Genomic DNA, 57671 nt, shown 5'->3' on the forward strand with positions numbered 1-57671 from the left:
CTCAGCCAATTGCTGATCCCGCGCCTGCAACTGCGCGCGCAAGGCCTGATCACTCTCGAATCGCGCCATCGCGACATCGAGAATCGGCTGCAGACGCTGGGCGTGAATGCCTTCGACGATGTAGGCACTGACCCCGGACTTGATCGCCTGGCGCATCACCCCCGGATCATGTTCATCGGTAAACATCACGATTGGCCGTGGCTGGTCGCGGCTGACCAGTACCACTTGTTCCATGACATCGCGGCTCGGTGACTCGGTATCGATCAGAATGACGTCCGGGCGCACCGTTTCGACGCGCGCGGGCAGGTCGATGGTCAGGCCGGACTCGTCGATCACCTCGAAACCGGCTTCAGTCAGCGCGGCTTTCAGGCGCCCGACTTTTTTCGCCGTGTCATTGATCAGCAGAATGCGCAACATATTCGCGGTCTCCTGTCAGCGGCGGGCGAGAAGGGGAACGTCGTCGCTCATCGCGTGCAGCTTGAAGCTGCGCGCGTAAGCGGCCGGGTCGCTGCCGTCCCAGATTTTGCCGTCGAGCAACTGGCTGCTGCGCATGTCGGTACCCCACGCCGCTACGCCGACGGCGGTGGCGGCGTCGCGATATAGATCGAGTTGCTGAACCTGACGGGCGACAGCGAGGTAATCCGGGTCTTCGCGCAGTAAGCCCCAGCGACGGAACTGGGTCATGAACCACATGCCATCGGACAAGTAGGGCAAATTCACCTCGCCATTGCCGTGAAAGCGCAGCGCATGAGGATCCTGCCAACGATTGCCCAGCCCATCGGCATAGTCACCGAGAAAACGCGGTTCGATGCACGAAAGCGGCGCGTCCAGATATTCCGGAGCGCTGAGCAATTGCGCGGTGCTGCGACGATTCTCCGGGCTTTCTTCGATAAAGCGGCTGGCTTCAAGGATCGCCATCACCAGCGCGCGCGCCGTGTTCGGGTATTGCTCGACAAATTCGCGAGTGCAGCCAAGGACTTTTTCCGGGTGATCGGGCCAGATGGTCTGGCTGGTGGCCAGGGTAAAACCCAGATTCTGCTGCACCGCGCTAGCCGCCCAAGGCTCGCCGACACAAAAACCGTCGATGCGCCCGGCTTGCAGATGCGCAACCATTTGCGGCGGCGGCACCACCACACTGTCGACATCCTGCAACGGATGAATGCCCTGACTCGCCAGCCAGTAATACAGCCACATCGCATGAGTGCCAGTGGGAAAAGTCTGGGCGAAGGTAAGTTTTGCGCGGCTTTGGTGCACGTGCCGATCCAGCGCTTCAGGACTGCTCACGCCAAGGTTCTGCAGACCGTGGGAGAGGTTGAGGCTCTGACCGTTCTGATTCAGCCCCATCAGCACCGCCATGTCGGTCGACGTCACGCCGCCAATGCCCAGGTGCACGGCGTAGATCAGACCGTACAGACTGTGGGCGGCATCCAGTTCGCCGCTGACCAGTTTGTCACGAAGGTTGGCCCAAGAGCTTTGGCGCTTGAGATTCAGGGTCAGCCCGTAAGGCTGGGCAAAGCCCTGTGTGGCAGCAACGACAACCGATGCGCAGTCGCTCAACGCCATGAAGCCGAGGTTGATTGCAGTCTTTTCCGGGGCATCGCTGCCATTGACCCAGGCCAGTGGCCCTACCGAAGGTTCATTCATACACCGCCACCTCGAAAAAAAGCGCCGCCGCGGACTTTGCGCAGGCAAAACCCGGGACGACGCCATTGTCCTTGCCCGCCTGCCGTCATTGGCCTGCGCGCTGATAGTCAAGGAGGGTGCAAGGCATATGCCAGTGCCAGTGATTTGCGCGTGCGCCTCGCGCCGCAGGTCGATGCCCGGCTATAATCGCCGCCTCTTTTCGCCGCCCGAGTCATCGCCGCCCATGTATTCCCTGGCCCGTCAGCTGTTGTTCAAACTTTCCCCGGAAACCTCCCACGATCTGTCGCTGGATCTGATCGGCGCGGGTGGGCGTTTGGGCCTCAACGGCTTGCTGTGCAAGGCGCCGGCGAAGAAGCCGGTGACGGTCATGGGCCTCGAATTCCCGAACCCGGTGGGTCTGGCGGCCGGTCTGGACAAGAATGGCGCGGCCATCGATGGCTTCGCACAACTGGGTTTCGGTTTTGTCGAAATCGGCACCGTGACTCCGCGCCCGCAGCCGGGCAACCCGAAACCACGGATTTTCCGCCTGCCGGAAGCCGAGGCGATCATCAACCGCATGGGTTTCAACAACCTCGGTGTGGATAACCTGCTGGCGCGCGTGGCCGCGGCGAAATACAAAGGCGTGCTGGGCATCAACATCGGCAAGAACTTCGATACCCCGGTTGAACGCGCGGTCGACGACTACCTGATCTGCCTGGACAAGGTTTACGCCCACGCCAGCTACGTGACGGTCAACGTCAGCTCGCCGAACACTCCGGGCCTGCGCAGCCTGCAGTTCGGCGATTCGCTCAAGCAATTGCTCGCGGATCTGGCTACCCGCCGCGCCGAACTGGCGTTGCGTCATGGCAAACATGTGCCGTTGGCGATCAAGATCGCGCCGGACATGACCGACGAAGAAACCGCGCAGGTGGCTCAGGCCCTGATCGAAACCGGCATGGACGCGGTGATCGCGACCAACACCACCCTGAGCCGTGTTGGCGTTGAAGGCATGGAGCATGGCGACGAGGCGGGCGGTCTGTCGGGCGCGCCGGTGCGTGAGAAGAGCACGAATACCGTGAAGGTGCTGGCCGGCGAGTTGGCTGGGCGGTTGCCGATCATTGCGGCGGGCGGGATTACTGAAGGCAAGCATGCGGCCGAGAAGATTCTCGCCGGTGCGAGCCTGGTGCAGATCTACTCTGGCTTCATCTATAAGGGCCCGGCGCTGATTCGTGAGTCGGTAGACGCGATCGCCGCCCTGCGCTGATCCAATTGTGGGAGCGAGCCTGCTCGCGAAGGCGCCAGTTCAGTCAATATTTCTGTGACTGACACACCGCTTTCGCGAGCAGGCTCGCTCCCACAGGTTTCGTGTTCAAGCACAAAAAATGAGTTTTCCGGCATAAAAAAGGGCTCCTCGAAGGAGCCCCTGGGCCGCAGCCCGCCGTCCGGGAAGGACGTGCATGGTAAGTCGTTACAAATTCAGATTGTCGTGTCGGAATTAATGCCCTGTGTCAGCCGACGGCGTGAAGTTCGTTGAGTCTGTGGATTCCCGCAGTGCCGGTCATACCGTCCCAGTTGTCGCCGCGTCCTTCTCGCCAGCCGTTAATCCAGGCTTGGCGTACCGACGGTAGAGTAAATGGGCAAAGCTCACGGGATTTGCCACCAACGCCATATTGATATCCGCGCAAAAATGCTCTTTCCAACGGATCACGCTTAAGTCTTCTCATAGGGTGTTTCCCTCACTTGTTGACTGTTTTGTGTCGCGTTGACCTCAACTGAGGTCTGGCAGAAGAAACCTGCCATGGTGCGGCTCGCTGCCGGCGTGGCGAGCCAAGGTGTTGACGCCGTTGCGACGTCAACCTGTGCTCAGTTCTAACCAATGAGTCACATCGAGGGAATGATCGTTTTGTCATAAGGACGTAACGAAATTAGTGCTACAGCCATAAGTAACGACGGGTTTCATGCACGGTTTTTCAGCAAACCCCGGTATGATCGGCCCCGCGCTGGATGATGGGGTTAATTCTTTAGTGAGAATGACCCACGTTTGCGCTGGGGTATAAAGCGACGAAGGGTCGTTTTAAGACTTTTTGTTGCATCAACTTTTTTATCTGTCCCGGCATCTAATCTCTTTTAACCCGAGCAGCGGGGATGGAACGGCACACCTTCGTGCCACGCGGGCGTTCTTTTAGAAAAGCGCCTGATTGAAAACCGGATCGGCAATGCGTTGCCGATTCACTAGCCAAAGGCTTTGGAAATCCCATGTCCGACCGTTTCGAACTCTTCCTCACTTGCCCTAAAGGCCTTGAAGGCCTGCTCATCGAGGAAGCCGTCGGGCTTGGCCTTGAAGAAGCACGCGAGCACACTTCCGCCGTGCGTGGCATGGCGACCATGGAAACCGCTTATCGCCTGTGCCTCTGGTCGCGTCTGGCCAACCGTGTGTTGCTGGTGCTCAAGCGTTTCCCGATGAAAGACGCTGAAGACCTCTACCACGGTGTGCTCGACATCGAGTGGCAGGATCACATGCTCAGCGACGGCACCCTGGCCGTCGAATTCAGCGGCCACGGCTCAGGCATCGACAACACCCACTTCGGTGCCCTGAAAGTCAAAGACGCCATCGTCGACAAACTGCGCACGCCGCAGGGCGACCGTCCGTCGATCGACAAGCTCAACCCGGATCTGCGCATTCACCTGCGTCTGGATCGCGGCGAAGCGATTCTCTCCCTTGATCTGTCCGGCCACAGCCTGCACCAGCGCGGTTACCGTCTGCAGCAGGGCGCTGCACCGCTGAAGGAAAACCTCGCGGCGGCGATCCTGATCCGTTCCGGCTGGCCGCGCATTGCTGCCGAAGGCGGCGCGCTGGCTGACCCGATGTGCGGTGTCGGTACGTTCCTCGTCGAAGCCGGCATGATTGCCGCCGACATGGCGCCGAACCTGCGCCGTGAGCAGTGGGGCTTCACCGCGTGGCTCGGTCACGTTCCGGCACTGTGGAAAAAACTCCATGAAGAAGCCGTTGAACGTGCCGCTGCCGGTCTGGCCAAGCCACCGTTGTGGATTCGTGGCTACGAAGCTGATCCGCGTCTGATTCAGCCGGGCCGCAACAACGTTGAGCGTGCCGGCCTGAGCGAGTGGATCAAGATCTACCAGGGCGAAGTGGCGACGTTCGAGCCGCGTCCGGATCAGAACCAGAAAGGTCTGGTGATCTGCAACCCGCCGTACGGCGAGCGTCTCGGTGACGAAGCCAGCCTGTTGTACCTCTACCAGAACCTCGGCGAGCGTCTGCGTCAGGCCTGTCTGAACTGGGAAGCGGCGGTGTTCACTGGTGCGCCGGATCTGGGCAAGCGCATGGGCATTCGCAGCCATAAACAGTATTCGTTCTGGAACGGCGCGTTGCCGTGCAAGCTGCTGTTGATCAAAGTGCTGCCGGATCAGTTCGTCACCGGCGAGCGTCGCACCCCGGAACAGCGTCAGGCCGAGCGCGAGCAAGCGGCTTACGACCAGACCCCGGATGAGCCGCAAGAGCGCAAGTTCAACAAGAACGGCAACCCGATCAAACCGACGCCGGCCCCGGCGCCAGTGATCGAGCAGCCGCGCTTGAGCGAAGGCGGGCAGATGTTTGCCAACCGTCTGCAGAAAAACCTCAAGGCCATGGGCAAGTGGGTCAAGCGCGAAGGCATTGATTGCTACCGCGTCTACGATGCCGACATGCCTGAGTATGCGATGGCCATCGACCTGTACCACGATTGGGTGCACGTTCAGGAATATGCCGCGCCAAAATCCATCGATCCGGAAAAAGCCTCGGCGCGCATGTTTGACGCCCTGGCAGCGATTCCGCAGGCACTGAACGTCGACAAGAGCCGCGTGGTGGTCAAACGCCGCGAGCGCCAGAGCGGCACCAAGCAGTACGAGCGTCAGGCTGCGCAAGGCAAGTTCAATGAAGTCAGCGAGGGCGGCGTGAAGTTGCTGGTCAACCTCACCGACTACCTCGACACCGGCCTGTTCCTCGATCACCGGCCGATGCGCATGCGTATTCAGAAAGAGGCCGCCGGCAAGCGCTTCCTCAATCTGTTCTGCTACACCGCGACCGCCAGCGTACACGCGGCCAAGGGCGGCGCGCGCAGCACCACCAGCGTCGACCTGTCGAAGACTTACCTCGACTGGGCGCGCCGCAACCTGTCGCTGAACGGTTACTCCGACAAGAACCGTCTGGAGCAGGGCGATGTGATGGCGTGGCTGGAAAGCAGCCGTGACGAGTACGACCTGATCTTTATCGATCCACCGACGTTCTCCAACTCCAAGCGCATGGAAGGTATCTTCGACGTGCAGCGTGATCAGGTGCAGTTGATTGACCTGGCCATGGCCCGTCTGGCAACCGGCGGTGTGCTGTATTTCTCCAACAACTTCCGCAAGTTCCAGTTGGAAGAAAACCTCGCCGAGCGTTATGCGGTCGAGGAAATCAGCGCGCAGACCATCGATCCGGATTTCGCCCGTAACACCAAGATCCACCGCGCCTGGAAAATCACGGCTCGTTGACGCTTTACCGGGTTGGATCCACAGAGCCTTGATTTTTAAAGGCTCCGTGGATCTGCCCGCGCTAGCTAAATTAGTGGCTAATAGCTATAACTCACACACGGTCAATGGGGTTTTCCCGTAAATGCTGGCGTAGTGAGTTGTCTTTATGTCGTTGCACCCCGTGCGCCCAAAGATTCTGGGTTTTATCAGCGAAGACGTCTCGGCCTGGCTGGTCGCGCTGCTGGTATTGCTCGCCGGCGGGATTCTCACGGGGCTTCTCGCCTGGGCCACCCTCAATCAGTTTCAGCAACAAACCCGTCAGCGTTTTCAACTGCTGGCCAACGAACGTTACAGCCGCATCGAAGAACGCTTTCAGGATCAGGAGCAACGCCTCGACGGCCTGCGCCGCTTCTTCGCTAACTCTGAATCGGTGTCCCGCACCGAATTCGATGGTTACACCCAACCCTTATTAATGCGTACCCAGGCCTATTCGTTTGCCCTCAAGATCAAGGGTGGCGAGCGCGCGGCATTCGAGCAGCGCGTGCGTGACGAAGGCCTGAGTAACTTCACCCTGCGTGAACTGAATGCCCAAGGCGAGCTGCAACTGGCTGGCGTGCGCGATGAATACGTGCCGGTGCTCTATAGCCAGACGCAAAGTCGGCTCGGCTCACCGTTGGGTTATGACCTGCTCGCGCAACCTTTGCGCCGTGACACCCTGCAACGTGCCGACAAGCTTGCCGGTCTGGCGGTTTCGCAACCGATGCACCTGGTCAGTATCGAGCCATCCTATGCACGCGGTGTCCTGCTGGTGGCGCCAGTGAGTCGCAACGGCGAGCGCCAATCGTTCGGCTACGTGATGGCGGTGATCAGCATGCGCCAGTTGCTGGCCGACGGTTTGCCGGATGCCTTCCATGACTATCTTTCAGTGCGCATTCTCGACATGTCGACCAATGATCAGCACGAGGTCTTGTTCGAATCGACCAATGAGCCGGCGCCGAGCGACCTGACCGCCACGCGCCTGGTGCGCATGGCCGATCATGATTATCAGGTCGATATCCTGCCGAGCGAGGCCTTCGTTCAGGGCAATCATTCGTCGGTCGGCAGCGTGCTCATTCTGGGCGGTTTGCTCAGTATGCTGCTCAGCGCCTTGCTCTATGTGTTGGTCAGTCAGCGCCAGCGCGCCTTGCGCATGGTCGAGTTGCGCACGCAGGAGTTGCATGCCAGCGAACAGGAGCTGCGTGGCACTCACGGGCAGTTGCGCGGCGTGCTGAATGCCGCAACGCAGGTGGCGATCATCGCCACCGACCTGCGCGGGGTGATCAACACCTTCAACCCCGGCGCCGAGCAAATGCTCGGTTACAGCAGCGCCGATGTCGTCGGCCACATGACTCTGGAAAACCTGCACCTGCCCCGCGAGCTGACGGCCCGTGCTGCCGAATTGAGTGCACGCTACGGCAAAAGCATCCCGACCTGCCACGCGATGCTGGTCGAGGGCGGCGAAGTCGGCGGTCACGAGGCCCGCGAATGGACGCTGGTGCGCAGCGATGGCAGTCATATTCCGGTGAACATGCTGGCCACCCCGGTGCTCGATGAGCAGGGTTTGTGGGTCGGGCATCTGGCGATCTGCATCGACATCACTGAGCGCAAGCGCGTGCACGAGGTGCTGGCGGCGCGGGACGTGTTACTGAAGAAACTCAGCGCGCATGTGCCCGGCGGCATCTATCAGTTCAAGATGGAATTCGACGGGCGCTTCAGTGTGATCTACGCCAGCGACGGCATCCGCGAGATCTACGAGCTGGAGCCGGACGTGCTGCTGTTCAACGCCGAGGCGATCTTCACACGCATTCATCCACAGGACGTTACCCGCGTGCGCTCTTCGATTCGCGCCTCGGCCGACAGCCTCAGCCCGTGGCGCGAGGAATACCGTGTGCAGTTGCCCGAGCGCGGTCTGCGCTGGGTGCGCGGCGAGGCGACGCCGGAAGAACTGCCGGGCGGCGGTGTGCTGTGGCATGGCTATATCTCGGATATTTCCGACCTGAAGCGCGTGGAAGAAGAACTGCGCGCATTGTCGGTGACCGACTCGTTGACTGGCATCCACAACCGCCGCTACTTCCAGGAACGCCTGACCACGGAAATGGCCCGGGTCGAGCGCGGCGGCGGTGAGTTGTCGGTGATCATGCTCGACATCGACCATTTCAAACGCATCAACGATCAGTATGGCCACGCCGTCGGTGACCGAGTGCTGCAAGCGGTGTGCGAACGCATTGGCCATCGCCTGCGGCGCACCGATGTCTTCTGTCGCTTGGGTGGCGAGGAATTCATGGTGCTCTGTCCGGACATCGACGGCGAGCACGCGTACATGCTGGCGGTTGAGTTGTGGCAGGGTTTGCGCAGTGCGCCGGTGGATGTGGTCGGCGTGGTCACGGCGAGTTTCGGGATCGCCAGTTGGCGACCGGGGGAGGGCGCGGATGCGCTGCTGTTGCGGGCGGATTCGGGTGTGTATATGGCAAAGCAGCGCGGGCGCGATCGCGTCGAACAGATGAGCTAGGCCCTGCCACCCAACCAATGTGGGAGCGAGCCTGCTCGCGAAGGCGGTGTATCAGTCAGCACATTTATTGACTGACCTGACGCCTTCGCGAGCAGGCTCGCTCCCACAGGTTTTTGTGGTGTTGCCTGAACCGCGTTACAGGACCGAAGCGGTCTGCGCCAGTTTCGGCTGTTTGTACAGATCCAGCAGCACCTGATCGAGCACCGACGATGCACCAAACGGCGCCTTGTCGTTGAGGATCGCCACCACCGCCCAAGTGTTGCCATTGACGTCACGGCTGAAACCGGCAATCGCGCGCACGGTGTTCAGGGTGCCGGTCTTGACGTGAGCCTCACCGCGCATCGCCGTGGTTTTCAGACGTTTACGCATGGTGCCGTCGGTACCGGCAATCGGCAGCGAGCTGATGTACTCGGCAGCATACGGGCTGTGCCAGGCGGCTTGCAGCATGCTCGCCATTTCACGGGCGCTGACCCGTTCGGCACGGGAGAGGCCGGAGCCGTTCTCCATCACCAGGTGTGGCGCAGTGATGCCTTTCTTCGCCAGCCACTGGCGTACTACGCGCTGTGCAGCCTTGGCGTCGTCACCGTCGGCGTCGTTGCGAAAGCGTTGGCCGAGGCTGAGGAATAACTGCTGAGCCATGGTGTTGTTACTGTATTTGTTGATGTCGCGAATGATTTCCGCCAGATCCGGCGAGTAGGCGCGAGCCAGCAGCTTGGCGTTGCCCGGGGTCGAAGCCAGACGATCCTTGCCCTGAATGCTGCCGCCCAGCTCTTTCCAGATCGCCCGCACGGCGCCGGCCGTATAGGTCGCATGGTCAAGCAGCGACAGGTAAGTCTGCGAGCTGCAGCCTTCGCCCAACTGGCCGGCGACGGTCACGGTCATGCTGCCATCGGGTTGCGCCACCGGGTTGTAGCGCACGCCGCCGGTGCATTGCTTGGAGGGTAGCGCTTTGACGGTGTTTTCGATGTGGATGCTGGCAATCGGCGGTTCTACCGAGATCAGCACGCGGCCACCGTCATTACGGGCGACAAAACGCAGGGCCTTGAGGTTGACCAGCAGTGAGTCGGGCTTGACCAGGAACGGCTTGTTCTCGTCATTGCCGTCATCGTTGAATTCCGGCAGCACCGGTTGCACGAAGAAGTTGCGGTCGAGGATCAGGTCACCGGTGATCTGGGTCACGCCGTTGGCGCGCAGGTCGCGCATCAACAGCCAGAGTTTTTCCATGTTCAGCTTCGGATCGCCGCCACCCTTGAGGTAGAGATTGCCGTTGAGGATGCCGCCACTGAGGTCGCCGTCGGTATAGAACTCGGTCTTCCACTGGTGATTAGGGCCGAGCATTTCCAGCGCCGCGTAGGTGGTCACCAGCTTCATGGTCGAGGCCGGGTTGACCGACACGTCGGCGTTGAACACGGTCGGCGTGCCCGGGCCGTCGAGCGGCACCATCACCAGCGACAGGGCGCTGGGCTGCAGTTTACTGGCCTTGAGGGCTTTTTCGACGTTGGGGGTGAGGGCGGTGTTGATGGTGGCAGCAGAAACAGGCAGGGCCAGCGGCAGAAGAAGGCCGGCGAGAAGCAGAGGACGCAACGATTTGATCATATGAAATAAAACCCTACAGTCGAGGGGAAAATAACGAGGACATGGATGAAAAAGCCCTCAGCGGTCATGAAAGTGTCGGCATTATGCCCCAAGGTGTTACCGCTTGTGCCTTGTCCGGGCGGACCAATACGTTATTTTTTTACAGGCGGTCAGCTACAGGGGCCAGAGAGTCGGGCAATCGGCGGCTTAAACTGGTAAAGTGCCCGCCGTTAATACTTAAGAGGATTGTTCCAATGGCGACTAACCGTTCCCAGCGTCTGCGCAAAAAACTGTGCGTTGATGAATTTCAAGAGCTGGGTTTCGAGCTGAACCTGGACTTCAAAGAAGACTTGTCCGAAGAAGCCATTGACGCTTTCCTCGAAGCCTTCATCAAAGAAGCCATGGAAGCCAATGGTCTGGGTTATGTTGGCGGCGACGACTTCGGTCTGGTTTGCCTGCAGAAGCGTGGCTCGGTCAACGAAGAGCAGCGTGCTGCCGTTGAAGCCTGGCTGAAAACCCGCTCCGAGCTGACCAAGTATGAAGTCAGCCCGTTGCTGGACGTTTGGTATCCGGAAAAGCCGATCAACGCGGCTAAGTGATACTGAAAAAAACGGCGACCTGAGGGTCGCCGTTTTTTTTCGTCTGGGGTTTGGGTGTTCGGTTTGGGGTTTGTGGTGAGTCTGCCCCTCACCCCAGCCCTCTCCCCCTGGAGAGGGAGCCGACTTATGGGCTTTTCAAAGCCTGAGTTCAACTCGGTATCCCACGTCGGCGTATGTCTTCCAAACACCTCGGTCAGTCCCCTCTCCCTCGGGGAGAGGGCTAGGGTGAGGGGCTTTTGACCTTAAGCTTTACGCCAATTCAAAATCACCAGCGTCAAAACCCCCGCGACAATCCCCCAGAACGCCGAACCGACGGAAAACAGCGTCAGCCCCGACGCCGTGACCATAAAGGTGATCAACGCCGCTTCCCGTTCCTTCACCTCGGTCATGGCAATGCTTAAACCATTGATGATCGAACCAAACAGCGCCAGCGCCGCAATCGACAGCACCAGTTCCTTCGGCAGCGCGGCAAACAACGCCGCCAATGTGGCGCCGAACACCCCGGCAATCCCGTAGAAAATTCCGCACCAGACCGCCGCGGTGTAGCGCTTGTTGCGATCCTCATGGGCGTGCGGCCCGGTGCAGATCGCCGCGCTGATCGCCGCCAGGTTAATACCGTGGGAGCCGAACGGCGCCAGCAACAATGAAGCGATGCCGGTGGTAGTGATCAGTGGCGAGGCCGGGACGTTGTAGCCGTCGGCTCGCAACACGGCGATACCGGGCATGTTCTGCGAGGTCATCGCCACCACAAACAATGGAATGCCGATGCTGATCGTCGCAGCGAGCGAGAAGTGCGGCGTGGTCCAGACTGGCGTCGCCACTTCCAGATGAAAACCGCTGAAATCCAGCAAACCCATGAACCCCGACAGCGCAGTGCCGATCAGCAGTGCGGCGAGCACGGCATAACGCGGCGACAGGCGTTTGATCAGCAGATAAGTGAAGAACATCCCCAGCACCAGCCCGGTACGGTGCTGCGCGGCGACAAAGATTTCGCTGCCGATCTTGAACAGAATGCCCGCCAGCAATGCTGCCGCCAGCGAGGCCGGGATCTTTTTTACCAGCCTTTCGAAGCTGCCGGTCAGCCCGCAGATCGTCACCAGCACTGCGCAGGTGATGTAGGCGCCGATGGCCTCGCCGTAACTGACACCGCCCAGACTGGTGATCAGCAACGCCGCGCCGGGCGTCGACCAAGCGATGGTGATCGGCGTGCGATAACGCAGCGACAGGCCGATCGAACACACCGCCATGCCGATCGAGATCGCCCAGATCCACGAAGAAATCTGCCCGCTGGTCAGACCTGCCGCTTGCCCGGCCTGGAACATCAGCACCAGTGAGCTGGTGTAGCCGGTCATCATCGCGATGAAACCGGCGACGATGGCTGAAGGCGAAGTGTCGGCCAGTGGGCGCAGTTGAGTGTGCGTGGCGTCGTTCATGACGGCGGTGTTCCTTATACCAATGAAGATGTCCCCTGTACGCCAAACCCCTGTGGGAGCGAGCCTGCTCGCGAAAGCGGTGTGTCAGTCAACATTCATTTTGAATGTGAAACGGCTTTCGCGAGCAGGCTCGCTCCCACAGGGGATTGTGGTCGACCAGCGGATTCTGCGATCAAGCCTAAACTCAATCGTAACGGATCGTTGCAATACAGCCGCAGTCACAAACAGCCGTACAGTCGTGTTGCCACCTTCCATTGTGTACAATCGCGCTGTTTTTTACGCGATACTTGCCAGCGACCTACTGTGCCGTATTACAGTCACGGTCTATTCGCCGCAGTTCTCCCGACTCGAGTGCCCATGAACGAACAGTTGCAACCCCTCAAGAAACAACCGCGAGCAGGCAAAGCCGGCCGCAGCGGAACCCAGGACGATATTGTCTACGCACATATCTTCGAGGCCATCCTCGAACAGCGTCTGGCGCCCGGCACAAAATTGAGCGAAGAAGCGCTGGGGGAAATCTTCGGGGTCAGCCGCACCATCATTCGCCGCGCGCTCTCGCGTCTGGCCCATGAAGGCGTGGTGCTGTTGCGGCCGAACCGTGGCGCCGTGGTCGCCAGTCCGAGCGTTGAAGAAGCCCGTCAGGTGTTTCTCGCTCGCCGTCTGGTCGAACGCGCGATCACTGAGCTGGCGGTGCAACACGCCACCGCCGAGCAGATCGCCGAGTTGCGCCAGATGGTCAACGATGAGCGCGACAGCTTCTCCCGTGGCGATCGCGGCGCCGGTATTCGTCTGTCGGGCGAATTCCACCTGAAACTGGCGGAAGCGGCGATGAACGCTCCGTTGATCAGCTTCCAGCGCAGCCTGGTGTCGCAGACATCGCTGATCATCGCTCAGTATGAAAGCGGCAACCGTTCGCACTGCTCGTATGACGAACACACCCAGTTGATCGACGCGATCGAGAAGCGCGACGGCGAGTTGGCGGTGAATCTGATGATGCATCACATGGATCACATCGACAGCAAGCTCAACCTCGACGAGGAAGGCGCGTCGGATGATCTGCATGCGGTGTTCTCGCATTTGTTGCAGACCAAGAAGCCTGGGCGTCCAGCGGCCAAGCTCTGAGCTGATACCGAGTCGACCCCTTCGCGAGCAGGCTCGCTCCCACATTTGAAATGCATTCCCATGTGGGAGCGAGCTTGCTCGCGAAGGCGATCTGACAGGCAACAAAAAATCCCCCGGGGCTGAACACCTCCGGGGGATTTTTTTGTGCCTGTGAAAACTTAGCGCTGATGCACCAGCGCACCCGCCGCATACGTCTGCTGCACCGTGCGGTCATCGCCCAGCGTCATCAACACAAACAACGTCTCGGCAATGTTGTTGGCCTGCTTCAAGCGGTAGCTCAGCAGCGGCGTGGCGTTGTAGTCCAGCACCAGGAAGTCGGCGTCGGAACCCGGTTGCAGGTTGCCGATCTTGTCTTCCAGACGCAGCGCCCGCGCGCCACCCAAGGTCGCCAGGTACAGCGACTTGAACGGGCTCAGTCGCGCACCTTGCAGTTGCATCACTTTGTACGCTTCGTTCAGCGTCTGCAGCAGCGAGAAACTGGTACCGCCACCGACGTCAGTGCCCAGACCGACATTGAGTTTGTGCTTCTCGGCCATCGGCAGGTTGAACAAGCCGCTACCCAAGAAGAAGTTCGAAGTCGGGCAGAACGAAATCGCCGAGCCGGTTTCCGCCAGGCGTGCGCATTCGTCGTCACACAGGTGCACGCCGTGGGCGAATACCGAGCGCTCGCCGAGCAGTTGGTAGTGATCGTAAACGTCGAGGTAGCCCTTGCGCTCCGGGAACAGCTCCTTGACCCACTCGATTTCCTTGAGGTTTTCGCTGATGTGGGTCTGCATGTACAGATCCGGGTATTCGGTCAGCAGTTGCCCGGCGAGGGTCAGTTGTTCCGGGGTGCTGGTCGGTGCGAAGCGCGGGGTGACCGCGTAGTGCAGACGACCCTTGCCGTGCCAGCGCTCGATCAGCGCTTTGCTGTCGACGTAGCTCGATTCGGCGGTATCAGTCAGATAGTCCGGGGCGTTGCGGTCCATCATCACCTTGCCGGCGATCATGCGCAGGTCGAGCTTCTCGGCCGCTTCGAACAACGAGTTCACCGACTGCGGGTGCACGCTGCCGAACACCAGCGCGGTGGTGGTGCCGTTGCGCAGCAGTTCCTTGATGAAAATGTCAGCGACTTCATCGGCGTGGGCCTTGTCGCCGAACTGGCTTTCGCACGGGAAGGTGTAGGTGTTGAGCCAGTCGAGCAGTTGCTCGCCGTAGGCGCCGACCATGCCGGTTTGCGGAAAGTGAATGTGGGTGTCGATGAAGCCCGGGGTGATCAACGCGTCCTGGTAGTGCTCGATTTCGATGTCCGCCGGCAGGGTCGGCAGCAAATCACTGGCGTGGCCAAGGGCGCTGATCTTGCCGCCATCGACCACCAGCAGGCCATCCTCGAAATATTCGTAGGAGGCTTCGATCCCGACTTCGGCGGGGTCGGCGATGCTGTGCAGGATGGCGGCGCGGTAGGCTTTGCGAGTCAGAGGCATGAGGGTTCTCTAATCAGTTTGAGGCTTTGAGTTTGGTCGCCTGACTGCGCCGCGAAACCGGCAGCAGTTTGGCAATCGGTTCGGCGCTGGCAGTCTGCTGGCCGAAGTTGGCGTTGTAGGTGGCGATGATTTCACCGGCGATGGAGATGGCGATTTCCACAGGCAGTTTGCCTTTGACTTCGCCGATGCCCATCGGGCAGCGCATGCGTTGCACGACGCTGCTGTCGAAACCGCGATCACGCAAACGGTGTTCGAACTTGGCGCGTTTGGTCTTCGAACCGATCAGGCCGAAGTAGGCGAAGTCGTTGCGCTTGAGGATCGCGGCAGTGAGTTCAAGGTCGAGCTGATGGTTGTGGGTCATGACGATGCAATAACTGCCGGCGGGCAGCTCATCGATTTCATCCACAGGCTCTTCGGCGACGATTTTACGCACGCCGTGCGAGATCTGTTCGGGGAATTCGGACTCGCGCGAATCGATCCAGCGCACCCGGCAGGGCAGGCTGGCAAGCAGCGGCACGAGGGCGCGGCCAACGTGACCGGCACCGAACACAGCGATCTGCGCCTGCACCTGGCCCATCGGTTCGAACAGCAACACGGTGGCGCCACCGCAGCACTGGCCCAGGCTGGCGCCGAGGCTGAAGCGCTCCAGGTGGGTGTCCTGCTTACCGCTGGCGAGCATCTCGCGGGCGATCTGCATGGCTTTGTATTCCAGATGCCCGCCACCGATGGTGTCGAAACTCTGGTGAGCGCTGATGACCATTTTCGAGCCGGCGTTGCGTGGCGTCGAGCCGAGTTCTTCGATGATCGTCACCAGCACACAGGGTTCGCCCTGGTTCTGCAGGTCGGCGAGGGCGTCGATCCAGTTGTACATAGTTCACCCCTACAACATCGTTGTTTGTTCGGGCCTCTTCGCGAGCAGGCTCGCTCCCACATTTGGATTTGTACAAGTCCAACAGTCAGCACAAATCCCTGTGGGAGCGAGCCTGCTCGCGAATGGCCGCGCCTCGGTCCTAAAGCGGAGCCAACTCGGTTTCAGCTTCAACGGCTTTCACCGCTTTCAACTGCCGCATCTGCTCACACCCCCACAACACCCGCTCCGGCGTCGCCGGCGCATCGATCTGCGGCTGATGCTTGTAGTCACCGAGGCTCGCCACTGCATCCTTGATCGCACACCACGAGGCAATCCCGAGCATGAACGGCGGTTCACCGACAGCCTTGGAATGGAACACCGTGTCTTCCGGGTTCTTGCGGTTTTCCACCAGCTTCACTCGCAGGTCGAGCGGCATGTCCGCCACGGCCGGGATCTTGTAGCTGGCCGGGCCGTTGGTCATCAGCTTGCCTTTGTTGTTCCAGACCAGCTCTTCCATGGTCAGCCAGCCCATGCCCTGAATGAAACCACCCTCGACCTGACCGATGTCGATCGACGGGTTCAGCGAGGCGCCGACATCGTGAAGAATGTCGGTACGCAGCATCTTGTACTCGCCGGTCAGGGTGTCGACGATGACTTCGCAGCACGCCGCGCCGAAGGCGAAGTAGTAGAACGGACGCCCACGCGCCTGGCTGCGGTCGTAATAGATTTTCGGGGTCTTGTAGAAGCCGGTGCTCGACAGCGACACCTGATTGAAATACGCCTGCTGGATCAGCGCTTCAAAGGTCAGGATGTGGTCGCGAACCCGCACGTGGCCGTTGTGGAATTCAACGTCTTCTTCAGTGACTTTGTAGTGCCGCGCAGCGAATTCGATCAGGCGTTTCTTGATGATTTCCGCCGCGTTCTGCGCCGCTTTACCGTTCAGGTCAGCACCGCTGGAGGCCGCTGTCGGCGAGGTGTTTGGCACCTTGTCGGTGTTGGTCGCGGTGATCTGCACACGGTCGATTTCCACCTGAAACACTTCGGCCACGACCTGCGCGACTTTGGTGTTCAGGCCCTGGCCCATTTCTGTGCCGCCATGGTTCAAGTGGATGCTGCCGTCGGTGTAGATGTGGATCAGCGCGCCGGCCTGGTTCAAGAAGCTGGCGGTAAAGGAAATACCGAATTTCACTGGGGTCAGCGCCAGGCCTTTTTTCAGGATCGGACTGTTGGCGTTGTAGCGACGGATCGCTTCGCGGCGTTCGTGATACTGGCTGCTTTCTTCCAGTTCGGCGGTCATCTCTTCGAGCATGTTGTGCTCGACGGTCTGGTAGTAATGGGTGACGTTGCGCTCGGTTTTGCCGTAGTAGTTGGCCTTGCGCACCGCGAGCGGGTCGAGTTGCAGGTGACGGGCAATCGCGTCCATCACTTCTTCGATCGTGACCATGCCTTGCGGGCCACCGAAACCACGGTAAGCGGTGTTCGACGCGGTGTTGGTCTTGCAGCGGTGACCGTTGATGGTCGCGTCGCCGAGGTAGTACGAGTTGTCCGAGTGGAACATCGCGCGGTCAACGATCGACGCGGACAGGTCCGGCGAACAGCCGCAGTTGCCGGCCAGGTCCATGTTGATCCCGTGCAGGCGCCCGGTGCTGTCGAAGCCGACGTCGTATTCGACGTAGAACGGGTGACGCTTGCCGGTCATCAGCATGTCTTCGACGCGCGGCAGGCGCATCTTCGTTGGCTGGCCGGTGAGGTGCGCAACCACCGCGCACAGGCAGGCCGGGCTGGCCGCCTGAGTTTCCTTGCCACCGAAACCACCGCCCATGCGGCGCATGTCGACGACGATTTTGTTCATCGACACATCGAGCACTTCGGCGACCAGTTTCTGCACTTCGGTCGGGTTCTGAGTCGAGCAGTAAACGATCATGCCGCCGTCTTCGGTGGGCATCACCGAGGAGATTTGCGTCTCCAAGTAGAAGTGCTCCTGACCACCAATGTGCAGCGTGCCTTGAATGCGGTGTTCAGCCGTTGCCAGCGCAGAAGCCGAATCGCCGCGCTGGTGGGTGTGGCTGTCGAGGACGAAGTGGCGTTTGCGCAGCGCTTCAACCACGTCGAGCACGGGCTCAAGGTCTTCGTATTCAATGATCGCGGCCATCGCGGCTTTGCGCGCGGTTTCCAGATCTTTCGCGGCCACGGCGAGCACCGGTTGACCGACGAATTGCACGTCATCGATGGCCAGCAGCGGGTCGCCCGGCATCAGCGGGCCGATGTCTTTCAGGCCCGGCACGTCTTCGTGGGTGATGGCGATGCGCACGCCTTCGAAGGCGTAGCACGGCGAGGTGTCGATGCTGATGATTTTCGCGTGGGCGCGGTCCGACATGCGTGCATACAGGTGCAGCTGGTTGGGAAATTCCAGACGGTCATCGATGTACTGCGCTTCACCGGACACATGCTTGGCGGCGCTGTCGTGCTTGACGCTGCGGCCGACACCTGTGGTCAGATCCTTGGCGAACAATTCAGCCAGTTCAGCCTGGGTTTTTTCTACGCCGTGATGGTTAGACATAAGCGGTCACCCGAGTCTCGATGTGCGGTGTTTGCAGTTCGATGAAGTATTTGCGCAGCAGGTTCTGCGCGCTGAGCAGGCGATATTCCTTGCTGGCGCGGAAGTCCGAGAGTGGCGTGAAGTCTTCGGCCAGTGCAGCGCAGGCGCGTTCGATCACGGTGTTGTTGAACGGTGCACCGATCAGCACGGCCTCGCAGTGGGCGGCGCGTTTCGGGATCGCGGCCATGCCGCCGAAGGCGACGCGGGCATCGGTGATCACACCGTTTTCGACGCGCAGGTTGAATGCGGCGCAGACGGCGGAGATGTCATCGTCCAGACGCTTGGAGACTTTGTAGGCGCGGAACAACTGCTCGGCGCTGGCGCGTGGGACGATGATCTTCTCGATGAACTCGCTTTCCTGACGGGCCGTGACTTTGTAATCGATGAAGTAATCTTCCAGGTTCAGGGTGCGGCGGGTTTCGCCTTTGCACAGCACGACTTGCGCGCCGAGGGCGATCAGCAGCGGTGGCGAATCACCGATTGGCGAGGCGTTGCCGATGTTGCCGCCGAGGGTGCCCTGATTGCGGATTTGCAGCGAGGCGAAGCGGTGCAGCAATTCGCCGAAGTCCGGGTACTCGGCGTTCAACGCTTCGTAGCAGTCGGAGAGGGCGGTGGCGGCGCCGATTTCGATGCGGTCTTCGAAGGTGTCGATGCGCTTCATTTCCGCGACGTTGCCGACGTAGATCATCACCGGCAGGGTGCGGTGGAACTGGGTGACTTCCAGTGCCAAGTCGGTGCCGCCGGCGAGCAGGCGTGCTTGTGGATAAGCGTCGTAGAGATCGGCCAGATCAGCGACGGTCAGCGGCACCAGGCAGCGCTTGTCGCCGCTGTTGAGTTCGCCGATATCGGTCGGGGCGATGGCTTTGAGGCGGGCGATGGTCTCCGCTTCGCGGGCATCGAACTGATCCGCTTGCTTGCCGCAGCAGGATTGCTCGGCAGCCGCCAGAATCGGCCGGTAGCCGGTGCAGCGGCAGAGGTTGCCGGCCAGCGCTTCGTGGGCCTTGGCCTGATCCGGTGCATCGCTGTTCTTCTGCAGGGCGAACAGCGACATGACGAAACCGGGGGTGCAGAAGCCGCACTGCGAGCCATGGCACTCGACCATGGCTTTCTGCACGCTGTGCAGTTCGCCTTGGTGTTTGAGGTCTTCGACGCTGATCAGTTGTTTGCCGTGCAGCGACGAAACAAAGGTCAGGCATGAGTTGAGGCTGCGATAGCGAATGTGCTCGCGGCCAGCGTCATCCGTTTGCAACTCGCCGACCACCACGGTGCAGGCGCCGCAGTCACCGCTGGCGCAACCTTCTTTGGTGCCGGACTTGCCCACGTGTTCACGCAGGTAATTGAGCACAGTCAGATTCGGGTCCAGGGCGTGCTCGCTACGGAGTTCCTGGTTAAGTAAAAACTGGATCACGGAAGGCCTCGCAGACTCATTATTGTTGTTAACCGACGTGAACCGAATTTAGCAGGTCTGACTTTTCGGTCAATGGTTTTCTGACTTAAAGGTCAGGAAAAAGCATTTCGTCGATCAACAACGTGTCTATTCATTATTGACCTTCATCGGTCACCCTGCTTTTTTGCGGGAATCGTGCCAAAAACCGCTGAGTGGGCACTCCGCCATGACCGTGCATTTGCGCTACACTGCGCCGCTTGTGCAGATCGATAGAGTTTGAAGGACAACCATGACGTTCAAGGCGCCGGACAGCCTCGCCGAGCAAATCGCTCACCACCTCGCCGAACGCATCATTCGTGGCGAAATGAAGCCGGGAGAGCGCATCCAGGAACAGAAGGTCACGCTTGCGCTCAATGTCAGCCGCGGTTCGGTCCGCGAAGCCTTGCTGATCCTCGAGCGCCGTCACCTGATCGCGATCCTGCCGCGTCGTGGTGCGCACGTCACCGAACTGACGCCGCACAAGGTGCAGAGCCTGTGCACGCTGATGAGCGAGTTGTACATCCTGCTCGGCAACTCGGTGGCCAATGGCTGGCAAGTGCAGTCGGACATGGCGCCGTTCGTGCAGATCCAGCAGCGCCTGACCGCCAGCTACGAGCGTCAGGACATCCGCAGCTTCGTCGACGACAGCTTCAGCGTGATGCGCGCCGCCTATCCGTTCGCCAACAATCCGTATCTGCAAGAGACCGTCGAGAACCTGCAACCGGCCATGAGCCGCGCCTACTTCCTCGCCCTCGAACAGCGCAAGGCCTCAATGAGCGAGTTTCTCGAACTGTTCGAACGCTTGCTCGCCGCCGTACTCGCCCGTGATTTGCCGCAGATCCGCATCGTGCTGACGGCGTATGCCCAGCGCAGCTGCGATCTGGTGGTCTCCGCGCTGACGGTTGCCTAAGCGTGCGGCTCAAGTGCATCAAACTGGCGGGATTCAAATCCTTCGTCGACCCGACCACGGTGAACTTCCCCAGTAACATGGCGGCAGTCGTCGGGCCGAACGGTTGCGGCAAGTCGAACATCATCGACGCCGTACGCTGGGTGATGGGCGAGAGTTCGGCGAAGAACCTGCGTGGCGAGTCGATGACCGACGTCATCTTCAACGGCTCAACCAGCCGCAAACCGGTGAGTCAGGCCAGCATCGAGCTGGTCTTCGATAACTCCGACGGCACGCTGCTGGGCGAGTACGCGGCCTACGCGGAAATCTCGATTCGCCGCAAAGTCACCCGCGACAGCCAGACCACGTATTACCTCAACGGCACCAAATGCCGGCGTCGCGATATCACCGATATCTTCCTCGGCACCGGTCTGGGCCCGCGCAGTTATTCGATCATCGAGCAGGGGATGATCTCCAAGCTGATCGAATCCAAACCTGAAGACCTGCGTAACTTCATCGAAGAAGCGGCCGGCATCTCGAAATATAAAGAGCGCCGCCGCGAGACCGAAAACCGCATCCGCCGCACTCACGAAAACCTCGCGCGTCTGACTGACCTGCGTGATGAGCTCGAGCGTCAACTTGAGCGCCTGCACCGTCAGGCCGAAGCGGCGAAGAAGTATCAGGAATTCAAAGCCGAAGAACGCCAGCTGAAGGCGCAACTGTCGGCCTTGCGCTGGCAGGATCTCAACGATCAGGTCGGCCAGCGCGAGTCGATCATCGGCACGCAGGAAGTCAGTTTCGAAGCGCTGGTCGCCGAACAGCGCAATGCCGACGCGGCTATCGAGCGCTTGCGCGACGGTCACCATGACCTGTCCGAGCGCTTCAATCTGGTGCAGGGGCGCTTCTATTCGGTCGGCGGCGACATCGCCCGGGTCGAGCAAAGTATCCAGCACGGCCAGCAGCGTCTGCGGCAGTTGCAGGACGATCTGAAAGAAGCCGAGCGCGCCCGCCTCGAAACCGAATCGCACCTGGGCCACGACCGCACGTTGCTGCTGACCCTCGGCGAAGAGCTGGACATGCTCACCCCTGAGCAGGAAGTCACCAGCGCTGCCGCTGAAGAAGCCGCTGCTGCGCTGGAAGATTCCGAATCGGTCATGCACGGCTGGCAGGAGCAGTGGGACGCCTTCAACCTGACCGCCGCCGAACCGCGCCGTCAGGCCGAAGTGCAGCAATCGCGCATCCAGCAGCTGGAAACCAGCATGGAGCGGCTGGCTGACCGGCAAAAGCGTCTTGGCGAAGAGCGCGCGTTGCTCTCGGCCGACCCGGAAGATGCGGCGATCATGGAGCTCAACGAGCAGCTCGCCGAGTCCGAAGCGACCCTCGAAGATTTGCAGACCAGCGAAGAAGCGCAGGTCGAAAAACTCGAACAACTGCGACAGGAATTGCAGCAGGCGTTGACCGCGCAACAACAGGCACAGGGCGATTTGCAGCGCCTCAATGGTCGTCTCGCATCCCTTGAAGCCTTGCAGCAAGCCGCGCTCGACCCGGGCACCGGCACTGCCGAGTGGCTGAAGGAACACAACCTCGCCGAGCGTCCGCGCCTGGCCGAAGGCCTGAAGGTTGAGGCCGGTTGGGAACTGGCGGTGGAAACCGTGCTCGGCGCCGATCTGCAAGCGGTGCTGGTCGACGACTTCAGCGGCTTCGATTTGTCCGGATTCACCCAAGGCGATTTGCGCCTGCTCAGCCCGGCCAGCGATGGCGTGCGCGTCGCCGGCAGCTTGCTCGATAAGGTCGATGCGCAAATCGATCTGTCACCGTGGCTCGGTCAGGTCAAACCGGTCGACAGCCTCGAGCAGGCCTTGGCCTTGCGCGGGCAATTGAGCGCCGGCGAGAGCCTGATCAGCCGTGACGGTTACTGGGTCGGTCGGCACTTTTTACGCGTGCGTCGAGCCAGCGAAGCGGAAAGCGGCATGCTCGCCCGGGGCCAGGAAATCGAAGCGCTGCACCTCGAGCGCGAAGAGAAAGAAGCCACAGTCGAGGCCATGGAAACCCGTCTGCAAACCCTGCGCGCGCAACAGCGTCAGCAGGAAAACGGCCGCGAACATTTGCGTCGTTTGCTGCAAGACGAAGCGCGCCAGCAAGGCGAGTTGAAAGCACAGCTGTCCGCTGGCAAAGCCAAGGCCGAACAGTTGACGTTGCGTCGTACCCGTCTTGATGAAGAGCTGGTCGAACTCGGCGAGCAACGCGAACTCGAGCACGAACAGATCGGCGAAGCGCGCATGCAATTGCAGGACGCGCTGGACGCCATGGCGCTGGACACCGAGCAGCGCGAATTGCTGTTGGCCCAACGTGACAGTCTGCGCGAACGCCTTGACCGGGTGCGTCAGGAAGCACGGCAGCACAAGGATCACGCCCATCAATTAGCCGTACGCCTCGGCTCGTTGCGCGCGCAGCACGACTCCACGCGTCAGGCGCTGGAGCGTCTGGAAATGCAGGCCGAGCGCCTCACTGAAAAGCGCGAACAGTTGAGTCTGAATCTGGAGGAGGGCGAGGCACCGCTGGAAGAGCTGCGCCTGAAACTCGAAGAGTTGCTCGATAAGCGCATGACCGTCGACGAAGAACTCAAGACCGCGCAGATCGCCCTCGAAGACGCCGACCGCGAATTGCGCGACGCGGAAAAGCGCCGGACTCAGGCTGAGCAGCAATCGCAGTTGATTCGTGGCCAGCTCGAACAGCAACGCATGGAATGGCAAGCCCTGACCGTGCGCCGCAAGGCTCTACAGGATCAATTGCTCGAAGACGGCTACGATCTCAACGGCGTGCTCGCGACATTAACCGCGCAAGCCAGTGAACGCGAAGCCGAAGAAGAACTCGAACGCATCAACGCGCGAATTCAGCGCCTGGGTGCGATCAACCTCGCCGCCATCGACGAATACACGCAACAATCCGAGCGTAAACGTTATCTGGATGCGCAGGACGCCGATCTGGTCGAAGCACTGGAGACCCTGGAAAACGTCATTCGCAAGATCGACAAGGAAACCCGTAATCGCTTCAAAGATACCTTTGATCAGATCAATGGCGGTTTACAGGCACTTTTTCCAAAAGTTTTCGGTGGTGGACGGGCGTATTTGGAACTGACGGGCGAAGATCTACTCGATACAGGGGTAACGATCATGGCGCAGCCGCCAGGGAAGAAGAACAGCACCATCCATTTGCTCTCCGGTGGGGAAAAAGCCCTGACCGCGCTGGCACTGGTTTTTGCCATCTTCAAATTGAACCCGGCGCCGTTCTGCATGCTCGATGAGGTTGACGCGCCACTGGATGACGCTAACGTTGGACGCTACGCACGCTTGGTCAAAGAGATGTCGCAGACCGTGCAGTTCATCTATATCACCCACAACAAGATCGCCATGGAAATGGCCGAGCAGTTGATGGGCGTGACGATGCATGAACCGGGTTGTTCGCGACTGGTAGCCGTGGATGTCGAGGAGGCGATGGCGATGGTGGACGCCTAGCGGCGCAGCTTCGAGCGACAAGCTTTGAGCTACAAGCTAGAAGCTTAGGGCTCGAAGCCTGAGCGAAGCGAGCCCACAATTTGCGCAGCGATTTCGACAGACGGTGTAAAGTTGTCTTTGGTCGTGCTAGTTTAATGTCAATTTTTCGTATACGTGGGCAAAACGCCTGTCAGAACATAGAGTTGGCGCCACGTTTTAAAGCGGTTTGCACAATGTAAACCCCTTATTTTTCAGCATTTTTTATAGAGGCACGGGATTACATGGAAATCGGTCTGCGCGAGTGGCTGATCGTCATCGGCATCATTGTGATAGCCGGTATTCTTTTCGATGGCTGGCGCCGTATGCGCGGCGGCAAGGGAAAACTGAAATTCCGTCTTGATCGAAGTCTGTCCAACCTGCCGGACGAGGACACCAGCGCTGAGCTGTTGGGCCCGGCTCGCGTGCTGGATACACATAAAGAGCCGCAACTGGACGAACACGATCTGCCATCGGTAAGCATGCCGGCCCGCGAAGCACGCGAGCCTCGCGAATCTGGTTCGAAACGTGGCAAGCGCGGCAGCAACGGTCCGGCGCAGGGCGACCTGAACCTCGACCTGGATCTGGACGGCGGCCCGAGCTTCAGCAGCCGTGACGACGATTTCGCTGAAGACAGCAAGCCGTCGCCGGCGGTGGTCGACAAGGATCAGCCACAAGCTGAAGAAGTGCTGGTGATCAGCGTGATCTGCCGTGACGCTGCTGGCTTCAAAGGCCCGGCGCTGTTGCAGAACATTCTCGAAAGCGGTCTGCGTTTCGGCGAGATGGATATTTTCCACCGCCACGAAAGCATGGCCGGCAACGGTGAAGTGCTGTTCTCCATGGCCAACGCGGTCAAACCGGGCATCTTTGATCTGGACGACATCGACCATTTCAGCACCCCGGCGGTGAGCTTCTTCCTCGGCCTGCCAGGCCCGCGCCATCCGAAGCAAGCCTTCGACGTGATGGTGGCTGCAGCCCGCAAGCTGTCGCAGGAACTGAACGGCGAGCTGAAAGATGACCAGCGCAGTGTTTTGACCGCGCAGACCATCGAGCACTACCGTCAGCGCATCGTTGAGTTCGAACGTCGCGCCCTGACCCAGAAGCGCTAAGGCCAAGATCAAAAGATCGCAGCCTCGTTTCACTCGACAGCTCCTACAGGAATGCGATTTCTGTAGGAGTTGCCGAAGGCTGCGATCTTTGCTTCTGCTGCCACAGATAGATGAATTAGAGCAGCCTCGGCTGCTCTTTTGCTTTATGAGAGAACACCCATGACCGCCGCCAAAAACCGCATTCTCGAGCTGCGCGCTGAACTCGATCAGCACAACTACCGTTACCACGTCCTCGACGAGCCGAGCATTCCGGATGCCGAGTACGACCGGTTGTTCCACGAGCTCAAGGCGCTGGAAGCGGCCAACCCGGAACTGATCACCAGCGACTCGCCAACCCAGCGCGTCGGCAGCGTGGCGCTGACAGCGTTCACCCAGGTGCGTCACGAAGTGCCGATGCTCAGCCTCGGCAACGCTTTCGAAGAAAGTGACATGCGCGAGTTCGATCGCCGCGTCACCGAAGGTCTGGATTTGCCGGCCGGCGATCTGTTCGGCGGCGGCGCGGCGGTGGAATACAGCTGCGAGCCGAAACTCGATGGCCTGGCGGTCAGCCTGCTTTATCAGGACGGCGTGCTGGTGCGCGGCGCCACACGCGGCGACGGCGCCACTGGCGAAGACATCAGCGTCAACGTGCGCACCGTGCGCAACATTCCGCTGAAGCTGCACGGCGAAGGCTGGCCGGCGACGCTGGAAGTGCGCGGTGAAGTGTTCATGTCCAAGGCCGGTTTCGAGCGCCTCAACGCCTCGCAACTGGAAGTCGGCGGCAAGACTTTCGCCAACCCGCGCAACGCTGCCGCCGGCAGTTTGCGTCAGCTCGATTCGAAGATCACCGCCAACCGTCCGCTGGAATTCTGCTGCTATGGCATCGGCCAGGTTTCCCACGACATTTCCGATACGCACATCGGCAACCTCAAGCAGTTGCAGCAGTGGGGCATGCCGATCAGTCACGAGCTGAAACTGGCGAAGGGCATCGGCGAATGCCTGGACTACTACCGCGACATCGGCGAGCGCCGTAACTCGCTGGCTTATGAAATCGACGGCGTGGTGTTCAAGGTCAACAGCATTGCCGATCAGCGCGAACTGGGTTTCCGCGCCCGCGAGCCGCGCTGGGCGATCGCGCACAAATTCCCGGCAATGGAAGAGCTCACCGAGTTGCTCGACGTGGAGTTTCAGGTCGGCCGTACTGGCGCTGTTACTCCGGTGGCGCGTCTGAAGCCGGTAAAAGTTGCCGGCGTCACCGTGGCCAACGCCACGTTGCATAACATGGATGAAGTTGCGCGTCTGGGCCTGATGATCGGTGACACCGTGATCATCCGCCGCGCCGGTGATGTGATTCCGCAAGTGGTGCAAGTGGTCATGGATCGCCGTCCGGAAAACGCGCGCGCGGTGCAGATTCCCGAGAGCTGCCCGGTTTGCGGTTCGCACGTCGAGCGTACGCAACTGATCAAGCGCAGCAAGGGCAAGGAAACCGTCAGCGAAGGCGCGGTGTATCGCTGCGTCGGGCGCCTTGCCTGTGGTGCCCAACTCAAGCAGGCGATCATTCACTTCGTCTCGCGCCGGGCGATGGACATCGAAGGTCTGGGCGACAAGAGTGTCGAGCAACTGGTCGACGAGGGTCTGGTCAGTTCGCCGGCCGATCTGTATGCGCTGAAGTTCGACGACATCGTTGATCTGGAAGGCTTTGCCGAGGTGTCGAGCAATAAGCTGCTCGCGGCCATCGAAGACAGCAAGAAACCGGGGCTGGCGCGCTTCATCTATGCACTTGGCATTCCCGATGTCGGCGAAGAGACCGCCAAGGTGCTGGCGCGCTCGCTGGGTTCGCTGGAGCGCGTGCAGCAGGCGCTGCCGCAAGTGCTGACCTACCTGCCGGATGTCGGGCTGGAAGTGGCGCACGAGATTCACAGCTTCTTTGAAGATGCGCATAACCAGCAGGTGATTACCGAACTGCTGGGGCATGGTCTGCAGATTCAGGATCAGGGTGAGCTGGGCGCCGAGTTTGCCGCCAGCACCACGCTGGGTGGCTTCCTCGACAAGCTGCATATTCCTTCGGTCGGCCCCGGTGGCGCACAGAAACTGGCGGACAAGTTCGGCTCGCTGGAAGCGGTGATGGATGCGGACTGGCTGGACATGCGTCAGGCCTTGCCGGAGAAGCAGGCAAATTCGGTTCGCGAGTTTTTTGCTGTTCCGCAGCATCGTCAGTTAGCCGAGGACTCCGAAAAGCAACTGCGCGATTTCGGCATGCACTGGCAGAGCGAGAAGAAAGTCGTCGAAGGTTTGCCGCTGTCCGGCGAGACTTGGGTGCTGACCGGCAAGGTTGAGTTGATGAGCCGTGATGTCGCCAAGGAACACCTGGAAAGCCTGGGCGCCAAGGTTGCCGGTTCCGTGTCGGCGAAGACTCATTGTGTGGTCGCGGGGCCGGGTGCCGGTTCCAAATTGACCAAGGCCAATGAGCTGGGTGTGAAGGTGATGGACGAAGAAACTTTCATCGCCTTCCTCAAAACCCACGGCGTCGCCGTTTAAGATCAAAAGATCGCAGCCTGCGGCAGCTCCTACAGGGCTAGTGTTCCACCACGATAGCGCGGGTGTCCACTGAACTCCTGTAGGAGCTGCCGAAGGCTGCGATCTTTTGATTTATCCCAAGCAAAGCGCGGGAACGATGTTGTCATGGGAATGATCTAGTCTTGGCAAGCCCCAGGGAGAGATCGCCATGCACCGCTTTTTCGAGCAGCTCAGTTCCCGCATCATCGCGCCGTTCATGGGCGAATCCTCACGCAACAGCAAAGTCTGGCCGTGCCGCTGCGGCCAGTCGCTGTTCTTTCGCAACAGCCAGTGCCTGGCGTGTAATGCCCTGCTTGGTTATCAACCCGAAGAAAGTCGCCTGACCTCGCTGCAACCGGGGCCATACGCGGGCACCTGGACGCTCGACGCCGATCCCGACTCGGGACTGTTCCGCCGCTGCGCCAACCTCGACACAGCCGCCGCGTGCAACTGGCTGCTGCCGGCCAACGATCACGACAGCCTGTGCATCGCTTGCAGCCTCAATCGCACCATCCCCGACCTGTCCGCCCCGGACAATCCCGAACGCTGGCGCAAGGTCGAAATTGCCAAGCGTCGACTGGTCGCGCAACTGATCACCCTCGGCCTGCAAGTCATCCCGAAAACCGTCGATGAAGACACCGGGTTGGCCTTCGACTTCATTGGCGTCGACCTCGAAGGCAATGCACCAATGACCGGCCACGCCAACGGCCTGATCACCCTCGACATCAAGGAAGCCGACGATGCTCACCGTGAGCAGGTGAGGGCGGCGATGCACGAACCCTATCGCACGCTGCTCGGGCATTTCCGTCATGAGGTCGGCCATTATTACTGGGATCGCCTGATCGCCAACGGTCCATGGCTCGGCTCATTCCGCAACCTGTTCGGCGACGAACGCGCCAGTTACGCCGAGGCGCTTGATCGCCACTATCAGCAAGGCGCACCGCTCGATTGGCCGCAACAATACGTCAGCGCCTACGCCACCATGCACCCTTGGGAAGACTGGGCGGAAACCTGGGCGCATTACCTGCACATGATGGACGCCGTGGACACGGCGCTGGGCTTCGGCATGAGCGCGCGGGAAATGGATTTTGATTACCAGCCGTTTCCGACCAGCACGCTGTATGACCCGGAACATCCCGGTGGCGAGGCGTTTCTGTCATTCGTCAACGCGTGGATCGAACTGGCCGGCATGCTCAATGAGCTGTCACGGAGCATGGGCCAGCCGGATTTCTACCCGTTCGTGCTGCCGGCGCCGGCGATTGCCAAGCTGCACTTCATTCATCTGGTGATCCAGCAAGCGGGCGGCAGGGCGGATGAGGTTCTGGCCCTCTAGAAGCTGCCGCAGGCTGCGATCTTTATGTCCTTGAACCCGTTCATATTTTTAATCTGCAACCAACGGTTGTAACTTCGTCTCAGATAGGTACAATGGCGCGGCTCGCCGACAGGCAAGCGTCGTTATGGTGACCCCATCGGTCCCCCCGCAACGATTACCCGTGAACCTGGTCAGAGCCGGAAGGCAGCAGCCACAGCGGGAACATTGTGTGCCGGGGTGTGGCTGGTGGGGTTACCACCTTAACGAACAATCGAACGCTTCAACCAGAACTGCATGGGTTTCGCCCACTGCGGTTTTTTTGTGCCTGCGATTTGGCCAGCTCCCTGAGTCAACTGTGGGAGCGAGCCTGCTCGCGAAGGCGTCAGACCTGCCAGAGATGAGTTGACTGAGACACCGCTTTCGCGAGCAGGCTCGCTCTCACAGGGGTTATGGGGTGGCTTCGGAGGACCCGGTATAGAGCCGGATAATCTGATCAATCTCCCCCGACATTTTCATCCGCAACAACGTGCGCAAAATCCGCTGCACCGGCACCTTTGGGTCATTCCGCACATAACAGCCGACCTTTTGCTCCTGCAAAACTGCTACCCCTTGCAGTTGCTGCGCGGGCATCAATCGCTGATTGAACCAGTCCAGCGTCCAATGATTACTCACCGCATAGCGATAACGGCCGGCCAGCAGTTTCTCCAGCACCTGCTCCTGATTCCGCGCATCTTCACGTTGCAGCCGATCAGCATCAAACAGCGGTTGCAGAGTGGGGTAGCTGTAGCCGAGGACGGTGCCGATGGATTGGCGGGGTAAATGCGCGGGGACGACACTGGCAGGTTGATCCTTGCGGCTGATCAACAGATCGCGCTGGAAGAACAACGGCAGACTCCAGATGTAATCCCCCGACTGATTCGGCAGCCACGACTGCGCGGCATAGCAGCGCACATCAATCTCGCCGTGTTCCATCGCGCTCTGCACGCGGGCGCGGGGCAGGACGTGAAATTGCGCCGGTACGCCGACCTGCGTGGCCAGGCTGAGCATCAGGTCGTAAAGAATGCCCTGCGTCGGTCGGCCGCGTTCGTATTGCACCATCGGCATCGCCCAGCTGTCGGGCATGGCGAAGCGCAACGGGGTTTCCGCTGCCGTCACATTCAGGCTGATTCCCAGCAACGCCCCCACGGCCCACCGCATAAACGCTCCGGTAATTCCCGATCCCGAGCCGATAAAAGCCTCTGCTGATGCAGCTTAGCCATATTAGACGAGGACACCGGATGCAATTTTGCCCTTGCTCCGCTAGCATTAGCCGCTTCAGCTTCCTTCGTTGCGACGGTTTTCGATGAGTTATCAGGTTCTTGCACGTAAATGGCGTCCGCGCTCGTTCCGCGAAATGGTCGGCCAGACCCATGTGCTCAAGGCTCTGATCAATGCCTTGGACAGCCAACGGCTGCACCATGCGTACCTGTTTACCGGTACGCGTGGGGTGGGTAAAACCACGATTGCGCGGATCATTGCCAAATGCCTGAACTGTGAGACAGGTATCACTTCCAGCCCCTGCGGCGAGTGCTCGGTATGCCGTGAGATCGACGAAGGCCGTTTCGTCGACCTGATCGAGATCGACGCCGCGAGCCGCACCAAGGTCGAAGACACCCGCGAGCTGCTCGACAACGTGCAGTACGCGCCAAGCCGTGGGCGCTTCAAGGTCTACCTGATCGACGAAGTGCACATGCTTTCCAGCCATTCCTTCAATGCACTGCTGAAAACCCTCGAAGAGCCACCGCCGTACGTCAAGTTCATCCTCGCGACCACTGATCCGCAGAAACTTCCGGCAACGATTTTGTCGCGCTGCCTGCAGTTCTCGCTGAAGAACATGACGCCGGAACGTGTGGTCGAGCATTTGACCCACGTACTGACCGCCGAAAACGTGCCGTTCGAAGACGATGCACTGTGGTTGCTCGGTCGCGCCGCTGACGGTTCGATGCGTGACGCCATGAGCCTGACCGATCAGGCCATCGCTTTCGGTGAAGGCAAGGTTCTCGCTACCGACGTGCGGGCGATGCTCGGCACGCTGGATCACGGTCAGGTCTACGACGTCCTGCATTCGTTGATCGAAGGCGACGCCAAGGCGTTGCTCGAAGCCGTGCGTCACCTGGCTGAACAAGGCCCGGACTGGAACGGCGTGCTCTCGGAAATTCTCAACGTGCTGCACCGCGTGGCCATCGCTCAGGCGTTACCGGAAGGTGTCGACAACGGGCACGGCGATCGCGATCGCGTGTTGGCATTGGCGCAGGCCTTGCCGGCCGAAGATGTGCAGTTCTATTACCAGATGGGCCTGATCGGCCGGCGAGATTTACCGCTGGCGCCGGATCCGCGCGGCGGGTTCGAAATGGTCCTGCTGCGGATGCTCGCCTTCCGGCCCGCTGATACGGCGGACGCCCCGAGGCAACCGCTAAAGCCAGTGGGGATCAGCCAGGCCACAGTTGATTCCGCAAACTCTGTGGCTGCCGCGCCTGAACCTGCGCCGGTAGTTGCTGCGGCGGTTGCGCCGGCTCCCGTTCCAGCGCCGATACCCGTCGCTGCACCCGCGCCGGCTCCCGAGCCCGCGCCGGTTGCTCCTGTTGCCGCGCCAGAACCTGAGCCAGCGCCTGTCGTCGCTGAAGAAGTCGTCGACCTGCCGTGGAATGACCCGGTGGAACCCGAGGCCGAGCCCGAACCTGCACAGCAACCCGCCGTCGAACCCGTGCTGGAAACCACCGCCGAGCAACCCGAGTTGCCGCCGATGCCGTTGCCGACCCCGGACAGCGTCGTCCCGGAGGCGCCTGAGTGGGCTGCCGCGCCGATCCCCGAACCATCTGTCGCCGAGGTCGATGCCGCCACGCCAGGCGTGGACATGGACGACGAGCCGCCGCTGGACGAGGACTACATCGAGCCGGATATGGATTCGGCCTACAGCTACCTCGACGAACTGGCCAGTGAGCACGCCGCCGAACCTGCCCCGGAACCCGAGCCCGAACCGGCTGCAGCACCGGCCACAGGTCTGGCGTTGCAATGGCTTGAGCTGTTCCCGAAACTGCCGATCTCCGGCATGACCGGCAGCATCGCCGCCAACTGCACGCTGATTGCGGTCGATGGCGATCATTGGCTGATGCACCTCGACCCGGCGCACAGCGCACTGTTCAACGCCACGCAGCAGCGACGTCTCAACGATGCGTTGAACCAGTTCCACGGCCGCACGCTGAGCCTGACCATCGAACTGATCAAGCCCGAGCAGGAAACCCCGGCCCAGGCCGCGTCCCGTCGCCGCGCCAACCGTCAGCGCGAGGCGGAGGAATCGATCCACGGTGATCCGTTCATCCAGCAGATGGTTCAGCAGTTCGGCGCGGTAGTGCGACACGATACTATTGAACCTGTCGACGCCTTGGTCGCCCAAGGCTAATAACTGAAGGTGCCCGGCCTCGCTTGCCGGGCGCTGTTTTGATCCAAGTACTTTTGAGGTGATTCCCATGATGAAAGGTGGCATGGCCGGCCTGATGAAGCAGGCGCAGCAGATGCAGGAAAAAATGGCCAAGATGCAGGAAGAACTGGCCAACGCCGAAGTCACCGGTAAGGCCGGCGGCGATATGGTCACCGTGGTGATGACCGGTCGTCACGACGTCAAAAGCGTGAGCATCGACCCAAGCCTGGTCGAAGGCATGAGCGAAGACGACAAAGAGATGCTGGAAGCGGTTATCGCCTCTGCCGTCAACGACGCTGTGCGCAAGATCGAAAAGAACAGCCAGGACAAAATGGGCAACATGACCGCCGGCATGAACCTGCCTGCCGGTATGAAACTGCCATTCTGATTCGCCATTCGGCGGCAGATGAGCTACATAAAATGCCAGGCATTGCGCCTGGCATTTTTGTTTCTGCTTCATTAACACCGCATCCTGTAGGAGCTGTCGAGTGAAACGAGGCTGCGATCTTTTGATTCTGTTGTTTTGCAAGCAAGATCAAAAGATCGCAGCGTTCCGCAGCTCCTACATGAATGTGGTGCGTGCGAAACATCGAACGCCCCATCGCCTCAACGGTCTGCTCCCTATACCCGCTGAATTCACCCTTCACAGGAGACGCTGACATGTCTGACCCTCTCACCCTCAATCAACGTTTCGTCCTCGCCTCACGCCCGGTCGGTGCACCGACCCCGGAAAACTTCCGCCTCGAACGCGAAGCGCTGCCGGATCTTGCGGATGGCGAGGTGCTGCTGAAAACCCTCTATCTGTCCCTCGATCCCTACATGCGCGGGCGCATGAGCGACGCGCCGTCCTACGCCGCGCCGGTGCAAATCGGCGAAGTGATGACCGGTGGCGCTGTCAGCCGTGTCGAAGATTCGCGTCATCCAAAATTCCATAAAGGTGATCTGGTGGTCGGCGCCACCGGTTGGCAGAGCCACAGCATCAGCGACGGGCGCAATATCATTCCGATCCCGGCCGGGCTGCCGAGCCCGTCGATGGCCCTGGGTGTGCTGGGCATGCCGGGGATGACCGCGTACATGGGGCTGATGGACATCGGCCAGCCGCAAGAAGGCGAAACCCTTGTTGTCGCAGCGGCTTCCGGTGCGGTCGGCTCGGTGGTCGGGCAAGTGGCGAAGATCAAAGGCCTGCGCGCCGTCGGTGTTGCCGGCGGTGCCGAAAAATGCAAGTACGTGGTCGAAGAGCTGGGTTTCGATGCCTGCATCGATCACAAGGCTACCGACTTTGCCGAGCAACTGGCCAAGGCTTGCCCCGATGGTATCGACATCTATTACGAGAACGTCGGTGGCCATGTGTTCGATGCGGTGATGCCGCTGCTCAATCCCAAGGCGCGCATTCCGTTGTGCGGTCTGATCGCCGGTTACAACGCCTCCGAAGCGCCGCAAGGCCCGGATCGCCTGCCAATGCTGCAACGCACACTGCTAACAAAACGCGTGCGGATTCAAGGCTTCATCGTGTTCGACGATTACGGTGATCGTCAGCCGGAATTCATCAGCCACATGGTGCCGTGGGTGCGCGAGGGCAAGGTGAAATTCCGCGAGGACGTGGTCGAAGGCCTGGAGCAGGCGCCCGAGGCGTTTATCGGTCTGCTGGAAGGGCGCAACTTCGGCAAATTGGTGGTGAAGGTCGCCCAGGACTGAGTATTTGACGCTGGCCAGAGGCGCGGGTATAAACCGCGTCTCGTTGTTTTGTCGGACTTTTTACCCATGAGCTTCAGCCCTTTGATTCGCCAACTGATCGACGCTCTGCGCACTCTGCCGGGCGTGGGTCAGAAAACCGCCCAGCGCATGGCGTTGCAGATGCTTGAGCGTGACCGCAGCGGCGGCTTGCGCCTGGCCCAGGCTCTCAGCCAGGCCATGGAAGGGGTCGGTCACTGCCGCCAGTGCCGCACGCTGACCGAAGACGATCTGTGTCCGCAATGCGCCGATACCCGCCGTGACGATACGTTGCTGTGTGTGGTGGAAGGGCCGATGGATGTCTATGCGGTCGAACAGACTGGCTTCCGTGGGCGTTACTTTGTGCTCAAGGGGCATTTGTCGCCGCTTGATGGCTTGGGCCCTGAGGCAATCGGCATTCCGCAGTTGATGACGCGGATCGAAGAGGCCGGGACGTTTACCGAAGTCATCCTCGCAACTAACCCGACCGTGGAAGGTGAGGCGACGGCGCATTACATCGCGCAACTGCTGAGCAACAAAGGCCTGATCGCTTCGCGGATTGCCCACGGCGTGCCGTTGGGTGGTGAATTGGAGCTGGTTGATGGCGGCACGCTGGCGCATTCGTTTGCCGGGCGTAAACCGATTTCCCTCTAAGTTATGCGGCGTCTGATTTGACGCCTTCGCGAGCAGGCTCGCTCCCACACTGGTTGTGTGTCATTCACAAATCCCCTGTGGGAGCGAGCCTGCTCGCGAATGGCGCACCTCGGTCAATCTGATTCACACAATTGAGTTGAAAACCAAGCAAGCGCTCGGTTAAGTTCGGCGAACCCTTCCGTGGAGCTCGCCCATGCCTGCCTTTCAGGAATACTTCGACCCCAGCCACCAATTGGTCCGCGACAGCGTCAGACGTTTCGTCGAACGCGAGATCCTGCCGGACATCGATCAGTGGGAAGAAGCGGAAATCTTCCCCCGCGAGCTGTACCTGAAGGCTGGCGCGGCAGGCATCCTTGGCATCGGCTATCCCGAAGCTCTCGGAGGCAGTCATGAAGGCGATCTGTTCGCCAAGGTCGCCGCCAGTGAGGAGTTGATGCGTTGCGGCTCTGGCGGCCTGGTAGCGGGGCTGGGATCGCTGGATATCGGCCTGCCACCGATCGTCAAATGGGCCCGTCCCGAGGTGCGTGATCGGGTTGTGCCGCCAGTGCTCAGCGGCGAAAGGATCAGCGCCCTGGCGGTCACCGAACCCGGCGGCGGCTCCGACGTCGCCAACCTGCAAACCCGCGCCGTGCTCGACGGCGATGTCTATCGTGTCAGCGGCAGCAAAACCTTTATCACCAGTGGCGTACGCGCCGATTTCTACACCGTTGCGGTGCGCACCGGTGCGCCGGGTTTCGGCGGCATCAGCCTGTTGTTGATCGAGAAGGGCACGCCGGGCTTCACCGTTGGCCGTCAGTTGAAAAAAATGGGTTGGTGGGCGTCGGACACGGCTGAGTTGTTCTTCGACGACTGCCGGGTGCCCGTGGGAAATCTGATCGGTGCCGAAAACATGGGCTTCGCCTGCATCATGGGTAACTTTCAAAGCGAACGGCTGGCGTTGGCGCTGATGGCCAACATGACTTCACAGTTAGCGTTGGAAGAGAGCCTGCAATGGGCACGCGAGCGCGAAGCGTTTGGCAAGCCGATCGGCAAGTTTCAGGTAATCAAGCATCGCCTCGCCGAAATGGCGACTGCGCTGGAGGTTTCACGGGAGTTCACTTACCGGCAAGCGGCGAAAATGGCGGCGGGGCAGAGCGTGATCAAAGAGATTTCGATGGCGAAGAACTTTGCCACGGATACCTCGGACCGAATCACCACCGAGGCGGTGCAGATTCTTGGTGGGTTGGGGTATATGCGCGAGAGTCTGGTGGAGCGGCTGTATCGGGATAACCGCATCTTGTCGATTGGCGGCGGGACGCGGGAGGTAATGAACGAGATCATCAGCAAGCAGATGGGCCTTTAAAGTCAAAAGATCGCAGCCTTCGGCAGCTCCTACAGGGAAACGCACATCCCAATGTAGGAGCTGCCGAAGGCTGCGATCTTTTGATCTTGATTATTTATCAGTCAACGCAAACTGCGTCAGGCAGAAGGTAGGAATGCCCATGTCTTCCAGGCGCTGCGACCCGTTCAACTCAGGCAAATCAATGATCGCCGCCGCCTCATGCACCCGCGCGCCCATGCGGCGAATCAGGTTGGCTGCTGCAATCAACGTCCCGCCCGTGGCAATCAAATCATCGAACATCACCACCGAATCGCCTTCACACAGGCTGTCGGCGTGCACTTCCAGAAACGCTTCGCCGTACTCGGTTGCGTAACCCTCGGCCAGCACGTCCGCCGGCAGTTTGCCTTGCTTGCGGAACAGCACCAGCGGCTTGTTCAACTGATAGGCCAGTACCGAGCCGATCAGGAAACCGCGCGCATCCATCGCGCCGATGTGGGTGAAGTCGGCTTCCACATAGCGGTGGGCGAAGCTGTCCATCACCAGGCGCAGGGCCGTCGGCGACTGGAACAGCGGGGTGATGTCGCGAAAGATCACGCCCGGTTTCGGGAAGTCGATCACTGGGCGGATAAGCGATTTGATGTCGAAGGAGTCGAAGACCATCGTCGAGGTGTCCTGGCAGGGCTGCAAACGGCGCAGTATACCCGCGGCTGAAACGATTCGCTCGGCCGCGGGTCGAGATCAGCCTTCGAGCGAGCCACCGGCCAGCGCGCAGAGCTGGATCGGGTCGAGGATGTGAATCTCCTTGCCCTCGGCGGCGATCAGTTCGTTTTGCTGGAAGCGCGTGAACACGCGAGACACGGTTTCCACCGCCAGGCCGAGGTAGTTACCGATTTCATTGCGCGACATGCTCAGGCGGAACTGATTGGCCGAGAAGCCGCGAGCGCGGAAGCGTGCGGAAAGGTTGACGAGGAAGGTAGCGATACGCTCGTCGGCGGTTTTTTTCGACAGCAGCAACATCATTTGCTGGTCGTCGCGGATTTCCCGGCTCATCACGCGCATCAACTGGCGGCGCAGCTGCGGCAGTTGCAGGGCCAGTTCATCAAGACGTTCAAAAGGGATTTCGCAGACCGAGGTGGTTTCCAGCGCCTGCGCCGACACCGGGTGTTTCTCGGTGTCCATGCCTGACAAACCGACCAGTTCGCTCGGCAGGTGGAAACCGGTGAGCTGTTCTTCGCCGCTGTCGCTCAGGCTGAAGGTCTTCAGGGCGCCGGAGCGTACTGCATAAACGGAATCGAACGTGTCGCCCTGGCGGAACAGGAACTCACCCTTTTTCAGTGGGCGGCCACGTTTAACGATTTCGTCCAGCGCATCCATGTCTTCCAGATTCAGAGAAAGTGGCAGGCAGAGAGGGGCCAGGCTGCAATCCTTGCAATGGGCCTGGTTATGAGCGCGCAGTTTAACTGGCTCGGACATTTCTTTAATCCTTGTGGGAAAACACACATAAGCCGTAAGGGTAACCCACGGGAGGACATTGAGGCCAGTCTGGGGCGACTTTGCCCTACAGGTGTAAAGCCGCAGGGCCAGCCGCCGATAAACAGGTATCAGAACGCATACAAGGAACGCTTCGATGGCCGCCATTGGCACGCTGGGCCCCGGTAGCAGCGACGTTGCGGCAATGCCGGAAACGTTTAAAACCTCTTTAGACAATGCACGGGAAGCAGGCTCGACCGAAGAGGCAACCCCGACCTTGGTCGAGGGCGTCAAAGTGTCGCTGTCCGGTGCCTCGATTGAAAAAGCCGCCAGTGTCGGTGGCGAAAACAGCGACATTGACGACAGCGGGCTGCCTGAGAACATCCAGCAATTGCTGAAGATGATCCGTAAGTTGCAAAAACAGATCGCCGAGAAAAAGGCACTCATCGAAGCGGTCATGACCGACAAACGCCTTTCCAACGAAGAAAAGATCAACAAACTCGCGGCTCTGCGCGGCGCCATTGCTGCGTTGAACACTGGTCTGATCACCGCCAATCTGGCCTTGTCCAAAGTGGTCGGGCAGTCGGGCCTGACGTCGGATCAGAATCTTAAAGTCGGTTCGCTGCTGACGAAAAACTAAATCACCCGCGAGAAACGCTGGCGGTTTTGCTGCTCAAGGTAGGCATCAAAGACCATGCACACCGAGCGCACCAACAGGCGTCCCGCCGGCAACACCTCGATTCGTTCGCGATCCAGCTCTATCAGGCCATCGCTGGCCATGCCTTGCAGTTGCGGCCATAGCGCGCCGAAATAGCCCTGAAAATCGATGTTGAACTGCTGCTCGATCTCGGCGAATTCCAGGCTGAAATTGCAGATCAGTTGCTGGATCACCGCGCGGCGCAAGCGATCATCGGCGTTGCACAGCAAACCCCGGCTGGTCGCCAGTTGCGCGGCGGCGAGGGTGTTCTGGTACTCGTTGAGGTCGCTGCTGTTCTGGCAGTACAGGTCGCCGATCTGGCTGATTGCGGAAACCCCCAGACCAATCAAGTCGCAATGGCCGTGGGTGGTGTAACCCTGGAAGTTGCGTTGCAGGGTTTCCTCCTCTTGGGCAATGGCCAGCTCATCGTCGGGCAGGGCAAAGTGGTCCATGCCGATGTAGCGATAACCGGCGGCGGTGAGCTGTTCGATGGTGCGCTCGAGCATTTCCAGCTTCTGCGCGGGCGCAGGTAGCTCATTGCCATTGATCCGTCGCTGCGGCATGAAGCGTTCCGGCAGGTGCGCGTAGTTGAACACCGAGAGCCGATCCGGTTGCAGGCTGATCACTTCCTCGACGGTGCGGGCGAAGTTTTCCGGGGTCTGCTTGGGCAAGCCGTAGATCAGATCGATATTGATCGAGCGAAATTGCAGAGTGCGCGCGGCATCGATCACTGCGCGGGTTTCTTCCAGACTTTGCAGGCGATTGACCGCACGCTGCACCGCCGGATCGAGGTCTTGCAGACCGATGCTGACACGGTTGAAACCCAGTTCGCGCAGCAGGCCCATGGTCGACCAGTCGGCTTCGCGCGGGTCGATCTCGATGCCGTAATCGCCAGAGTCGTCATCCAGCAGATTGAAATGCTTGCGCAGGTGCGCCATCAACTGACGCAGTTCGTCGTGGCTGAGAAAGGTCGGCGTGCCGCCGCCAAAGTGCAGTTGCTCGACTTTTTGTGCCGGGTCGAGGTGGCAGGCGATCAACTGGATTTCCTGCTCCAGCCGCTGCAAGTACGGCAACGCACGACCGCGATCCTTGGTGATGACCTTATTGCAGGCGCAGTAGTAGCAAATGTTCGCGCAGAACGGCACATGCACGTACAGCGACAAGGGGCGCAGGGCTTTGCGGCTGTCGCGCAGGGCATGGAACAGGTCGAAGGTGCCGACTTGACTGTGAAATTGCACAGCCGTCGGATAAGAGGTGTAGCGCGGCCCCGCCAGGTCATAGCGGCGGATCAGATCAGAGTCCCAACGAATGGCGTCGAGCATGCGGGCGTTCCCCCGGATAGGCTGGCAGTGTGGCGAGTCTAGGGGGACGCGTGCGGGGGCATCTTGATTTGCATCAACAGCAAGGAGATGTGTTGATCGTGCGGGCCTCTTCGCGAGCAGGCTCGCTCCCACATTGGATCGGTGGTGCAACACAAATCCCCTGTGGGAGCGAGCCTGCTCGCGAAGGCCGCGCCGCCGATCTAATGGCCCATGAGCCAATGCTGATGCGGGCCGGGAAGGGTCCAGATGCCGAACAGAATCACCAGCAACCCACCTGCCATGCGCACGCTGCGTTTGCGCAACAGCGCCGTAACCCGCTCAGCCGCGAGGCCCGTGGCGAGTAGCACCGGCCAGGTGCCGAGGCCAAACGCAAGCATCAACAACGCACTGTCCAGCGCATTGCCCTGACTCGCCGACCACAACAACGTGCTGTAAACCAGTCCGCACGGCAGCCAGCCCCACAGCGCGCCAAGCAATAGCGCACGAGGCAAACTCGACACCGGCAACAAGCGATTAGCGACCGGCTGAATGTAGCGCCACAAACCGCGTCCGAGACTTTCAATGCGGGTCAGTCCGCTCCACCAACCGGCCAGATACAAACCCATGGCGATCAGCAGTAGTCCGGCCAGCACGCGCATGAACAATGCGGCTGGGCTGTTCGCGACCGCCCAGCCTGCAAGGCCAATCAGCAATCCGGCGGTGGCATAACTGAGGATCCGCCCCAGGTTGTACGCCAGCAGCAGACGAAAGCGCCGGCTGCGCTGTTCCTTGGGAATCGCCAGGGTCAGCGCGCCCATCAAACCGCCGCACATGCCCAGACAATGCCCGCCACCGAGCAAACCAAGAATCAGTGCAGACACCAACAGCGGCGCCAGTTCAAGCATGGGGTGGGGCCTTGTCGTCCGGTTTGCTGGTGTTGGCTTCGTCCACCGCCGCGGTGTGGTTCGGATCCTGATCATCGAAGAGGATGCTGTGCGCCGGACCGTCGAGGTCGTCGTACTGACCGCTGTCCACCGCCCAGAAGAAGATGTAAACGGCGATGGCCACGATCAGCAGGGCGGCCGGGATCATCACGTAGAGAGCTGGCATCTGTACTCCAGACGCCCGCGCGGCTCAGGCCGGCAGCGGGCGGGTTTCTGACCGGGTGCTGACGGGCGGCGGACTCGGCAGGCGAGTCAGGCGCAGGGCATTGAGCACCACGGTCAACGAACTGATCGACATGCCGACGGCGGCCCACACCGGAGTGATCCAGCCGAGGGCGGCGAACGGCAACATGAGGCCATTGTACAGCGCCGCCCACAGCAGGTTCTCGATGATTACCCGCCGCGTGCGCCGCGCGAGCGAGAAGGCTTGGACCAGGGCGTCGAGGCGATTGGACAGCAGCACTGCATCGGCGCTGGTTTTCGCCAGATCGGTGGCTGAACCCATGGCCACGCTGATATCAGCGGCAGCCAGCACCGGCACGTCGTTGACGCCGTCACCGAGCATCAGCACCTTGCGACCTTCCTTGTGCAGTTGTTGCAGCACTTGCAGTTTGTCGTCCGGACGCAAACCGCCGCGAGCCTCATCAATGCCCAGTTCCGCCGCCACACTGGCGACCATCGGCGAGCTATCACCGGACAACAGCAATGTGCGCCAGCCGCGTGCCTTGCACGCGGCGAGCAGCGCCGGGGCGTCATCACGCAAGCGATCGTCGAGGACGAACCACGCCAGTGGCCCTTGAGTGTCGCCAAGCAGCAACCATTGGCCGGCCTCGTCCGGCATCGACGGTGTTGCGGTGCCGCTGAGGGCGCAGACAAATTCCGCCTGACCGATGCGCAGGCGCTGTCCGCCAACCAGCCCGTCGAGGCCAAGGCCCGGCGTGCTGTGGACTTCTTCAGCGGCCAGCGGCGCACGGCCGAAAGCGCGGGCAATCGGGTGTTCTGAACGGTTCTCCAGGGCGGCGGCGAGGCTCAGGCATTCATCGCTGTCGTGCGCGCCGAGTGGGCGAATCGAACGCAGCACCAGTCGGCCTTCGGTGAGGGTGCCGGTCTTGTCGAAGATCACTGTGTCGATCTGATTCAAACCTTCCAGCACATGGCCGCGCGTCAGCAGCAACCCGAGTTTGTGCAGGGTGCCGGTGGCGGCGGTGAGGGCGGTCGGCGTTGCCAGCGACAGGGCGCACGGGCAGGTCGCAACGAGCATGGCGAGGACAATCCAGAATGCTCGTGACGAATCCAGTTCCCACCACAACAGGCCAATGGCGGCCGCCGCGATCAGCGATAACAGCAAAAACCATTGCGCGGCACGGTCGGCGATTTCCGCCAGTCGCGGTTTTTCCGCTTGGGCGCGGTCGAGCAGGCGGACGATGGCGGACAGGCGCGTGTCTTGGCCCAGCGCCTGCACTTCCACGGTCAGCGCACCTTCGACATTGAGTGTGCCGGCGGTGACCGCATCGCCCGGCATGCGCGGTTGCGGCAGGTATTCGCCGGTCAGCAGTGATTCGTCGATGCTCGACTGGCCGTCGATGATCTTGCCATCCGCCGGCAGAATCGAGCCGGCCTGCACCAGAATCCGCTCGCCGAGGCGTAGCTCGCTGAGCAGGATGCGTTCGCTCTGGCCGTTGTTGTCCAGCCGCAGACACGAGGCCGGCAATAGATTCACAAGTTGTGCGGTAGCGGCAGCCGTGCGCTCGCGGGCACGACGTTCGAGATAACGCCCGGCAAGCAGAAACAGCGCAAACATCCCGACCGCATCGAAATACAACTCACCGACGCCGGTGATCGAGGTCCAGATCCCGGCGATGTAGGCACTGCCGATCGCCAGCGACACCGAGACATCCATGGTCAGGTGACGCGTGCGCAAATCGCGCATCGCCCCTTTGAAGAACGGCGCGCAGCTATAGAACACGATCGGCGTGGTCAGGAACAGCGCGACCCAGCGCAGAATCGTATGCAGCTCGGGGCTGAGGTCGATGTTGAATTCCGGCCAGGTGGCCATGGTCGCCATCATTGCCTGAAACCACAGCAGGCCGGCGACACCGAGTTGGCGCAGGGCCAGACGATTTTCGCTGGCCAGTTGTTCACTGGCGCGATCAGCCTGATACGGGTGGGCGGCGTAACCGATGTGGCGCAGTTCGGCGAGGATCTGGCTCAGTGGCAGTTGTGCGTCGGCCCAGCGCACGTGCAGGCGATGGTTGGACAGATTCAGTCGCGCCTCGGCCACGGCAGGCAGCGTGCGCAGGTGTTTTTCGATCAGCCAGCCACACGCGGCGCAACTGATGCCTTCCATCAACAGCGTGGTTTCGGCCAGTTCGCCTTCGTGGCGGACGAAGGGTTGCTGGACATCGGCGCGGTCGTACAGCGCCAGTTCGTCGGTCAATTGCACCGGCAACGCTTCGGGGTTGGCCGAGGCTTCGCTGCGATGTTGGTAATAGCTTTCCAGACCGCCGGCGACGATGGCTTCGGCCACGGCCTGACAGCCCGGGCAGCAGAACTCGCGGGACTCCCCGAGTACGACAGCGGTGAAGCGGCTGCCTGACGGAACGGGCAGGGCGCAGTGGTAGCAGGGCATTGGGGTGGTCATGGCATCGTTGAGGGGGTAAGCCCTTGCATTGGGGTTGTCCGCTTGCCCTCACCCCAGCCCTCTCCCGGAGGGAGAGGGAGCCGGTCGGTGTGAGCCTGGATTTTCACTGTCATACACAAAACGTGCAAACGCTCGAGATCAGTTCCCTCTCCTGGGGGAGAGGGCTAGGGTGAGGGGGCTTTTGAAGTTGTTTACTTCTTCAAGTCTTCGGCACCTTGCAGCGGCTCATCACCCAGCAACAGATCCTTGTCATGGCTGACCAGCTCTTCTTCGAACATCCGCCAGACGTGATCATCCTGACTGCCGAGCAACTCAACAAACCGGCGACCTTCAACCTTGTCGCCCAATTGCCCAATGTAGCGGCCCGTTTCAGTCTCGCTGCGAGTCAACACGATCTTGCGATCCTTCTCGGGCTGCGTCGGCGAGATCAGATTCAATTCCAGCGTCTTTGGCTGACTGTCACCGCTCAAACGCAAATCAACTTCACCGGTTACGTCATCCAGATGCATAGCCGCACGCATCTTCAGATTTTGCGCCAACAGTTCACGGTCCAGCGAACGGTTGATGCCTTTGCCCGCCTCGTAGTAGTTGTCGTTGACCAGGTTGTCCGGGTTGTTCACCGCGATGGTCACCATCGACAGGGTCAGGGTCACCGAACAGGCCAGAATCCCGATGATGATCCATGGCCAAAGGTGCTTGTACCAGGGACTTGCGGCGTTTGCTGCGGGCATGTTCAGTTCTCTCAACGGATTTGTGGGCCGATGAATCGGCTCTTGGCTTCAACGTGGACGCTGTCATCATCGGCATCCTTGAGGAGGAATTTCACCTCGTTGGTGCTCGATGGCAGTTGTTCCGGTGCGCTCGACAACTCGACCGGCATGCTGACGATATCGCCGGCCGCGACCTTGATCTCGCGTTTGCCTTGCAGGCGCAGATCCGGCAAACCGCTGGCTCCCAGTACGTAGGTGTGGTCGCGCTGATCCTTGTTCATGATTTTCAGGCTGTAGACGTTTTCGATTCGGCCTTCAGCGTTTTCGCGGTACAGCACGCGGTCCTTGCTGACGTCGAAACCGACCAGCGAGCGCATGAAGAACGCGGTGACCAACAGGCTGATCATTGCCAGCAACACCACGGCGTAGCCGATCAGGCGTGGCCGCAGTTTATGGGTTTTCTGCCCGGACAGGTTGTGTTCGGTGGTGTAGCTGATCAGTCCGCGCGGGTAGTCCATTTTGTCCATGATGCTATCGCAGGCGTCGATGCACGCGGCGCAGCCGATGCATTCGATCTGCAGGCCGTCGCGGATGTCGATACCGGTCGGGCAGACCTGAACACACATGGTGCAGTCGATGCAGTCACCAAGGCCCTGGGCCTTGTAATCGATACCTTTCTTGCGTGGGCCACGGCTTTCGCCGCGACGCGGATCGTAGGAGACGATCAGCGTGTCCTTGTCGAACATCACGCTCTGGAAGCGCGCATATGGACACATGTAGATGCACACCTGCTCGCGCAACCAACCGGCGTTGCCGTAAGTGGCGAGGGTGAAGAAGCCGACCCAGAAATACGACCAGCCATCGGCTTGCCCTGTGAAGAACTCAAAGACCAGTTCGCGGATCGGCGAGAAGTAGCCGACGAAGGTCATGCCGGTGACGAAACCGATCAACAGCCACATCGAGTGCTTGGCGGCTTTGCGCAGAAACTTGTTGGCGCTCATCGGCGCCTTGTCGAGCTTGATGCGCTGGTTGCGGTCGCCTTCGGTGACCTTCTCGCACCACATGAAAATCCACGTCCACACACTTTGCGGACAGGTGTAACCGCACCAGACCCGCCCGGCATACACGGTGATGAAGAACAGGCCGAACGCGGCAATGATCAACAGGCCCGAGAGCAGAATGAAGTCCTGTGGCCAGAAGGTCGCGCCGAAGATGAAGAACTTGCGTTCCGGCAGGTTCCACCACACGGCCTGATGGCCGCCCCAGTTCAGCCACACCGTACCGAAATACAGCAGGAACAATGCGGCACCGCCCATCATCCGCAGATTGCGGAACAGGCCAGTGAAAGCGCGGGTGTAGATTTTTTCTCGAGAGGCGTAAAGATCAACGCTGTTGTTCGCGTTCTTGCTCGGTGGTGTGACGTCGTGTACCGGAATCTGGTTGCTCATCATTGCATCCCACGGCAGTGGAAAAATGCCTCGGTCGATACGTGCCAACCAAGGTCAAAAAAGGCGTTGCAGTGGCGCAATGATACGCCTGTCACGCCGACGCACGGGTGCGACCTTTGGTCGCGTTGGGGGAAGGGTGTAAATGGTGTAGCAGATGGAACAAGTCATGATCCAGATCAATTGACTATAGACGATGCATGGGACTCGCTCTGACGAGCGAGTCCCAGCCTTGTTCAGATCAGCCTTCCGCCGCCGAGGCTGTCGAGTCCGCTTTCGGGGTTTTTTTTGACCACGTCGACGGTTGTGGCGTCATCACTGTCCTGGTGCTTATTGAGGTGGTCGGTATCAGAGTTGACATAGGTGAAATCCTCTTGGGATTGCACACAATCATGATCAGCTTCTCGCATGGTTATCTTCCTTGGAATCTATTGATGTATGAGGCGCTCTGACAATGTGCGTCAGGCGCTTATAAAAGTTACTGCTCGCTGAAAGTCGAGTCTAGCTGATATTCGTCTCATTTTATGAGTGTTTGTGTGATGATGAAGCTCACCTTAGTTGCGCTTTGCAAGTGGGATTATGTCGCTCTCGAAATAAAATAAATCAATTAATCTGCACTGTATGTTTGAGGATTATAAGGTTTTCGAATAGCGTGAAAGTTGACGGCGCGAGGTCGTCAGTTTATTCGACTAAATGGAAGTGTTATATGATGGCTAATAATAAAGTGGCAAGTTTGTTTGTGGGTGCGTTTTTATTGTTTTCGGTTTTCATGGCCCATGCAGTGCCGGATGCACCGAAGCACATGGTGTTCGCATCGGACACGCAATATCCCTGGACCGACAAGACAGACAGCAGAACACCTGAATCCGGTGAGGAGTTTACCAAGCGCTCTAAGTGGCTGGTAGAAAGTCAGTTGGCAAGTATTGCAGACTTTCGAACTCGTAATGGATCGCAGTCAACGATCCCTTTGATGATTAATGGCGATATCACTGCTTTCGGCCATGGCTGGCAGCGTGACTATATGGCGGCGGCATTGAAGCGGCACTTCGGTACGAATTATCTGTATGGCTTGGGCAATCATGATTATGAAAATAATGTAGATGACTGCTTCAGTAACAGCTGTGCAGCGGGGAGCATTGTCCAATTCAAAGAGTATCATGAAGGCAAGGTGGATAGTTTTGATCTGACGATTAGTGGCAGTGTGGTCAACAGGCTTTATTCGGGGAGTCTTGCTTATTCAAAGACTATCGGTGACGTCCATTTGGTTCAACTCAATAATGAGCCGACCTACACAACACGGATAGCTCATTTTTTGAATCCGACTACGTTCGAAATAAACAGTGCACTGGACTGGCTCGAGAAAGATCTTCGCCTGGCGAGAGTTCAGGGTCACGCCATCATCATCAATATGCACAAACCGCTGGAGATGAAGGGCAGTCCCAGCCAGCAGAAGCGCTTTATCGAAATGCTCAAGACCTATAAGGTCACCGCAGTATTTGCCGGTCATCTGCACAAGTATGGCGGCAGTTCGTATTGGTTGGGGAATGTGCCGATGTACCTGAGTGGCGCCACTTCTCAACAAACTTACCTGATCACCAGTTTTACTGAAGATCGCAAGCAGTTGCAGATTTATCTGGTGAAGAACAATCAATGGCGAAACCGCGAGTTGATCGACACCGTTCCGGTGCAATCCATTTGGGCCAATCGTCCCTGAAAGCGGGCTCGTGGAGTTCGGCGAGGTTTTTTTGCCTGGTGTCGAACGTGGCCGTCAGTGGTGCCTTTTCGCGACCGGGTGCGTGAGACGACAGGCGAGTGCGGCGAGTGGCGACAGTTGCACTCCGGCAACCTTTGCAGTGCAGCAAGCGCTCCCACTGTCGATGCGAATGCGTTAAAACAAAACGGCCCCGCCAAAGAGAATTGGCGGGGCCGTTCTTTGTCTGGAGCGTCGGCCTTACTCGGCGTTCGCTTCCGGTGCTTTTTCACCGTGGGACAGGCTGTAAACATACGCCGCCAGCAGGTGAACCTTGTCGTTGCCCTGCAGTTGCTCCTGCGCGGGCATCTGGCCCTGACGGCCGTAACGGATGGTCTGCTGCAGTTGTGCGAAGCTCGAACCGTAGATGAACGCACCCGGGTGGGTCAGATCAGGCGCGCCCATGGCGGGGGTGCCTTTGCCGGCCGGCCCGTGGCAGGCCACGCAGTTGGCGGCGAACAGTTTGCCGCCGTTGGCCGGATCAGCCTTGGTGCCTTCCGGCAGTTTGCGGCCATCCAGGTTGGTCACGACAAACGCTGCCACGTCGGCAACGCCTTGCTCACCAATCACTTCAGCCCAGGCCGGCATCACCGCGTGACGACCGCCCATGATGGTGGTCTTGATGGTTTCCGGTTCGCCGCCCCAACGCCAGTCGGCGTCGGTCAGGTTAGGAAAGCCGTAAGCGCCCTTGGCGTCGGAACCGTGGCACACCGAGCAGTTGGAGGCGAATAGACGTCCACCCATTTTCAGCGCTTGCGGATCCTTGGCGACTTCTTCGATTGGCATGGCAGCGAACTTGGCGAAGATCGGACCGAACTTGGCGTCCGAACGGGCCATTTCCTTTTCCCACTCGTGCACGCCGGTCCAGCCGGTCTGGCCGTTGGCGAACGCGGTCTGCTTGTCGTTATCGAGGTAGTTGTAACCCGGCAGCAGGCCTTTCCAGTTGCCCAGGCCCGGGTACAGCACCAGGTAACCCAAGGCAAAAATGATCGTGCCGACAAACAGCATGAACCACCATTTAGGCAGTGGGTTGTCGTACTCCTCGATCCCGTCGAAGGAGTGCCCGACCGTCTCGTCCGTCTGTTCGCTGCGCTGGCCCTTGCGGGTCGACAGCAGCAGCCAGGTCAGGGCGAAGATCGTACCGAGACTGAGGACTGTGACGTACAGACTCCAGAATGTAGTCATTCTTTGTTACTCCTAGAAGCTTGCTCGACGTGCTTGATGGCTTCGGGATCATCCGCAAAAGGCAACAAGGTCGCGTCTTCAAACTCCGACTTGCGCTTGGGACTGAACACCCACAACGCCAGACCGATGAAGGCCACCATCACGACAACGGTGCCCAGGCCACGAATCATCCCGATATCCATCTAATTCACCGTTTGCTTTTGATGATGGTGCCCAGGCCTTGCAGGTAGGCCACCAGCGCGTCCATTTCGGTTTTGCCCTTCACAGCATCCTGTGCACCGGCGATGTCTTCGTCGGTGTAAGGGACGCCGAGGGTGCGCAAAACCTCCATTTTCTTGGCCGTCTCTTTGCCGTCGAGCTTGTTTTCCACGAGGAACGGGTAAGCCGGCATTTTCGACTCAGGCACGACGTTGCGCGGGTTGTACAAGTGCGCACGTTGCCAGTCATCGGAGTAACGACCGCCGACACGGGCCAGATCCGGCCCGGTACGCTTGGAACCCCACAGGAACGGGTGATCCCAGACGCTTTCACCGGCCACCGAGTAGTGGCCATAGCGTTCGGTTTCAGCACGGAACGGACGGATCATCTGCGAGTGGCAGCCGACACAGCCGTTGGCGATGTAAACGTCGCGGCCTTCCAGTTCCAGTGCCGAACGCGGCTTCATGCCTTCGACCGGCTTGTTGGTGACGTCCTGGAAAAACAGCGGAACGATTTGGGTCAGGCCGCCAACGCTGACGGCGATGACCATGAAGAAGGCCAGCAGGCCAATATTCTTCTCGACAGCTTCATGCTTCATCAGTGAGCTCCAACGACAGCGATCTGGGCAGCGGCTTCAGCTTCAACCGGGTTCGAGGCGCGCACGGTGCGCCAGACGTTGTAAGCCATCAGGAACATGCCGCTGGCGAAGAACGCACCGCCCAGGGCACGGACGATGTAACCCGGGTGGCTGGCTTGCAGCGCTTCAACGAACGAGTAGGTGAGGGTGCCGTCGTCGTTGATTGCACGCCACATCAGGCCCTGAGTGATGCCGTTGACCCACATCGACGCGATGTACAGCACGGTGCCGATGGTCGCGAGCCAGAAGTGCGCGTTGATCAGGCCGACGCTGTGCATCTGCGCACGGCCGAACAGACGCGGGATCATGTGGTAGATCGCGCCGATCGAGATCATCGCCACCCAGCCCAGAGCGCCGGCGTGTACGTGGCCGATGGTCCAGTCGGTGTAGTGGGAGAGCGAGTTGACGGTCTTGATCGCCATCATCGGCCCTTCAAAGGTCGACATGCCGTAGAACGCCAGCGAGACCACGAGGAAACGCAGGATCGGGTCGGTGCGCAGCTTATGCCAGGCGCCCGACAGGGTCATCATGCCGTTGATCATGCCGCCCCAGCTTGGCGCCAAGAGAATGATCGACATCGCCATGCCCAGCGATTGTGCCCAATCCGGCAGTGCGGTGTAGTGCAGGTGGTGCGGGCCGGCCCAGATGTACAGGGTGATCAGTGCCCAGAAGTGCACGATCGACAGGCGATAGGAGTAGATCGGACGTTCGGCCTGTTTCGGCACGAAGTAGTACATCATCCCGAGGAAACCGGTGGTCAGGAAGAAACCCACCGCGTTGTGGCCGTACCACCACTGAATCATCGCATCGGTCGCACCCGAATAGGCGGAGTAGGACTTGAACAGGCTCACCGGCAGGGACGCGTGGTTGACGATGTGCAGCATCGCCGTGACGACGATGAACGCACCGTAGAACCAGTTACCCACGTAGATGTGCTTGGTTTTGCGCTTGGTGATGGTGCCGAAGAACACCAGACCGTAGGTGACCCAGACAATGGCCAGCAAAATGGCGATCGGCCATTCCAGTTCCGCGTATTCCTTGGTGGTGGTGTAACCCAGCGGCAAGGTGATGATTGCGCCGACGATCACCGCTTGCCAGCCCCAGAAGGTGAAGGCGGCGAGGCTGTCGGAAATCAGTCGCGTCTGGCAGGTTCGCTGCACGACATAGTAGGAAGTGGCAAATAGTGCACAACCACCGAAGGCGAAAATCACCAGGTTTGTGTGCAACGGGCGCAGGCGTCCAAAGCTCGTCCACGGCAGACCGAAGTTCAACTCCGGCCAGACCAGTTGCGAGGCGATGAAGACACCGAGCCCCATGCCAAGGATCCCCCAGACCACCGTCATGATGGCGAACTGGCGGACTACCTTATAGTTATAAGCAGTCGGACTGATTGCTGTGCTCATTCTAAGGTTCCACGGTTTGGGTGTTTTATTAGGATTAAAATCGGCCGCAAGTATGCAGAGAGCAGGGGGTCATTGCAACGCGCCATGACCTGGGTCAATGCTTTCCAAGGCTGATTCTGCGGCCTTTCCATGCGCCGCGTAAGGACAAAATCGGCCTCGGACAAAATGTCGCAGCGGACGAAAAAAGCGAGGGGTTCAGGTCGCTTGTAACGGGGTGTGTTCAAACGCTCAGTTCGGGTGACGGATGGCAAATGGCACGACAGCCGGTATCTACCGGCGTTTGCGGCCACATCAGTCAGCCGGTTCGCAGAACACAGCAGTCAGCGTTGACCTGGAACCGGCACAAGCCAGTCCGCATCGAGCAAGCGTAGACCCGAATCCGGGGAACCGAAAGGCGAGGGTGTGAAGGGGTGCGACAAAAAGAAGCAGCTGCGAGCTGAAAGCTGCAAGCGACAAGATGGTTCAAGTCGCCTGCAGGATTGTATACATTGCTGTTGATTTTACTTGGAGCTTTCAGCTTGATGCTTATCGCTCAATTGCTCGCGATCTTTTGAAAGACTGTATACATAAGCGGCGAGCAATTGCACTTTATCGTTACCCAACAGCTCGTTCTGCGCCGGCATGTGGCCTTGGCGACCATGGCGAATGGTCTGTTCAAGTTGCGTCAGACTGGTGCCATAGATAAACCCGGCCGGGTGCGTCAGATTCGGCGCGCCCATGGCTTCAGTGCCCTGGCCGGTTGCCCCATGACAGGCTACGCAAGTGGTGCTGAACGCCTGCTGTCCGGCTTGCAGGTCTGCCTTGCTGTCGGCGGGCAATGGCAGACCGGCCAGTTCGTGGCGTACATAAGCGGCAACGTTCTTCACCCCGGCCTCGCCGAGCACTTCGCCCCAGGCCGGCATCGCCGCCATCCGGCCACCCATGATGGTGGTCTTGATGGTCTCGGCGTCGCCACCCCAGCGCCAGTCGCTGTCGGCGAGGTTAGGGAAACCGAACGCACCTTTGGCGTCCGAACCGTGGCACACCGAGCAGTTGGAGGCGAACAAGCGGCCACCCATTTTCAGTGCCTGCGGATCCTTCGCCACTTCTTCCACCGGCATCGCAGCGAACTTGGCGAAGATTGGCCCGAACCTGGCGTCGGCCTTGTTCATTTCCTTTTCCCATTCGTGCACGCCGGTCCAGCCATCCTCGTAACCGGGCAGGATGCCTTTCCAGTTGCCCAGGCCCGGATAGAGGATCAGATAGCCCACGGAAAACACCAGCGTGCCGGCGAACAGCATGAACCACCACTGCGGCAGCGGGTTGTCGTACTCCTCGATGCCGTCGAAGCTGTGGCCCATGGTCTGGTCGACGCTGCCCTTGGTTTCGCCCCGGCGGGTGCCGATCAGCAGCCACGTCAGGCCGATCAGGCTGCCGATGGTCAGTACGCAGATCCACGTACTCCAGAAGGTGGTCATGGCCGGGTACTCCTTGGTTCAGGTGCTTGGGTTGTTTCAAATGCTGGGGTAGTTTCGGGCTGCGGCTCGTCGGCAAACGGCAGCAGACGTGCTTCAGCGAACTCCGGGGTGCGCTTGCGGTTGAACACCCACAAGGTCAAGCCGACGAACGCTACAAACACGACAACGGTGCCTAAACCACGGATCAGCCCTGCGCTCATTTCAAAGACCATCGTGCTCACCTCTTGCTCTTGATCGCAGTGCCGAGCACTTGCAGGTAAGAAACGAGGGCGTCCATTTCGGTCTTGCCCTTGAGGCTGGCCACCGCGCCGCTGATGTCGTCGTCGGTGTACGGCACGCCGAGGGTGCGCATGGTCTTGAGCTTGGTTTCGGTGTGGCTGCTGTCGACCGCTTGCGTAACCAGCCATGGGTAGGCCGGCATTTTCGATTCCGGTACGACGTTGCGCGGGTTGTACAAGTGCGCGCGGTGCCAGTCATCCGAGTAGCGCGCGCCGACCCGGGCGAGGTCCGGACCGGTACGTTTCGAGCCCCACAGGAACGGGTGATCCCAAACGCTTTCACCGGCTACCGAGTAGTGCCCGTAGCGCTCGGTTTCGGCGCGGAACGGGCGGATCATCTGCGAGTGGCAACCGACGCAGCCTTCGCGGATGTAGATGTCGCGGCCTTCCAGTTGCAGCGCGGTGTAGGGCTTCATGCCTTCCACCGGTTTGTTGGTGACGTCCTGGAAGAACAGCGGGACGATCTGGGTCAGGCCGCCGATGCTCACGGCGAACACCATGAGCAACATCAACAGGCCGACGTTCTTTTCAATCGTTTCGTGTTTCATGGCGGACTCCTCAGGCCATCTGCGCGGCAGCAACGACGTCAGCAGGCTGCGAGGCCCGCACGGTGCGCCAGGTGTTGTAAGCCATCAGGAACATGCCGCTGAGGAAGATCGCCCCACCGATCAGCCGCACGACGAAGCCTGGGTGGCTGGCCACCAGGGTTTCGACGAAGGAGTAGGTCAGCGTGCCGTCCTCGTTCACTGCGCGCCACATCAGGCCCTGGGCAATGCCGTTGACCCACATCGACGCGATGTAGAGCACGGTGCCGATGGTCGCGAGCCAGAAGTGCGCGTTGATCAAACCGACGCTGTGCATCTGCGCCTTGCCGAAGATTTTCGGGATCATGTGGTACAGCGCGCCGATGGAAATCATCGCCACCCAACCGAGGGCGCCAGCGTGTACGTGACCAATGGTCCAGTCGGTGTAGTGGGAGAGGGCGTTGACGGTCTTGATCGCCATCATCGGACCTTCAAAGGTTGACATGCCGTAGAACGCCAGCGAGACCACGAGGAAGCGCAAGATCGGGTCGCTGCGCAACTTATGCCAAGCGCCTGAGAGGGTCATCATGCCGTTGATCATGCCGCCCCAGCTCGGTGCCAGGAGAATCAGCGACATCACCATGCCCAGCGACTGCGCCCAGTCCGGCAGCGCGGTGTAGTGCAAGTGGTGCGGGCCGGCCCAGATGTACAGGGTGATCAGCGCCCAGAAGTGCACGATCGACAGGCGATACGAGTACACCGGACGCTCAGCCTGTTTCGGCACGAAGTAGTACATCATCCCGAGGAAACCGGCGGTGAGGAAAAAACCTACGGCGTTGTGGCCGTACCACCATTGCACCATCGCGTCGGTTGCACCGGCGTACACCGAGTACGACTTGGTGAAACTCACCGGCAACTCAAGGTTGTTGACGATGTGCAGAATCGCCACGGTGATGATGAACGCGCCGAAGAACCAGTTGCCCACATAGATGTGCTTGGTCTTGCGCTGCATGATCGTGCCGAAGAATACGACGGCGTAGGCGACCCAGACGATGGTGATCAGGATGTCGATCGGCCATTCCAGCTCGGCGTATTCCTTGGAACTGGTGTAACCCAGTGGCAGGCTGATCGCCGCCAACAGGATCACCAGTTGCCAGCCCCAGAAGCAGAATGCGGCGATTTTTGGTGCAAACAATTGGGTCTGGCAGGTGCGTTGCACCGAGTAGAACGAACTGGCGAACAGCGCACAGCCACCGAACGCGAAGATCACCGCGTTGGTGTGCAGCGGGCGCAGACGGCCGAAACTGGTCCAGGGCAAATTGAAGTTGAGTTCGGGCCAGACCAATTGGGCCGCGAGAAAAACCCCGAGGCCCATGCCGACGATGCCCCACACCACCGTCATAATGGCGAATTGGCGGACCACCTTGTAGTTGTAGGCGGTACTGATAGAAGTGTTCATGGTTCCCCATCCACGGTTCAGCCGAAGTGAGCGCGCGCAAAACACGCGGCGAATCCTTCGTCTGGAGTTATAGGCAGACTAAAAGCGAGGCAAGCATGGACAAACAGCACAAGGCCAGTATTGACGGGGATCAATGGGCGCAGTGCGTGCGTGATCATGGGTGGCGTTGGGATGCCGCCAGTTGTGAGGTTTCTGCGACGTTGATCCTGGCGCATGGGGCGGGGGCGCCGATGGATAGCGATTGGATGACTGATATGGCTGGGCGCCTTGCTGCACTGGGTGTGAACGTGTTGCGGTTTGAGTTTGCGTATATGGCGCAGCGGCGTATCGACGGTGGCAAGCGTCCGCCGAACCCGGCGCCGAAACTGCTGGAATGCTGGCGCGAAGTGTTTGCCGAAGTGCGACGTCATGTCGCTGGGCCGCTGGGGATCGGCGGTAAGTCGATGGGCGGGCGGATGGCCAGTCTTTTGGCTGACGAATTGGGTACCGATGCGTTGGTGTGTCTGGGGTATCCGTTTTATGCGGTGGGGAAACCGGAGAAGCCGCGGGTTGAGCATTTGGCTTCTTTGCAGACTCGGACGCTGATTGTGCAGGGGGAGCGGGATGCGCTGGGCAATCGGGAGGCGGTTGAGGCTTACACCTTGTCACCGAGTATTGAGGTGGCGTGGTTAGCGGCCGGGGATCATGACTTGAAGCCGCTCAAGGTTTCCGGATTTACCCATGAACAGCATTTGGCCAGCGCCGCGCAGAAAGTAGCCGAGTTTCTCAAGGGTTAACCGAGATCCCGAACCGCATAAAGATCGGCTCCCTTTCCCCCTCGCCCCCTTGGGGGAGAGGGCTGGGGTGAGGGGGATGGATCTTGGATGCGCTGCTGTCTTTCGTTTTGGATACATATCCATTCCTGCGGTAACGGCCACTTAGGGTTCCGCCCTTACGGCGGGTCACTTTTTACAAACGCCTAAAAAGTAACCAAAAACGCTTGCTCCTACGTGCGGCCCGCTCGCTGGGGCTCGGGGTTCCTTCGCTGCGGAATCGATCCGGGCGCAGCGCCTACGGTTTGCTTCGCTGCACCTCCTCTCGCTGTGTTTGGCTTCGCCAAACGGTCGCTGCGCTCCCACGCCCGGATCAATCCCTCCACTCAGCCTTCCGACGTCGCCCGTGGATCAAGATCAAGAGCAGGCGAGCTGACACTCGGCCTATTGAGTGGTGAAGAGCGGGTGTCCGGCTTTGGTTTTGTGTTGGATTCGCCCCTCATCGGAACGCCGCCCGCCCAGCCCTTTCCCGAGGGAGAGGGAGCCGATTTGTGAGCTTTTCAAAGCCTGAGTTCAACGCGCTATTGCACGTCGGCGTACCTCTCCCAAACACCACGATCAGTCCCCTCTCCCTCGGGGAGAGGGCTAGGGTGAGGGGCTTTTGATCTGTTTCAGAATCTGAGTTCAACTCGGTATTTCACGTCGGCGTAGCTCTCCCAAACACTTCGGTCAGTCCCCTCTCCCTCTGGGAGAGGGTTAGGGTGAGGGGCTATTTCGCTGACACGATAAAAAACTTGAAGCGCTCACTGTCCAGCATTTCCCGTGCGTAAACATGATTTTGTGAGCCCGTTTAAATTACACAACCCGTTACGCCACGGGGCCTACAACACCTTGCGCCGTTACCTACGCGTACGCCAGAATCCGCCGGCTTACACAACCATGGCGCGGGCTATATCGTTTCCCTGCCACTGCCCATCAGTGGTCGGGTTTAGTAGCCCGTATGGTTTTAGTAAGTGCATAGGTCCCATTAAGTCAGGCGTATTTGCCTGCACTCAATGGTGGCTGTGCTCAGGGCGCTTTCGAGCGCGCCGGTCTTGCTAATTCCTCCGGTCTACTAACCTGCGCACAGCCGCCACCCTTCTTTTAGTAGAGAACGGTCGCGGCCCTGGTTCAGGAATTAGATATTTATGTTCAAAGCCACGCCAAACCCTCCGGGCACAGACCCAACCCCTCACGACCCAGCGCTTGAGTCTCAAAAGACAAAAGAAGCGACTGATCGCGCCCTCGACTACTACCTCCGACCCGAAGCTCTGGGTGCTCCGCCAAACCCGCCCAAGTTTCGCCCCGTCTATCTCGTAGACCCCACGCTGGATGACGAAACCCTGCTGGTCGAGGCGAGCGAATCGCTTTCATACGCCCATGCCATGGCCGGCAATATCGCCAACTCAATCGGCGGCCCGGAGCGTAAACCGCTGCTGGCGCTGCAACAGGTGATCATGCTCAACGAACTGTTGGTCAATCGACTGCTGGATAAGCTGAAGTTACCGCAGTAGTTGTGAAACTGATGAGTGGGGCGTTTGCCCCGCTCATCGCAAAGAGGCCGTACCGCCTAATGCTGATTCACTGATCAGTTCTTGTCAGTTTGAACGTTCCGTTCGGCCACAAACGATAACCTTCGGATTTGAACGTTGCGGTGAAGTCACCGGTGACGGTGCTTGTTGTCCGGTCCAGTCTGATTGTAAGTTCCGCGTCGTCGGCATCGACAGTTGCGAATCCCGTGAAACCCGGTGGGGCAGGTATCGAATGGATATGGGCAACATGCAACCCCTTGCCGTCATTCAGTTTGTAGGTGTATTCCATCAAATCTTCATCGAGATAAGGCACGCTCAGAAGAAAGCTAAAGTAGTTTTCTTCGTCCAACGATCCGGTCGAACCGGCAAAGACCCAACTTTCTTCGCCGGTAGGCGGAAAGACGCTGTAGTCGAACGAGCTGTGTTGAGCGTTGATGGGCTCAGCCCCGAAACTCCAGTGAAAATCATTGGTGGCGGGCTGGAAACTGTTTTGCTTCGTGATGAAAATGCACTTCGCGCTCATGATGAAATCCTTCTCCGTGTGTAAACAAAGACAGGTGAGAACACCTGGGTGCCATTGAAGGTTCTTTAATGAACACGCGTCTACTGTAAAACCTGACAGCTAGACAGCGTCGTGCAAATGTGGATGCGTAGGCAAACCAAGGTCGTTAGCGAATTCCGGCTTTGGCGCCATCCATTTCCGACCTGCAATAAAAAACCCGGAAGCTTTCGCAGTCCGGGTTTTTTAATGAAGAACAAGATCAAAAGATCGCATCCTGCGGCAGCTCTTACAGGGATCGGTGCCGGAGCTGGCACAGGCTGCGAGTTTTTATTTTTAGCGGTTAAACCGCTTTACCGACAAACACTGCGTATTCGCCGTCTTCGTCAGCTCTTCACTCAACAACGCCAAGTTATGCGCCTGTTCCGACGTCTAATCTGCCAGTTTCGAAATACTGCTGACGTATCTGCTGATCTCGTCAGCCACTGGACT

Annotated in this window: 47 protein-coding genes, 1 other RNA gene and 1 pseudogene (2 of these 49 cut by a window edge); 20 read left to right on the forward strand and 29 right to left on the reverse strand. The window is 59.7% G+C overall.

The window, feature by feature from the left end; translation table 11 throughout:
- Together HU718_RS10205 and HU718_RS10210 are read right to left on the reverse strand one after the other, a co-directional pair.
- Positions 1 to 417, reverse strand: partial view of an ANTAR domain-containing response regulator gene (locus HU718_RS10205; RefSeq protein WP_007916390.1) — the 5' portion only. It extends 159 nt beyond the left edge of the window; only the first 417 of its 576 coding nucleotides appear in the window; its start codon is at positions 415 to 417; the stop codon falls past the left edge of the window.
- A gap of 15 nt (positions 418 to 432) precedes the next feature.
- Entirely contained in the window at positions 433 to 1644 is a 1212-nt protein-coding gene (locus tag HU718_RS10210) for a CmpA/NrtA family ABC transporter substrate-binding protein (protein ID WP_186613698.1), read from the reverse strand.
- A gap of 223 nt (positions 1645 to 1867) precedes the next feature.
- Between HU718_RS10210 and HU718_RS10215 the strand changes: the two genes are divergently transcribed.
- The gene (locus HU718_RS10215; protein WP_095120055.1) at positions 1868 to 2887 is read left to right on the forward strand and encodes a quinone-dependent dihydroorotate dehydrogenase; all 1020 of its coding nucleotides are present in this window, start codon (positions 1868 to 1870) and stop codon (positions 2885 to 2887) included.
- 244 nt (positions 2888 to 3131) lie between these two features.
- Here the strand turns inward: HU718_RS10215 and rmf are convergent, their stop codons facing one another.
- On the reverse strand, positions 3132 to 3347 hold the full coding sequence (gene rmf / locus HU718_RS10220) for a ribosome modulation factor (protein ID WP_003223300.1): 216 nt from the start codon (positions 3345 to 3347) through the stop codon (positions 3132 to 3134).
- 532 nt (positions 3348 to 3879) lie between these two features.
- Between rmf and rlmKL the strand changes: the two genes are divergently transcribed.
- Both rlmKL and HU718_RS10230 read left to right on the forward strand, forming a co-directional pair.
- Positions 3880 to 6150, forward strand: coding sequence for a bifunctional 23S rRNA (guanine(2069)-N(7))-methyltransferase RlmK/23S rRNA (guanine(2445)-N(2))-methyltransferase RlmL (rlmKL, locus tag HU718_RS10225; RefSeq protein ID WP_095047738.1), 2271 nt, complete (start codon positions 3880 to 3882; stop codon positions 6148 to 6150).
- A gap of 145 nt (positions 6151 to 6295) precedes the next feature.
- Complete coding sequence (locus HU718_RS10230; RefSeq protein ID WP_186613696.1) at positions 6296 to 8677, forward strand: sensor domain-containing diguanylate cyclase; 2382 nt, start codon at positions 6296 to 6298, stop codon at positions 8675 to 8677.
- A 135-nt stretch (positions 8678 to 8812) separates the two neighbouring features.
- Here HU718_RS10230 and dacB read toward each other — a convergent pair whose 3' ends face one another.
- Positions 8813 to 10273 carry a D-alanyl-D-alanine carboxypeptidase/D-alanyl-D-alanine endopeptidase gene (dacB, locus tag HU718_RS10235; RefSeq protein WP_110719757.1) on the reverse strand — a complete coding sequence of 487 codons (1461 nt, stop codon included), beginning with the start codon at positions 10271 to 10273 and terminating at the stop codon, positions 8813 to 8815.
- Positions 10274 to 10506: 233 nt separating this feature from the next.
- On the opposite strand from dacB, the gene HU718_RS10240 reads away from it, so the two are divergent.
- Complete coding sequence (locus HU718_RS10240; RefSeq protein WP_007916365.1) at positions 10507 to 10851, forward strand: YggL family protein; 345 nt, start codon at positions 10507 to 10509, stop codon at positions 10849 to 10851.
- Positions 10852 to 11093: 242 nt separating this feature from the next.
- Here the strand turns inward: HU718_RS10240 and HU718_RS10245 are convergent, their stop codons facing one another.
- Positions 11094 to 12284 carry a benzoate/H(+) symporter BenE family transporter gene (locus HU718_RS10245; RefSeq protein ID WP_186613694.1) on the reverse strand — a complete coding sequence of 397 codons (1191 nt, stop codon included), beginning with the start codon at positions 12282 to 12284 and terminating at the stop codon, positions 11094 to 11096.
- 357 nt (positions 12285 to 12641) lie between these two features.
- Between HU718_RS10245 and HU718_RS10250 the strand changes: the two genes are divergently transcribed.
- Positions 12642 to 13406 (forward strand): GntR family transcriptional regulator, encoded by a 765-nt coding sequence (locus tag HU718_RS10250; RefSeq protein ID WP_007918375.1) that lies wholly within the window; start codon positions 12642 to 12644, stop codon positions 13404 to 13406.
- 158 nt (positions 13407 to 13564) lie between these two features.
- On the opposite strand, the gene guaD is transcribed toward HU718_RS10250, so the two are convergent.
- The 4 genes from guaD to xdhA form a co-directional block, all read right to left on the reverse strand.
- A complete protein-coding gene (gene guaD, locus HU718_RS10255; protein ID WP_102900767.1) occupies positions 13565 to 14869 on the reverse strand; it encodes a guanine deaminase in 1305 nt (434 codons plus the stop codon).
- Between the two features lie 13 nt (positions 14870 to 14882).
- Complete coding sequence (gene xdhC, locus HU718_RS10260; RefSeq protein WP_186613692.1) at positions 14883 to 15740, reverse strand: xanthine dehydrogenase accessory protein XdhC; 858 nt, start codon at positions 15738 to 15740, stop codon at positions 14883 to 14885.
- Between the two features lie 139 nt (positions 15741 to 15879).
- Entirely contained in the window at positions 15880 to 18279 is a 2400-nt protein-coding gene (xdhB, locus tag HU718_RS10265; protein WP_186613690.1) for a xanthine dehydrogenase molybdopterin binding subunit, read from the reverse strand.
- Complete coding sequence (gene xdhA / locus HU718_RS10270) at positions 18272 to 19726, reverse strand: xanthine dehydrogenase small subunit (RefSeq protein ID WP_186613688.1); 1455 nt, start codon at positions 19724 to 19726, stop codon at positions 18272 to 18274. Before xdhA ends, xdhB begins: the two co-directional genes overlap by 8 nt.
- 268 nt (positions 19727 to 19994) lie before the next feature.
- Here xdhA and HU718_RS10275 point away from each other — a divergent pair, with 268 nt between their 5' ends.
- The 6 genes from HU718_RS10275 to ffs all read left to right on the forward strand — a co-directional run bounded on the left by HU718_RS10275 (position 19995) and on the right by ffs (position 29368).
- Positions 19995 to 20654 (forward strand): GntR family transcriptional regulator, encoded by a 660-nt coding sequence (locus HU718_RS10275; protein ID WP_038365421.1) that lies wholly within the window; start codon positions 19995 to 19997, stop codon positions 20652 to 20654.
- 2 nt (positions 20655 to 20656) lie between these two features.
- Positions 20657 to 24145 (forward strand): chromosome segregation protein SMC, encoded by a 3489-nt coding sequence (gene smc, locus HU718_RS10280; protein WP_186613686.1) that lies wholly within the window; start codon positions 20657 to 20659, stop codon positions 24143 to 24145.
- A 260-nt stretch (positions 24146 to 24405) separates the two neighbouring features.
- Positions 24406 to 25269 carry a cell division protein ZipA gene (gene zipA, locus HU718_RS10285; RefSeq protein WP_038365417.1) on the forward strand — a complete coding sequence of 288 codons (864 nt, stop codon included), beginning with the start codon at positions 24406 to 24408 and terminating at the stop codon, positions 25267 to 25269.
- Between the two features lie 159 nt (positions 25270 to 25428).
- Complete coding sequence (gene ligA / locus HU718_RS10290; RefSeq protein ID WP_150729745.1) at positions 25429 to 27786, forward strand: NAD-dependent DNA ligase LigA; 2358 nt, start codon at positions 25429 to 25431, stop codon at positions 27784 to 27786.
- A gap of 187 nt (positions 27787 to 27973) precedes the next feature.
- Positions 27974 to 29137 (forward strand): zinc-binding metallopeptidase family protein, encoded by a 1164-nt coding sequence (locus HU718_RS10295; protein ID WP_186613684.1) that lies wholly within the window; start codon positions 27974 to 27976, stop codon positions 29135 to 29137.
- Between the two features lie 134 nt (positions 29138 to 29271).
- Positions 29272 to 29368, forward strand: an RNA gene (gene ffs / locus HU718_RS10300) — signal recognition particle sRNA small type.
- Between the two features lie 195 nt (positions 29369 to 29563).
- On the opposite strand, the gene HU718_RS10305 is transcribed toward ffs, so the two are convergent.
- Complete coding sequence (locus tag HU718_RS10305) at positions 29564 to 30313, reverse strand: substrate-binding periplasmic protein (protein ID WP_186613682.1); 750 nt, start codon at positions 30311 to 30313, stop codon at positions 29564 to 29566.
- 145 nt (positions 30314 to 30458) lie between these two features.
- Between HU718_RS10305 and dnaX the strand changes: the two genes are divergently transcribed.
- From dnaX to HU718_RS10330, 5 genes are all read left to right on the forward strand, one after another.
- Complete coding sequence (gene dnaX / locus HU718_RS10310) at positions 30459 to 32555, forward strand: DNA polymerase III subunit gamma/tau (RefSeq protein ID WP_186613680.1); 2097 nt, start codon at positions 30459 to 30461, stop codon at positions 32553 to 32555.
- Positions 32556 to 32622: 67 nt separating this feature from the next.
- The gene (locus HU718_RS10315) at positions 32623 to 32961 is read left to right on the forward strand and encodes a YbaB/EbfC family nucleoid-associated protein (RefSeq protein WP_016984747.1); all 339 of its coding nucleotides are present in this window, start codon (positions 32623 to 32625) and stop codon (positions 32959 to 32961) included.
- Between the two features lie 272 nt (positions 32962 to 33233).
- The gene (gene curA / locus HU718_RS10320; protein ID WP_186613678.1) at positions 33234 to 34268 is read left to right on the forward strand and encodes an NADPH-dependent curcumin/dihydrocurcumin reductase; all 1035 of its coding nucleotides are present in this window, start codon (positions 33234 to 33236) and stop codon (positions 34266 to 34268) included.
- A gap of 66 nt (positions 34269 to 34334) precedes the next feature.
- Complete coding sequence (recR, locus tag HU718_RS10325) at positions 34335 to 34937, forward strand: recombination mediator RecR (protein WP_007918335.1); 603 nt, start codon at positions 34335 to 34337, stop codon at positions 34935 to 34937.
- Between the two features lie 193 nt (positions 34938 to 35130).
- Positions 35131 to 36279, forward strand: a complete 1149-nt coding sequence (locus tag HU718_RS10330) for an acyl-CoA dehydrogenase family protein (protein ID WP_186613676.1) — start codon at positions 35131 to 35133, stop codon at positions 36277 to 36279.
- Positions 36280 to 36369: 90 nt separating this feature from the next.
- Here the strand turns inward: HU718_RS10330 and HU718_RS10335 are convergent, their stop codons facing one another.
- Positions 36370 to 36918: an adenine phosphoribosyltransferase gene (locus HU718_RS10335; RefSeq protein WP_038365388.1), complete on the reverse strand. Its 549-nt coding sequence runs from the start codon at positions 36916 to 36918 to the stop codon at positions 36370 to 36372.
- Positions 36919 to 36996: 78 nt separating this feature from the next.
- Positions 36997 to 37731: a fumarate/nitrate reduction transcriptional regulator Fnr gene (fnr, locus tag HU718_RS10340; RefSeq protein WP_003223347.1), complete on the reverse strand. Its 735-nt coding sequence runs from the start codon at positions 37729 to 37731 to the stop codon at positions 36997 to 36999.
- A 154-nt stretch (positions 37732 to 37885) separates the two neighbouring features.
- Between fnr and HU718_RS10345 the strand changes: the two genes are divergently transcribed.
- The gene (locus tag HU718_RS10345) at positions 37886 to 38368 is read left to right on the forward strand and encodes a hypothetical protein (protein ID WP_102900754.1); all 483 of its coding nucleotides are present in this window, start codon (positions 37886 to 37888) and stop codon (positions 38366 to 38368) included.
- Here HU718_RS10345 and hemN read toward each other — a convergent pair.
- From hemN to HU718_RS10380, 7 genes are all read right to left on the reverse strand, one after another.
- Complete coding sequence (hemN, locus tag HU718_RS10350) at positions 38365 to 39747, reverse strand: oxygen-independent coproporphyrinogen III oxidase (protein WP_150729753.1); 1383 nt, start codon at positions 39745 to 39747, stop codon at positions 38365 to 38367. The genes HU718_RS10345 and hemN overlap by 4 nt on opposite strands.
- A 200-nt stretch (positions 39748 to 39947) precedes the next feature.
- On the reverse strand, positions 39948 to 40631 hold the full coding sequence (locus HU718_RS10355) for a sulfite exporter TauE/SafE family protein (protein WP_039770036.1): 684 nt from the start codon (positions 40629 to 40631) through the stop codon (positions 39948 to 39950).
- A complete protein-coding gene (gene ccoS, locus HU718_RS10360) occupies positions 40624 to 40836 on the reverse strand; it encodes a cbb3-type cytochrome oxidase assembly protein CcoS (RefSeq protein ID WP_150705772.1) in 213 nt (70 codons plus the stop codon). The genes HU718_RS10355 and ccoS overlap by 8 nt, the downstream gene beginning before the upstream one ends.
- Before the next feature lie 24 nt (positions 40837 to 40860).
- The gene (locus HU718_RS10365) at positions 40861 to 43311 is read right to left on the reverse strand and encodes a heavy metal translocating P-type ATPase (protein ID WP_186613674.1); all 2451 of its coding nucleotides are present in this window, start codon (positions 43309 to 43311) and stop codon (positions 40861 to 40863) included.
- Positions 43312 to 43502: 191 nt separating this feature from the next.
- A complete protein-coding gene (locus HU718_RS10370; protein WP_095120079.1) occupies positions 43503 to 44042 on the reverse strand; it encodes a FixH family protein in 540 nt (179 codons plus the stop codon).
- Between the two features lie 11 nt (positions 44043 to 44053).
- Positions 44054 to 45469 carry a cytochrome c oxidase accessory protein CcoG gene (gene ccoG / locus HU718_RS10375; RefSeq protein WP_137218771.1) on the reverse strand — a complete coding sequence of 472 codons (1416 nt, stop codon included), beginning with the start codon at positions 45467 to 45469 and terminating at the stop codon, positions 44054 to 44056.
- Between the two features lie 233 nt (positions 45470 to 45702).
- A complete protein-coding gene (locus tag HU718_RS10380) occupies positions 45703 to 45876 on the reverse strand; it encodes a hypothetical protein (protein WP_186613672.1) in 174 nt (57 codons plus the stop codon).
- A 299-nt stretch (positions 45877 to 46175) separates the two neighbouring features.
- Between HU718_RS10380 and HU718_RS10385 the strand changes: the two genes are divergently transcribed.
- A complete protein-coding gene (locus HU718_RS10385) occupies positions 46176 to 47180 on the forward strand; it encodes a metallophosphoesterase family protein (protein WP_150729776.1) in 1005 nt (334 codons plus the stop codon).
- A gap of 237 nt (positions 47181 to 47417) precedes the next feature.
- Here the strand turns inward: HU718_RS10385 and ccoP (HU718_RS10390) are convergent, their stop codons facing one another.
- The 8 genes from ccoP (HU718_RS10390) to ccoN (HU718_RS10425) form a co-directional block, all read right to left on the reverse strand.
- Positions 47418 to 48401 carry a cytochrome-c oxidase, cbb3-type subunit III gene (ccoP, locus tag HU718_RS10390; protein ID WP_007917163.1) on the reverse strand — a complete coding sequence of 328 codons (984 nt, stop codon included), beginning with the start codon at positions 48399 to 48401 and terminating at the stop codon, positions 47418 to 47420.
- Entirely contained in the window at positions 48398 to 48583 is a 186-nt protein-coding gene (locus tag HU718_RS10395; RefSeq protein ID WP_003175465.1) for a CcoQ/FixQ family Cbb3-type cytochrome c oxidase assembly chaperone, read from the reverse strand. The genes ccoP (HU718_RS10390) and HU718_RS10395 overlap by 4 nt, the downstream gene beginning before the upstream one ends.
- A 5-nt stretch (positions 48584 to 48588) precedes the next feature.
- Entirely contained in the window at positions 48589 to 49197 is a 609-nt protein-coding gene (gene ccoO / locus HU718_RS10400; RefSeq protein WP_007917161.1) for a cytochrome-c oxidase, cbb3-type subunit II, read from the reverse strand.
- Positions 49197 to 50639 carry a cytochrome-c oxidase, cbb3-type subunit I gene (gene ccoN / locus HU718_RS10405; RefSeq protein WP_150705769.1) on the reverse strand — a complete coding sequence of 481 codons (1443 nt, stop codon included), beginning with the start codon at positions 50637 to 50639 and terminating at the stop codon, positions 49197 to 49199. The genes ccoO (HU718_RS10400) and ccoN (HU718_RS10405) overlap by 1 nt, the downstream gene beginning before the upstream one ends.
- A 500-nt stretch (positions 50640 to 51139) precedes the next feature.
- Complete coding sequence (gene ccoP / locus HU718_RS10410; RefSeq protein WP_150705768.1) at positions 51140 to 52096, reverse strand: cytochrome-c oxidase, cbb3-type subunit III; 957 nt, start codon at positions 52094 to 52096, stop codon at positions 51140 to 51142.
- Positions 52093 to 52308: a cbb3-type cytochrome oxidase subunit 3 gene (locus HU718_RS10415; protein ID WP_053118838.1), complete on the reverse strand. Its 216-nt coding sequence runs from the start codon at positions 52306 to 52308 to the stop codon at positions 52093 to 52095. Before HU718_RS10415 ends, ccoP (HU718_RS10410) begins: the two co-directional genes overlap by 4 nt.
- A 5-nt stretch (positions 52309 to 52313) precedes the next feature.
- Positions 52314 to 52922, reverse strand: a complete 609-nt coding sequence (gene ccoO / locus HU718_RS10420) for a cytochrome-c oxidase, cbb3-type subunit II (RefSeq protein ID WP_003223389.1) — start codon at positions 52920 to 52922, stop codon at positions 52314 to 52316.
- 10 nt (positions 52923 to 52932) lie between these two features.
- Positions 52933 to 54357 (reverse strand): cytochrome-c oxidase, cbb3-type subunit I, encoded by a 1425-nt coding sequence (ccoN, locus tag HU718_RS10425; protein ID WP_034152830.1) that lies wholly within the window; start codon positions 54355 to 54357, stop codon positions 52933 to 52935.
- Positions 54358 to 54452: 95 nt separating this feature from the next.
- On the opposite strand from ccoN (HU718_RS10425), the gene HU718_RS10430 reads away from it, so the two are divergent.
- Together HU718_RS10430 and HU718_RS10435 are read left to right on the forward strand one after the other, a co-directional pair.
- Positions 54453 to 55133, forward strand: a complete 681-nt coding sequence (locus HU718_RS10430) for an alpha/beta family hydrolase (RefSeq protein WP_186613670.1) — start codon at positions 54453 to 54455, stop codon at positions 55131 to 55133.
- Positions 55134 to 56296: 1163 nt separating this feature from the next.
- Positions 56297 to 56662 carry a DUF6124 family protein gene (locus tag HU718_RS10435; RefSeq protein WP_186613668.1) on the forward strand — a complete coding sequence of 122 codons (366 nt, stop codon included), beginning with the start codon at positions 56297 to 56299 and terminating at the stop codon, positions 56660 to 56662.
- A 67-nt stretch (positions 56663 to 56729) separates the two neighbouring features.
- Here HU718_RS10435 and HU718_RS10440 read toward each other — a convergent pair whose 3' ends face one another.
- A complete protein-coding gene (locus HU718_RS10440) occupies positions 56730 to 57203 on the reverse strand; it encodes a hypothetical protein (RefSeq protein WP_110719734.1) in 474 nt (157 codons plus the stop codon).
- Between the two features lie 312 nt (positions 57204 to 57515).
- A pseudogene (locus HU718_RS29635) lies at positions 57516 to 57671 on the reverse strand (chemotaxis protein); its annotated part runs 60 nt beyond the window's last position; the annotation flags it as partial.

Origin of the sequence: Pseudomonas tensinigenes, from assembly GCF_014268445.2 — a bacterium.
Lineage (GTDB): Bacteria > Pseudomonadota > Gammaproteobacteria > Pseudomonadales > Pseudomonadaceae > Aquipseudomonas > Aquipseudomonas tensinigenes.

Coding starts and splice junctions, on each gene's coding strand:
- HU718_RS10210 (WP_186613698.1), bottom strand. CDS start 1,644: ATGAATGAACCTTCGGTAGGGCCACTGGCCTGGGTCAATGGCAGCGAT.
- HU718_RS10215 (WP_095120055.1), top strand. CDS start 1,868: ATGTATTCCCTGGCCCGTCAGCTGTTGTTCAAACTTTCCCCGGAAACC.
- rmf (WP_003223300.1), bottom strand. CDS start 3,347: ATGAGAAGACTTAAGCGTGATCCGTTGGAAAGAGCATTTTTGCGCGGA.
- rlmKL (WP_095047738.1), top strand. CDS start 3,880: ATGTCCGACCGTTTCGAACTCTTCCTCACTTGCCCTAAAGGCCTTGAA.
- HU718_RS10230 (WP_186613696.1), top strand. CDS start 6,296: ATGTCGTTGCACCCCGTGCGCCCAAAGATTCTGGGTTTTATCAGCGAA.
- dacB (WP_110719757.1), bottom strand. CDS start 10,273: ATGATCAAATCGTTGCGTCCTCTGCTTCTCGCCGGCCTTCTTCTGCCG.
- HU718_RS10240 (WP_007916365.1), top strand. CDS start 10,507: ATGGCGACTAACCGTTCCCAGCGTCTGCGCAAAAAACTGTGCGTTGAT.
- HU718_RS10245 (WP_186613694.1), bottom strand. CDS start 12,284: ATGAACGACGCCACGCACACTCAACTGCGCCCACTGGCCGACACTTCG.
- HU718_RS10250 (WP_007918375.1), top strand. CDS start 12,642: ATGAACGAACAGTTGCAACCCCTCAAGAAACAACCGCGAGCAGGCAAA.
- guaD (WP_102900767.1), bottom strand. CDS start 14,869: ATGCCTCTGACTCGCAAAGCCTACCGCGCCGCCATCCTGCACAGCATC.
- xdhC (WP_186613692.1), bottom strand. CDS start 15,740: ATGTACAACTGGATCGACGCCCTCGCCGACCTGCAGAACCAGGGCGAA.
- xdhB (WP_186613690.1), bottom strand. CDS start 18,279: ATGTCTAACCATCACGGCGTAGAAAAAACCCAGGCTGAACTGGCTGAA.
- HU718_RS10275 (WP_038365421.1), top strand. CDS start 19,995: ATGACGTTCAAGGCGCCGGACAGCCTCGCCGAGCAAATCGCTCACCAC.
- zipA (WP_038365417.1), top strand. CDS start 24,406: ATGGAAATCGGTCTGCGCGAGTGGCTGATCGTCATCGGCATCATTGTG.
- ligA (WP_150729745.1), top strand. CDS start 25,429: ATGACCGCCGCCAAAAACCGCATTCTCGAGCTGCGCGCTGAACTCGAT.
- HU718_RS10295 (WP_186613684.1), top strand. CDS start 27,974: ATGCACCGCTTTTTCGAGCAGCTCAGTTCCCGCATCATCGCGCCGTTC.
- HU718_RS10305 (WP_186613682.1), bottom strand. CDS start 30,313: ATGCGGTGGGCCGTGGGGGCGTTGCTGGGAATCAGCCTGAATGTGACG.
- dnaX (WP_186613680.1), top strand. CDS start 30,459: ATGAGTTATCAGGTTCTTGCACGTAAATGGCGTCCGCGCTCGTTCCGC.
- HU718_RS10315 (WP_016984747.1), top strand. CDS start 32,623: ATGATGAAAGGTGGCATGGCCGGCCTGATGAAGCAGGCGCAGCAGATG.
- curA (WP_186613678.1), top strand. CDS start 33,234: ATGTCTGACCCTCTCACCCTCAATCAACGTTTCGTCCTCGCCTCACGC.
- recR (WP_007918335.1), top strand. CDS start 34,335: ATGAGCTTCAGCCCTTTGATTCGCCAACTGATCGACGCTCTGCGCACT.
- HU718_RS10330 (WP_186613676.1), top strand. CDS start 35,131: ATGCCTGCCTTTCAGGAATACTTCGACCCCAGCCACCAATTGGTCCGC.
- HU718_RS10335 (WP_038365388.1), bottom strand. CDS start 36,918: ATGGTCTTCGACTCCTTCGACATCAAATCGCTTATCCGCCCAGTGATC.
- fnr (WP_003223347.1), bottom strand. CDS start 37,731: ATGTCCGAGCCAGTTAAACTGCGCGCTCATAACCAGGCCCATTGCAAG.
- HU718_RS10345 (WP_102900754.1), top strand. CDS start 37,886: ATGGCCGCCATTGGCACGCTGGGCCCCGGTAGCAGCGACGTTGCGGCA.
- hemN (WP_150729753.1), bottom strand. CDS start 39,747: ATGCTCGACGCCATTCGTTGGGACTCTGATCTGATCCGCCGCTATGAC.
- HU718_RS10355 (WP_039770036.1), bottom strand. CDS start 40,631: ATGCTTGAACTGGCGCCGCTGTTGGTGTCTGCACTGATTCTTGGTTTG.
- ccoS (WP_150705772.1), bottom strand. CDS start 40,836: ATGCCAGCTCTCTACGTGATGATCCCGGCCGCCCTGCTGATCGTGGCC.
- HU718_RS10365 (WP_186613674.1), bottom strand. CDS start 43,311: ATGACCACCCCAATGCCCTGCTACCACTGCGCCCTGCCCGTTCCGTCA.
- HU718_RS10370 (WP_095120079.1), bottom strand. CDS start 44,042: ATGCCCGCAGCAAACGCCGCAAGTCCCTGGTACAAGCACCTTTGGCCA.
- ccoG (WP_137218771.1), bottom strand. CDS start 45,469: ATGAGCAACCAGATTCCGGTACACGACGTCACACCACCGAGCAAGAAC.
- HU718_RS10380 (WP_186613672.1), bottom strand. CDS start 45,876: ATGCGAGAAGCTGATCATGATTGTGTGCAATCCCAAGAGGATTTCACC.
- HU718_RS10385 (WP_150729776.1), top strand. CDS start 46,176: ATGGCTAATAATAAAGTGGCAAGTTTGTTTGTGGGTGCGTTTTTATTG.
- ccoP (WP_007917163.1), bottom strand. CDS start 48,401: ATGACTACATTCTGGAGTCTGTACGTCACAGTCCTCAGTCTCGGTACG.
- HU718_RS10395 (WP_003175465.1), bottom strand. CDS start 48,583: ATGGATATCGGGATGATTCGTGGCCTGGGCACCGTTGTCGTGATGGTG.
- ccoO (WP_007917161.1), bottom strand. CDS start 49,197: ATGAAGCATGAAGCTGTCGAGAAGAATATTGGCCTGCTGGCCTTCTTC.
- ccoN (WP_150705769.1), bottom strand. CDS start 50,639: ATGAGCACAGCAATCAGTCCGACTGCTTATAACTATAAGGTAGTCCGC.
- ccoP (WP_150705768.1), bottom strand. CDS start 52,096: ATGACCACCTTCTGGAGTACGTGGATCTGCGTACTGACCATCGGCAGC.
- HU718_RS10415 (WP_053118838.1), bottom strand. CDS start 52,308: ATGGTCTTTGAAATGAGCGCAGGGCTGATCCGTGGTTTAGGCACCGTT.
- ccoO (WP_003223389.1), bottom strand. CDS start 52,922: ATGAAACACGAAACGATTGAAAAGAACGTCGGCCTGTTGATGTTGCTC.
- ccoN (WP_034152830.1), bottom strand. CDS start 54,357: ATGAACACTTCTATCAGTACCGCCTACAACTACAAGGTGGTCCGCCAA.
- HU718_RS10430 (WP_186613670.1), top strand. CDS start 54,453: ATGGACAAACAGCACAAGGCCAGTATTGACGGGGATCAATGGGCGCAG.
- HU718_RS10435 (WP_186613668.1), top strand. CDS start 56,297: ATGTTCAAAGCCACGCCAAACCCTCCGGGCACAGACCCAACCCCTCAC.
- HU718_RS10440 (WP_110719734.1), bottom strand. CDS start 57,203: ATGAGCGCGAAGTGCATTTTCATCACGAAGCAAAACAGTTTCCAGCCC.